At 55.8% G+C, this 57,671-nt stretch carries 51 protein-coding genes (1 of these 51 only partly in view); 32 read left to right on the top strand and 19 right to left on the bottom strand.

The genetic code is table 11. From position 1 onward, the window contains the following. Window positions 1-323, bottom strand: the 5' portion of a protein-coding gene (locus tag EDC30_RS04830) for a CYTH domain-containing protein (protein WP_132257655.1). 142 nt of this gene lie to the left of the window's left edge; only the first 323 of its 465 coding nucleotides appear in the window; the start codon lies at window positions 321-323; its stop codon lies off the left edge, out of view. A 215-nt stretch (window positions 324-538) separates the two neighbouring features. Here EDC30_RS04830 and EDC30_RS04825 point away from each other — a divergent pair, with 215 nt between their 5' ends. Genes EDC30_RS04825 through EDC30_RS04815 form a run of 3 tightly spaced genes read left to right on the top strand, consistent with a single transcriptional unit; the run spans window position 539 to window position 2,504 of the window. Then, window positions 539-790, top strand: coding sequence for an acyl carrier protein (locus EDC30_RS04825; RefSeq protein ID WP_132257654.1), 252 nt, complete (start codon window positions 539-541; stop codon window positions 788-790). Then, window positions 787-1,635: a hydrolase 2, exosortase A system-associated gene (locus EDC30_RS04820; RefSeq protein ID WP_132257653.1), complete on the top strand. Its 849-nt coding sequence runs from the start codon at window positions 787-789 to the stop codon at window positions 1,633-1,635. Before EDC30_RS04825 ends, EDC30_RS04820 begins: the two co-directional genes overlap by 4 nt. Continuing rightward, window positions 1,632-2,504, top strand: coding sequence for a hydrolase 1, exosortase A system-associated (locus tag EDC30_RS04815; protein WP_132257652.1), 873 nt, complete (start codon window positions 1,632-1,634; stop codon window positions 2,502-2,504). The genes EDC30_RS04820 and EDC30_RS04815 overlap by 4 nt, the downstream gene beginning before the upstream one ends. A gap of 37 nt (window positions 2,505-2,541) precedes the next feature. On the opposite strand, the gene EDC30_RS04810 is transcribed toward EDC30_RS04815, so the two are convergent. Then, complete coding sequence (locus tag EDC30_RS04810) at window positions 2,542-3,444, bottom strand: phytanoyl-CoA dioxygenase family protein (RefSeq protein WP_132257651.1); 903 nt, start codon at window positions 3,442-3,444, stop codon at window positions 2,542-2,544. A gap of 338 nt (window positions 3,445-3,782) precedes the next feature. Between EDC30_RS04810 and EDC30_RS04805 the strand changes: the two genes are divergently transcribed. From EDC30_RS04805 to EDC30_RS04760, 10 genes are all read left to right on the top strand, one after another. After that, a complete protein-coding gene (locus tag EDC30_RS04805; RefSeq protein WP_132257650.1) occupies window positions 3,783-4,373 on the top strand; it encodes a hypothetical protein in 591 nt (196 codons plus the stop codon). A 63-nt stretch (window positions 4,374-4,436) separates the two neighbouring features. Beyond that, window positions 4,437-4,715 (top strand): HPr-rel-A system PqqD family peptide chaperone, encoded by a 279-nt coding sequence (locus tag EDC30_RS04800; RefSeq protein ID WP_132257649.1) that lies wholly within the window; start codon window positions 4,437-4,439, stop codon window positions 4,713-4,715. Beyond that, window positions 4,712-5,632: an HprK-related kinase A gene (locus EDC30_RS04795; RefSeq protein ID WP_132257648.1), complete on the top strand. Its 921-nt coding sequence runs from the start codon at window positions 4,712-4,714 to the stop codon at window positions 5,630-5,632. The genes EDC30_RS04800 and EDC30_RS04795 overlap by 4 nt, the downstream gene beginning before the upstream one ends. Then, on the top strand, window positions 5,632-6,711 hold the full coding sequence (locus tag EDC30_RS04790) for a nucleotidyltransferase domain-containing protein (RefSeq protein WP_132257647.1): 1,080 nt from the start codon (window positions 5,632-5,634) through the stop codon (window positions 6,709-6,711). The genes EDC30_RS04795 and EDC30_RS04790 overlap by 1 nt, the downstream gene beginning before the upstream one ends. Window positions 6,712-6,896: 185 nt before the next feature. Next, the gene (locus tag EDC30_RS04785) at window positions 6,897-7,547 is read left to right on the top strand and encodes a PEP-CTERM sorting domain-containing protein (protein WP_132257646.1); all 651 of its coding nucleotides are present in this window, start codon (window positions 6,897-6,899) and stop codon (window positions 7,545-7,547) included. 310 nt (window positions 7,548-7,857) lie between these two features. After that, on the top strand, window positions 7,858-9,255 hold the full coding sequence (locus EDC30_RS04780; RefSeq protein WP_132257779.1) for a TIGR03013 family XrtA/PEP-CTERM system glycosyltransferase: 1,398 nt from the start codon (window positions 7,858-7,860) through the stop codon (window positions 9,253-9,255). Window positions 9,256-9,274: 19 nt separating this feature from the next. Further along, window positions 9,275-11,335, top strand: a complete 2,061-nt coding sequence (gene prsK, locus EDC30_RS04775) for an XrtA/PEP-CTERM system histidine kinase PrsK (RefSeq protein ID WP_132257645.1) — start codon at window positions 9,275-9,277, stop codon at window positions 11,333-11,335. A 64-nt stretch (window positions 11,336-11,399) separates the two neighbouring features. Next, window positions 11,400-12,758, top strand: a complete 1,359-nt coding sequence (prsR, locus tag EDC30_RS04770; protein ID WP_132257644.1) for a PEP-CTERM-box response regulator transcription factor — start codon at window positions 11,400-11,402, stop codon at window positions 12,756-12,758. Window positions 12,759-12,782: 24 nt separating this feature from the next. After that, window positions 12,783-14,381, top strand: a complete 1,599-nt coding sequence (locus EDC30_RS04765) for an acyl-CoA ligase (AMP-forming), exosortase A system-associated (protein WP_132257643.1) — start codon at window positions 12,783-12,785, stop codon at window positions 14,379-14,381. Beyond that, the gene (locus EDC30_RS04760) at window positions 14,378-15,613 is read left to right on the top strand and encodes a pyridoxal-dependent decarboxylase, exosortase A system-associated (protein ID WP_132257642.1); all 1,236 of its coding nucleotides are present in this window, start codon (window positions 14,378-14,380) and stop codon (window positions 15,611-15,613) included. The genes EDC30_RS04765 and EDC30_RS04760 overlap by 4 nt, the downstream gene beginning before the upstream one ends. A 26-nt stretch (window positions 15,614-15,639) precedes the next feature. On the opposite strand, the gene EDC30_RS04755 is transcribed toward EDC30_RS04760, so the two are convergent. Continuing rightward, window positions 15,640-16,275 (bottom strand): XrtA/PEP-CTERM system exopolysaccharide export protein, encoded by a 636-nt coding sequence (locus tag EDC30_RS04755; protein WP_207907207.1) that lies wholly within the window; start codon window positions 16,273-16,275, stop codon window positions 15,640-15,642. 413 nt (window positions 16,276-16,688) lie between these two features. Here EDC30_RS04755 and EDC30_RS04750 point away from each other — a divergent pair, with 413 nt between their 5' ends. From EDC30_RS04750 to EDC30_RS04705, 10 genes are read left to right on the top strand one after another with little or no spacing between them, the layout of a single operon-like run. Then, entirely contained in the window at window positions 16,689-18,212 is a 1,524-nt protein-coding gene (locus EDC30_RS04750; protein ID WP_132257641.1) for an XrtA system polysaccharide chain length determinant, read from the top strand. A 43-nt stretch (window positions 18,213-18,255) separates the two neighbouring features. Then, window positions 18,256-19,200: an XrtA-associated tyrosine autokinase gene (locus EDC30_RS04745; protein WP_243656649.1), complete on the top strand. Its 945-nt coding sequence runs from the start codon at window positions 18,256-18,258 to the stop codon at window positions 19,198-19,200. After that, window positions 19,181-20,752 (top strand): TIGR03016 family PEP-CTERM system-associated outer membrane protein, encoded by a 1,572-nt coding sequence (locus tag EDC30_RS04740; RefSeq protein ID WP_165973731.1) that lies wholly within the window; start codon window positions 19,181-19,183, stop codon window positions 20,750-20,752. The genes EDC30_RS04745 and EDC30_RS04740 overlap by 20 nt, the downstream gene beginning before the upstream one ends. Before the next feature lie 16 nt (window positions 20,753-20,768). After that, entirely contained in the window at window positions 20,769-21,812 is a 1,044-nt protein-coding gene (locus EDC30_RS04735) for an XrtA/PEP-CTERM system-associated ATPase (RefSeq protein ID WP_132257639.1), read from the top strand. Window positions 21,813-21,821: 9 nt separating this feature from the next. After that, the gene (locus tag EDC30_RS04730; protein WP_132257638.1) at window positions 21,822-22,667 is read left to right on the top strand and encodes an XrtA system polysaccharide deacetylase; all 846 of its coding nucleotides are present in this window, start codon (window positions 21,822-21,824) and stop codon (window positions 22,665-22,667) included. After that, window positions 22,664-23,761, top strand: coding sequence for a FemAB family XrtA/PEP-CTERM system-associated protein (locus EDC30_RS04725; RefSeq protein WP_132257637.1), 1,098 nt, complete (start codon window positions 22,664-22,666; stop codon window positions 23,759-23,761). The genes EDC30_RS04730 and EDC30_RS04725 overlap by 4 nt, the downstream gene beginning before the upstream one ends. 3 nt (window positions 23,762-23,764) lie before the next feature. Further along, a complete protein-coding gene (locus tag EDC30_RS04720) occupies window positions 23,765-25,054 on the top strand; it encodes a TIGR03087 family PEP-CTERM/XrtA system glycosyltransferase (RefSeq protein WP_132257636.1) in 1,290 nt (429 codons plus the stop codon). After that, a complete protein-coding gene (xrtA, locus tag EDC30_RS04715; RefSeq protein WP_132257635.1) occupies window positions 25,051-26,592 on the top strand; it encodes an exosortase A in 1,542 nt (513 codons plus the stop codon). The genes EDC30_RS04720 and xrtA overlap by 4 nt, the downstream gene beginning before the upstream one ends. Before the next feature lie 17 nt (window positions 26,593-26,609). Further along, on the top strand, window positions 26,610-27,791 hold the full coding sequence (locus EDC30_RS04710; protein WP_132257634.1) for a TIGR03088 family PEP-CTERM/XrtA system glycosyltransferase: 1,182 nt from the start codon (window positions 26,610-26,612) through the stop codon (window positions 27,789-27,791). Further along, a complete protein-coding gene (locus EDC30_RS04705; protein ID WP_132257633.1) occupies window positions 27,779-29,671 on the top strand; it encodes an XrtA/PEP-CTERM system amidotransferase in 1,893 nt (630 codons plus the stop codon). The genes EDC30_RS04710 and EDC30_RS04705 overlap by 13 nt, the downstream gene beginning before the upstream one ends. Window positions 29,672-29,714: 43 nt before the next feature. Here EDC30_RS04705 and EDC30_RS04700 read toward each other — a convergent pair whose 3' ends face one another. Together EDC30_RS04700 and EDC30_RS04695 are read right to left on the bottom strand one after the other, a co-directional pair. Beyond that, on the bottom strand, window positions 29,715-30,704 hold the full coding sequence (locus EDC30_RS04700; RefSeq protein WP_132257632.1) for an NAD-dependent epimerase/dehydratase family protein: 990 nt from the start codon (window positions 30,702-30,704) through the stop codon (window positions 29,715-29,717). Continuing rightward, window positions 30,701-32,068 (bottom strand): UDP-glucose dehydrogenase family protein, encoded by a 1,368-nt coding sequence (locus tag EDC30_RS04695; protein ID WP_132257631.1) that lies wholly within the window; start codon window positions 32,066-32,068, stop codon window positions 30,701-30,703. The genes EDC30_RS04700 and EDC30_RS04695 overlap by 4 nt, the downstream gene beginning before the upstream one ends. 303 nt (window positions 32,069-32,371) lie before the next feature. Between EDC30_RS04695 and EDC30_RS04690 the strand changes: the two genes are divergently transcribed. Genes EDC30_RS04690 through EDC30_RS04670 form a run of 5 tightly spaced genes read left to right on the top strand, consistent with a single transcriptional unit; the run spans window position 32,372 to window position 38,208 of the window. Further along, window positions 32,372-33,550, top strand: a complete 1,179-nt coding sequence (locus EDC30_RS04690; protein ID WP_132257630.1) for a glycosyltransferase family 4 protein — start codon at window positions 32,372-32,374, stop codon at window positions 33,548-33,550. Next, window positions 33,547-34,704 carry a glycosyltransferase family 4 protein gene (locus tag EDC30_RS04685; RefSeq protein ID WP_132257629.1) on the top strand — a complete coding sequence of 386 codons (1,158 nt, stop codon included), beginning with the start codon at window positions 33,547-33,549 and terminating at the stop codon, window positions 34,702-34,704. Before EDC30_RS04690 ends, EDC30_RS04685 begins: the two co-directional genes overlap by 4 nt. Then, entirely contained in the window at window positions 34,697-35,998 is a 1,302-nt protein-coding gene (locus tag EDC30_RS04680; protein WP_132257628.1) for a putative O-glycosylation ligase, exosortase A system-associated, read from the top strand. The genes EDC30_RS04685 and EDC30_RS04680 overlap by 8 nt, the downstream gene beginning before the upstream one ends. Then, window positions 35,995-36,993: a polysaccharide deacetylase family protein gene (locus EDC30_RS04675; RefSeq protein ID WP_132257627.1), complete on the top strand. Its 999-nt coding sequence runs from the start codon at window positions 35,995-35,997 to the stop codon at window positions 36,991-36,993. Before EDC30_RS04680 ends, EDC30_RS04675 begins: the two co-directional genes overlap by 4 nt. Window positions 36,994-37,044: 51 nt before the next feature. After that, entirely contained in the window at window positions 37,045-38,208 is a 1,164-nt protein-coding gene (locus EDC30_RS04670) for a glycosyltransferase family 4 protein (protein ID WP_132257626.1), read from the top strand. A 112-nt stretch (window positions 38,209-38,320) separates the two neighbouring features. Here EDC30_RS04670 and EDC30_RS04665 read toward each other — a convergent pair whose 3' ends face one another. From EDC30_RS04665 to EDC30_RS04650, 4 genes are all read right to left on the bottom strand, one after another. Then, a complete protein-coding gene (locus EDC30_RS04665; RefSeq protein WP_132257625.1) occupies window positions 38,321-39,451 on the bottom strand; it encodes an acyltransferase family protein in 1,131 nt (376 codons plus the stop codon). A 52-nt stretch (window positions 39,452-39,503) separates the two neighbouring features. Further along, window positions 39,504-40,955: an oligosaccharide flippase family protein gene (locus EDC30_RS04660; RefSeq protein ID WP_132257624.1), complete on the bottom strand. Its 1,452-nt coding sequence runs from the start codon at window positions 40,953-40,955 to the stop codon at window positions 39,504-39,506. A 35-nt stretch (window positions 40,956-40,990) separates the two neighbouring features. Then, window positions 40,991-41,914: a glycosyltransferase family A protein gene (locus tag EDC30_RS04655; RefSeq protein WP_132257623.1), complete on the bottom strand. Its 924-nt coding sequence runs from the start codon at window positions 41,912-41,914 to the stop codon at window positions 40,991-40,993. Window positions 41,915-42,195: 281 nt separating this feature from the next. Next, entirely contained in the window at window positions 42,196-44,421 is a 2,226-nt protein-coding gene (locus tag EDC30_RS04650) for a hypothetical protein (protein WP_243656648.1), read from the bottom strand. 320 nt (window positions 44,422-44,741) lie between these two features. On the opposite strand from EDC30_RS04650, the gene EDC30_RS04645 reads away from it, so the two are divergent. Next, window positions 44,742-45,233, top strand: coding sequence for a glycine zipper 2TM domain-containing protein (locus tag EDC30_RS04645; protein WP_132257622.1), 492 nt, complete (start codon window positions 44,742-44,744; stop codon window positions 45,231-45,233). A 94-nt stretch (window positions 45,234-45,327) separates the two neighbouring features. Here the strand turns inward: EDC30_RS04645 and EDC30_RS04640 are convergent, their stop codons facing one another. After that, a complete protein-coding gene (locus EDC30_RS04640) occupies window positions 45,328-45,666 on the bottom strand; it encodes a hypothetical protein (protein WP_132257621.1) in 339 nt (112 codons plus the stop codon). Window positions 45,667-45,969: 303 nt separating this feature from the next. Between EDC30_RS04640 and EDC30_RS04635 the strand changes: the two genes are divergently transcribed. Further along, the gene (locus EDC30_RS04635) at window positions 45,970-47,115 is read left to right on the top strand and encodes a PA0069 family radical SAM protein (protein ID WP_132257620.1); all 1,146 of its coding nucleotides are present in this window, start codon (window positions 45,970-45,972) and stop codon (window positions 47,113-47,115) included. Window positions 47,116-47,149: 34 nt separating this feature from the next. Here EDC30_RS04635 and EDC30_RS04630 read toward each other — a convergent pair whose 3' ends face one another. Beyond that, the gene (locus EDC30_RS04630; RefSeq protein WP_132257619.1) at window positions 47,150-47,410 is read right to left on the bottom strand and encodes a hypothetical protein; all 261 of its coding nucleotides are present in this window, start codon (window positions 47,408-47,410) and stop codon (window positions 47,150-47,152) included. 251 nt (window positions 47,411-47,661) lie between these two features. Between EDC30_RS04630 and EDC30_RS04625 the strand changes: the two genes are divergently transcribed. Beyond that, window positions 47,662-48,063 (top strand): hypothetical protein, encoded by a 402-nt coding sequence (locus tag EDC30_RS04625; protein ID WP_165973730.1) that lies wholly within the window; start codon window positions 47,662-47,664, stop codon window positions 48,061-48,063. Between the two features lie 66 nt (window positions 48,064-48,129). Here EDC30_RS04625 and EDC30_RS04620 read toward each other — a convergent pair whose 3' ends face one another. The 3 genes from EDC30_RS04620 to EDC30_RS04610 form a co-directional block, all read right to left on the bottom strand. Then, window positions 48,130-49,008, bottom strand: a complete 879-nt coding sequence (locus EDC30_RS04620) for a PEP-CTERM sorting domain-containing protein (protein ID WP_132257617.1) — start codon at window positions 49,006-49,008, stop codon at window positions 48,130-48,132. Window positions 49,009-49,304: 296 nt separating this feature from the next. Beyond that, on the bottom strand, window positions 49,305-50,138 hold the full coding sequence (locus tag EDC30_RS04615) for a GNAT family N-acetyltransferase (protein ID WP_132257616.1): 834 nt from the start codon (window positions 50,136-50,138) through the stop codon (window positions 49,305-49,307). 21 nt (window positions 50,139-50,159) lie between these two features. Further along, window positions 50,160-51,344, bottom strand: a complete 1,185-nt coding sequence (locus EDC30_RS04610) for an MFS transporter (RefSeq protein WP_132257615.1) — start codon at window positions 51,342-51,344, stop codon at window positions 50,160-50,162. An 87-nt stretch (window positions 51,345-51,431) separates the two neighbouring features. Here EDC30_RS04610 and EDC30_RS04605 point away from each other — a divergent pair, with 87 nt between their 5' ends. Beyond that, a complete protein-coding gene (locus tag EDC30_RS04605) occupies window positions 51,432-52,337 on the top strand; it encodes a LysR family transcriptional regulator (RefSeq protein WP_132257614.1) in 906 nt (301 codons plus the stop codon). Between the two features lie 12 nt (window positions 52,338-52,349). Here the strand turns inward: EDC30_RS04605 and EDC30_RS04600 are convergent, their stop codons facing one another. The 5 genes from EDC30_RS04600 to EDC30_RS04580 all read right to left on the bottom strand — a co-directional run bounded on the left by EDC30_RS04600 (window position 52,350) and on the right by EDC30_RS04580 (window position 57,560). Further along, window positions 52,350-53,474: an ABC transporter permease gene (locus EDC30_RS04600; RefSeq protein ID WP_132257613.1), complete on the bottom strand. Its 1,125-nt coding sequence runs from the start codon at window positions 53,472-53,474 to the stop codon at window positions 52,350-52,352. After that, window positions 53,471-54,415: an ABC transporter ATP-binding protein gene (locus EDC30_RS04595; RefSeq protein ID WP_132257612.1), complete on the bottom strand. Its 945-nt coding sequence runs from the start codon at window positions 54,413-54,415 to the stop codon at window positions 53,471-53,473. The genes EDC30_RS04600 and EDC30_RS04595 overlap by 4 nt, the downstream gene beginning before the upstream one ends. Further along, window positions 54,412-55,416, bottom strand: coding sequence for an HlyD family secretion protein (locus EDC30_RS04590; protein WP_132257611.1), 1,005 nt, complete (start codon window positions 55,414-55,416; stop codon window positions 54,412-54,414). Before EDC30_RS04590 ends, EDC30_RS04595 begins: the two co-directional genes overlap by 4 nt. A 126-nt stretch (window positions 55,417-55,542) precedes the next feature. Next, window positions 55,543-56,568: an extracellular catalytic domain type 1 short-chain-length polyhydroxyalkanoate depolymerase gene (locus EDC30_RS04585; RefSeq protein WP_243656647.1), complete on the bottom strand. Its 1,026-nt coding sequence runs from the start codon at window positions 56,566-56,568 to the stop codon at window positions 55,543-55,545. A gap of 320 nt (window positions 56,569-56,888) precedes the next feature. After that, on the bottom strand, window positions 56,889-57,560 hold the full coding sequence (locus tag EDC30_RS04580; RefSeq protein ID WP_341539860.1) for a dienelactone hydrolase family protein: 672 nt from the start codon (window positions 57,558-57,560) through the stop codon (window positions 56,889-56,891). Window positions 57,561-57,671: the final 111 nt, after the last annotated feature.

Genomic DNA, 57,671 nt, shown 5'->3' with positions numbered 1-57,671 from the left:
TTCTCGCCAAAGAACTCGTCGACTTCCCAGCGCAGGCCCTTGTATTCCACGATATAGCGATGCTTTTCGATGAGCGGCTTGAGGCACAGGTCATCCAGCATCGCCGCAGCGTCTTCCAGCGGAATTTCGTACTCGAATTCCGGGCGGGCGATGCCGCTCCCCATTCCCTTGATCGTCATGAATGCCCGATCGCCGGCGATACGCACGCGCACGGTACGCGCCTTGTCGGTGGAGAGATAGCCCTGGCGGTACAACACGCTATTTGCCGCGGCCTTCCACGCATTGCCATTAACAAGGAATTTACGCTCGATTTCGATGCCCATGACTCGCCCTTACTGAATGAAGCAAGAGGATAGCAAAGATTGGCAGCGGTGGCGTCGATGCGACGGACTTCCATGATCGCTAAGACTGTCGCCTGGAGCGGACATTCTTGCTCCAATATTATTATTGTTAAGGTATCATCGCGACATGAGGCTTCGAGCCATTTGCCATCTGTCGCCATGCAGTTTATAGCCGCTCCGAATTTAGCTTCCCGATCATGCAAACAATCGAAGAAACAATCGCCGTACTGACTGATACGCTGAACCTTGGCGAGCGTGGAAAGAGCCTCACGGCGCAATCCCCCTTGCTTGGCAGCGTGCCCGAACTGGATTCGATGGCCGTCATTCATCTCATCACCGCGCTGGAAGACCGCTTCGGCATTAGCGTAGAAGACGACGATATCAGCGCCGCCACATTCGAGACTGTCGGCAGCCTGGCTGCATTCGTGGATGACAAGCTGGCGCAATGAGTACGCCGTCGGGTCGCCCCGCTATTCCATTTTTTCTCGACGCCGCGCCCGGCAAGCGTTTTTGCCTCTATCACGCCCCTGATCCATCTGCCGCCTGCCGCGGCGCCCTCCTCTATGTTCATCCCTTCGCCGAGGAGATGAACAAATCCCGCCGGATGGCAGCCCTGCAATCCAGGGCCTTTGCCAGCGCCGGCTACGCCGTCCTGCAGATCGACCTGTTTGGCTGCGGCGACAGCAGCGGCGATTTCGCCGATGCGCGCTGGGAGATCTGGAGGCAGGACCTTGCAGCCGCACACGCGTGGCTGCAACGCGAAGCACGAATGCCTGTCAGCCTGTGGGGCTTGCGCCTCGGCGCCCTCCTGGCGCTCGACTTTGCCAATGAATTCCCTTCACTCGTGCATAGCCTGCTGCTATGGCAGCCAATACTGCGCGGTGAAGGATACCTGACGCAATTCCTTCGGCTGCAACTGGCTGCCGATATGCTCACCGGGCAGGCAAAGGGTGAAAACGGCACTCGCGCCCTGCGTGACAGATTGCAAGCCGGGAAGCCGGTTGAAATCGCCGGCTATTCGCTGCATCCCGAACTAGCCATAGCCATTGCCGCTGCCGATATTGCCGACATGGCTGTACCCCACTGCCCGGTATACTGGTACGAACTCGCGCAAGACACGAGCCGTTCGCTCGCGCCAGCCATAACCAGGATCGCGGAAAGCTGGCGGCAGCATGCTGGTGAACTGCATCTTCAACAAGTGCAATCTCCGGCATTCTGGCTTACTCAGGAAATCACCGAATCGCAGGATTTAATTGCCGCGACGTCCGCAGATTTTGGAGACGTGAAGCCATGACTTTCGACGAACGCGCGCTGGCGTTCCCCTGTCAGGGCGAACAGCTTTACGGCATCCTCAGCCTGCCAGAGCATGCCGCTACTCGCGGCGTGCTGATCATAGTCGGCGGTCCCCAATATCGGGCCGGCAGCCACCGGCAATTCGCATTGCTGGCCCGCCATCTCGCGGCACAAGGCATTCCCACCATGCGTTTCGATTATCGCGGCATGGGCGACAGCCAGGGTGATCAGCGCAATTTTGAAGAAGCCGAAGACGATATCCGCGCAGCCGTCGATCACTTCTTTGACAGCGTACCTGGACTGCAAGAAGTTGTGATCTGGGGATTGTGCGACGCCGCCTCTGCCGCAGCTTTCTATGGCCACCGTGATGCGCGCGTTCGCGGCCTCGTGCTGCTCAATCCATGGGTACGCACCGAACATGGCCTCGCACAAGCATTCTTGAAACGGTATTACTTCCAAAGAGTGCTTGAAGCCGGATTGTGGCGAAAGATCCTCAGGGGCGATTTCGATTTTGTGGCAGCATGCCGCTCTTTCACGAGCCTGTTGCGGACTGCGCGTCCACGTGCTACTGGCGACGCCTCAGTGGCGAATGCCAGCGAAGAAAGCCAATCGCCAGCGGCGTCATTGCCGGGTCGAATGTACGATGGCTTGCGCCGTTTTGAAGGTCAGGTCATGCTGATATTGAGTGGCGACGACATGACTGCGCAGGAATTTTCCGAGCTCGTATCATCGTCACGAAAATGGCGGCAACTGATCAAGAGCCGAAAAATTATTCGCCGAAAGCTCCCCGGCGCCAATCACACCTTCTCGCGGCAAGTTTGGCGTGACCAGGTAGCGACCTGGACGGTCGAATGGATTCGCGCCTGGTAAAGCTCTCGGCCAGTATCATGCCGACGCGAGCAACAGGCTACCGAAAAATCAGGCGGTTGATGTAGCCGTCGAATCGATGCGCCTCCTGGTAGGCGAGCGGACGATAGCGATACATATACACCGGCAGTATCGAATACTGGAATTGCAACAGCAAGCGTGGACGCTTTACCGGCACCGCTCCCTTGTGTATCCCATACGTATCTGCCGCAAAGGCAAAGCCCGCCGGGCCGGTCACTGCCACACAACGCTCCGTTCCGTAACCCTCCACGACTTCGGCATCCCCATAGGGACGCAAGCGCAAAGGCGCCCGCTCTCGATGCGTGCCCTTCACATAGACGTGCGGTCCGCAAGCTTCATCGACATCCGTGAGGTAGACAAACACTTTCAGAAACCGCCAGTCATCCGAATCACGGTGAAATGCCTGCAAACCCGCGCCTTCCGCTTCAAGCGGAAACGACCAGCGCAAGCCGATAGCCGACAACGTCGGCTTGCAGCCGATGTACTTTGTCGCCAACGCCAATAACTCCGGAGAATTTGCCAGCTGGACGATATGCGGGCAATCGAGGATATCGTGAAGCGCATAATCGCCCATCCGCGCGCCCTGCGGCACATCATCCAGCGTAAACGAGCGACCGCCGGAACCATTTTCCTTCAGGGTTTTCCCGTTCAGGTAGCGAAGGATGTCGGCAAGCTGATCGCTGGTGAAAACCATTCCCAGGCTGGTCAGGCCGGAAGCAGATAACGCATCGAAATAGTTCGACGTCTTCGCCGGGATATCCGAATCAGCCGACTCCGTTCCGGCACGCATGCGTATGCTCGAACATAGAGCGGATACGACGAGTCGGCGCAGCCGCCGTGCCGTTACCAGACGCTGCGAGTAATACAGCAGACTATGTACAGGAGAGAATGCGGGGCCGGGCTTAAGCTGGGCAAATTGCATCACACTTCCTTTTTATTGGTTTTGTAAGGCAAGGCAACAACTTGTTACTTTGAAATGTTACAACAAATGCATCAAAAATGTTTGCTTTTCTGCCAATAAATTTTATTAGCCTACAAATCTAGAGATCTGCAGGTCGGCTTTCTTTACAATTTGCCCGGCAGATTTCCCAACGTAAATTCATTTAAGAAAGACATTCCATTAAGCCATTGTTTTTATTGTACAATTGTCAAAATAGCTGTATTGGGAATATATATTGCTTTAAATAAAGCATTGGTTTGGAGACGCCGATCGATCGCGATACCATGCCGAAACAAGCAAAGTAAAAGACAATTCTTCCGATGGGGCGCAGCATGACGATAAAAGACGGCCAAAATAAAGCTAAAGACAATAGCGCCAGTCTTGCAAATTCCGGGCAACAATTGACTGATGCTGCCAGTTCACGCCGTCAATTCACCAAAGCCGGGCTTGGCCTGTCGGGCGTCGTGCTGAGCTTGGCCAGTCGCCCCGTATTGGGCGATGTCGTTTGCAAATCCCCATCGGGATTTTTATCCGGTAATGCCAGTACCCATGGCCCGCAGCCGGTCTGCAAGGGACGATCTCCCGGCTACTGGAAGAACCATAAGGAAAGCTGGCCAATCGCGACTGACACAGAATTCCGTCGAGTTTTTCCAGCCAGCCCGACTTCAGTCTATGCGAAATACACGCTTCTTCAGCTGCTAAGTCCGCAAAAGGATGATCGCCAAAATCTTGGCATGCATCTGGTCGCAGCTTACCTGAATGCCATCAGCGGCTGGACCCCGTTCCTGACAACCGAAACCATCATTGCCATGTTTTCCGAGTGGCAGTCGAAAGGCACATTTTCACCGACCGCCACGGTACACTGGACTTCCGCTGAGATCGTGACCTATCTAAAGGCCACCCAGGCCTGATAAACGTCGGCACGCGTCACAGTCTTACGATAATTTTTCCTTCGACAGCAACCGCACGATTTCATGAAGTGGCAAGTCAGCTTCCCGCAAACCCTCCATGTCAAGCGCTGGGACGATGAAGCAATAGTCTATGATGCACAATCAGGCAATACGCATCTGCTCGGCGCTGTCGCAACCGAAGTCCTTGCGGAACTGCTGGCGTCTCCTCAGGATGCCGATTCGCTGACTGCCATGCTGTTTCCGGAAGAGGCAAATCAGACAGGCGACAATGCCAAGGAAAGCCTGGAAGCCATATTGTCCCAGCTCGCCGGGATCTCGCTGATAAGTCCGGTAGCCCATTGAGAGTTTCCAGTCTATCGCCCCTTCAGCTACGACTGCGCCTGCAAGAAGCGGGACTATGCCTGCGTACCGGTCCGTTCGTCACGCGCGTGCGAACTTCGCTCGGCGCCGCGCAGGAAAATGTGGGCTTGATGTATGCGGATTACCCGCTGGCCGAAGACAACGATTTCGCGGATTTTCACATCGAGCTTACCTCGCCAGGCGGAATGCGGCGCTGGCTCAAGCCGCAAGTACTATTCCTGTACGACGGCACCCGCACGTTCAAGCCCCTTCCCGCCGACCAGGCCTATCCCATGCTCGAATGGGGCTTGAACTGGTGCGTATCGAGCCACGCGCACAGTTACCTCATCATCCACGCCGCCGTGCTGGAAAAGCATGGCCATGCCGTCATTCTGCCGGCGCCGCCCGGCTCAGGAAAAAGCACCCTGTGCGCCGCGCTGACATGTCATGGCTGGCGCCTGCTTTCGGACGAACTGGCGCTTATCAGCCTCAGCGAAGGCAATATCGCCCCCCTGCCTCGCCCGATCAGCCTGAAGAATGCATCCATCGACATCATGCAATCGTATGCCCCGGATGCCGTATTCAGCCGCAAGGTGAGCGACACCATGAAAGGCACGGTCGCGCACATGCGCGCCCCTGCCGATAGTGTGAATCGCGCAGGAGAACCGGCCCGTCCCGGCTGGGTGATTTTCCCGCGTTATGAAGCCGGCGCCGCCACCAGCCTTACCGATGAAAGCAAGGCACAGGCATTCATGAGTGTCGCCGACAATGCCTTCAATTACAGCCTGCTTGGCGAACGAGGTTTTGCCAGCCTCGCAGGGCTAATCGATGCGTCGGCATGCCATCGCTTTGTCTACAGCCAGCTCGATGAAGCAGTCGATGTATTCAACAACCTGCACCCGCCGGCCCAGATAGCGTGATGACGTCGCCATTGATACTGCAAGCATTCCGCCGACCGGATCAAGTCATCACACTGGATTTGCCGCAGTGGGATCTGCTCATTCGCCAGGCGCGCAAGGCCAATTTGCTTGCAAGTCTGCATGCCCGTCTCGACGGGCTCGGCCTGCTGGGACATATTCCGGTCCAGCCGCGACAACATCTCAGCTGGGCAAATACCGTGGCGAATCGGCATGGGCTGGCAGTTCGCCATGAAGTCGCGCTAATTCATGAAGCATTAGCCAACTGCGGCGCCCCCATCATTCTGTTGAAAGGCGCGGCTTATGTCATGGCGCAGTTGTCCTGCGCGCGCGGCAGGCTTTTTTCCGATATCGACATTCTCGTACCAAAAGATAAATTGGACGAAGTCGAAGCCGCGCTGATGCTGCATGGCTGGGCGACGACTCACCACGATGCCTATGATCAGCGCTATTACCGCACCTGGATGCACGAATTGCCGCCGATGCGGCATATCCGTCGCATGACGGTAATCGACGTGCATCATGCGATCGTGCCTGAAACTGCTTCCATACATCCGGACCCTGCACTATTGCGCGCAGCCGCGCTTCCGATCGAAGACGAGCCCGGCTTGTTGACGCTTGCTCCTGCCGACATGATCCTGCATAGCGCGGTACATCTCTTTCATGATGGAGAACTGGAAAACGGCTTGCGGGACCTCGTCGATCTGCAGGGATTGCTGCAGCAATTCAGCATGGCGCCGGAGTTTTGGCCGCGACTCATCGAAAGAGCAATTCAGCTCGAACTGGCCCGGCCCTTGTTCTATGCGCTGCGTTATTTAGACCACATGCTGCATGCTCCCATTCCGAATGATGCAATGGAATGCCTTGCAAAAGCAGCCGCGCCTAACAAGACTTTGCTGGCGATGATGGATTCTTTTTTCCTGCGTGCTCTCCTGCCCGCCCATGCAAGTTGCTCGGATGCGTTGAGTAATTTCGCTCGCGAGATGCTTTATATCCGTGCGAACTGGCTGCGCATGCCCCCGTTAATGCTGGCTCGTCATCTGTTTCACAAGGCTGTTATTTCCCCCAAAACGGAAAAGTGACGGCGCGCGTCGCCAGCCTGACTCCTGCTTTTCAGCGCTGTCGAAGAAATTTACACGACAACGATCACGAACAAAATTACCCTCCTAAGTACTTGATTTGATTAAAGATAAACAAGATGGCCCAAACATTGCTTTATCACCCAAGCAATATTTATTAGACAATTTTTTCACAACGGGACTTCATCATGAATATCTTTAAAAAAGCATTGTTGGGGCTGGCATTCATTTCGACTTTAGGTCTAGCCACATCCGCCAACGCTACCGTGTTTACCGTAACGGATGGCGGCTTCACATGGGGTAGCGGTTATGGCACCGGCAATGGCCAACTCGACGTTGTATTCACCAACCTCGTAACACCGCAAACCTTTAATCTCAATGTGGGCGAAACCGCATCCTTCCTGTTTGGCCGCGCACAATTGAACGAAACCTGCATTAACAGCGGCATTACCGTCCTGGATCTGCTCGCTGGTTGCGGCGTCGGCGCAAGCGAACTGGACAATCTGGGCGTAACGGCATGGCTGACCTTCACCAACCCGGTTGCCGATACGATTTATAACGTGGCTGTGACTGGCGCCATTGCCGGCCGCGTCAACTCGCCGGACCTGCTCGATTTCGTTCCTGATTTCTGGATCGATTTCAGCCCGGTCGTTGTCAACTTCGACGGCACCGGCAGCTTCGTAGTCGATATGGGCGACCTGTACTTCAATCGCACCGGCTCCATTACCAACGGCTATAACGTTACGCTGACCGCTGTCCCTGAACCAAGCTCGCTGGCTCTCCTGGGTCTGGGTCTCGTTGGCCTGGCTGGTATGGCACGCCGCAAAAAGCAAGCATAAAAACGTAATAAAAAGGAGGACACCCTCCTTAATCAAAAAAGCCCCGTCTTGATCAAGATGGGGCTTTTTGTTTGCGCAGGCTTACCGCAGTCATGCGCGCCAAATGATGCATGCGTCCTGCATCCATCCATACACCACAGTTTCGAGTTTTACTTCAACCATAGAATTTCCATGTGGAAATTTAAGTGCAGCGATATGTAAAACAACATTAAAGACTTCCTATGTTTATAGGAAACACAATGAAACTATAGTAACATTTCCATTAAAACAATCTTTTAAGTTTTCTTGTTGCACATCGTTTGAGGAACGAATGTTACGGATATCTAATCACCACGTTTCCAAGATCATTTCCGTATTGTTTCTCGTGGAAGTTCTTATCTTGCTGATGTCAGTTTACGTCGGCATGCACCTGCGCCTCCTTGGCGGCTTGAGCGGATCCGCCATCTCGCTTCAAAAGTTTGCCTTGCCGGCTGTGGCCTTTACGGTGACGATGCTCTTCAGCATGAGCGCATTGGGCATGTACCAGCTCAAATATCGCGAAGGATTCCGCAATACGCTGTTGCGCCTCATGCCCGCCTTTGCACTTGGCTTCGGCATTCTGACCCTTAGCTTTTACATCGTGCCGGAGTTGTATTTTGGACGCGGCATTCTCGGCCTGGTCATTCTGATTTCGGGCACCGGCATTCTCCTCGCGCGCGTGCTCATTTTTAAATCATCCGAATTTGGTTTGCTGGAATCGCGCATCCTGTTTTTGGGGACAGGCACCCTGGCCAAGGAATGCGGCGAACTGGCCATGCATAATATTGCGTACCACAATTATCATATCGTCGGCTACGTGCCGGTCGCCAAGGGAGACACCTGCGTCCCCTCCTCGGCCGTGATTGCCAACACCGAATCCCTTACCGCGCTGGCGCTTAAGCATAATGTCAGCGAAATCATCGTATCGGTGCAAAACCGCCGTGGCGGCAATTTGCCCATCAAGGAACTTCTCGATTGCAAACTCAACGGTATCAAGGTCACCGACGCCGCCACTTTTTTTGAACGGGAAGCCTGCCAGATCCGGGTCGATTCCCTGCAGCCGAGCTGGCTCGTATTTGGTACCGGATTTGATCAAAGCTTTCTGCGCGCTTTCTGCAAACGCACCTTCGATCTGATCATCAGTCTCCTGATCTTTACCATTTCCATTCCGGCGATGTTAATTACGGCCTTGTGTATTTTTCTGGAGGACAGAGGCCCGATCTTTTACAAGCAGGAACGTGTCGGCAAGGATGGCCACACCTATATGGTTTTGAAATTCCGCAGCATGCGCAACGATGCGGAAAAAGCCGGCAAGCCGCAATGGGCGAAATCGAATGACCCGCGCACCACTCGTATCGGCGGCATCATCCGCAAGCTGCGCATCGACGAACTGCCGCAAATTATCAATGTCCTCAAAGGCGAGATGAGCTTCGTCGGCCCGCGGCCGGAACGGCCATTCTTTGTCGAGCAACTCAACGATCAAATACCCTTCTATAACGTCCGGCACAGCATCAAGCCGGGGATCACCGGCATGGCGCAAGTACGCTATCCGTATGGCGCCTCGGTCGAAGATGCCGTGCAAAAGCTGCAATACGATCTTTACTATGTCAAGAACAATAGCCTGTTCCTCGACATCCTGATCCTGATCGACACCCTGCAAGTCGTATTGCTCGGCAAGGGGGCACGATGAGAGCGGTGGAGCCGTACCCATGCTAGCAAGCGTCGCAACGATCAGTCATGCCAGCGCCGCGCTGGCGTTTCTTTTTTTATGCGGTCTGCTGTTGACGAGCTGGCGTGGCCGCCTGCATGGCCTGGCCGTTCTCAGCGCGTGCCTGGCAAGTGCAGCATGGGCTGCCGCGCTAGCATGGCAAGCTTATGACCACAGCCCCTTTTCCTTGCTATCGCAATCGCTCGAACTATTGCGAGGCATATCCTGGTGCGTCTTTTTGCTGGTCTTGCTAAAGCCGGACACCGCCGCCAAGGCACGGTCCATTTCGCAAAACAAGTTCGTCTTGATCGGATTGTCGGCACTGGTCGTGCTGCTGGCGATGCAGCCAGTCTGGCTATATGGCCTGATCGCGTTGACAGCCAATCCCGTCGCTCGCATTGCCATGGCGATTGCCGGCATGCTCCTGGTAGAACAATTGTTTCGCAACACGCCTGCTCGGGAACGCTGGGCTATCAAATTTGCATGCCTTGGCCTCGGCGGCATGTTTGCATACGATTTTTATCTTTACAGCGATGCCCTGCTATTCAGGCAAATCAACCTGGAAATCTGGTCGGCTCGCGGCGCGGTGAATGCATTTGTCGTGCCGATGCTGGCGATTTCCGCGGCGCGCAATCCGAAGTGGTCGCCTGGCATCTCCGTCTCGCGCCAGGTTCTCTATCATTCCGTCGCGCTGCTTGGATCAGCCGTTTACCTGCTCGCCATGTCTGCCGCTGGTTATTACCTGCGCTTCTTCGGTGGCCATTGGGGCAATCTCATGCAGGTCGTGTTTCTTGCAGGCGCATTGCTCGTACTGGCTGCCGTGCTGTTTTCAGGCACTTGCCGCGCCTGGCTGCGGGTCTTCATCAGCAAGCATTTCTATAGCTATGGCTACGATTACCGGGAAGAATGGATTCGCTTCACCCGCACGCTGTCGAAACAAGGCCCGGAGCTCGGCGAGCGCACGATCCAGGCTGTAGCGGATTTGGTGGAAAGCCCTGGAGGCGCCGTGTACCTGGCTCGCGAATCCGGCCAATGCAAGTTGGCGGCACGATGGAACATGAATCCGCCGGATGTATCGGAACCGCTCGACGGAACATTTTGCCGATTCATGGAAAGCAAGGAATGGGTGGTCGACCTCAAGGAAGAGCGTGCCGTCATCGATAGCGCGCAGGGAGTCACGATTCCGCAATGGCTGCTGGAGTTTCCGCAAGCATGGCTGGTCGTACCAATGCTCTTGCAAGGGAAGCTCACCGGCTTCATGGTGCTAGCCCAGCCGCGCAGTAGTATCCGGCTTAACTGGGAAGTACTGGATTTGCTGAAAATCGCGGGCAGCCAGGCAGCAAGCTATCTGGCCCAGCAGGAAGCTTCCAACGCCTTGATGGTCGCCCGGCAGTTCGAGTCATTCAATCGCATGTCGACTTTCATGGTTCATGACTTGAAGAACCTGGTGTTCCAATTGTCGCTCCTGCTCGCCAATGCGGAAAAGCACAAGCACAATCCAGCTTTTCAGCAGGATATGCTGGAGACGATCGACTTCTCGGTACAAAAAATGAAATTGCTGCTGCAGAAGCTGGCCAGGGGCATCGCTGTTGAAACCTCGGAGTCGCTCCAGCTCGCGCCGCTGCTGAAGCAGGCAGTCGCATCGAAATCGACGATCGATCCAAAGCCGGTTCTCAAGCTCGCCGATGAAGGATTGACGGTCTTTGCCAACAGCTCGCGTCTGGAGCGCGTGATCGGCCATCTGATTCAGAATGCTATCGAAGCTACGCCCAGGGATGGTAAAGTCACAGTCAGCCTGGAACGCCAGGGCAATACCGCCATCGTCACGATTGGCGATAACGGCGCCGGCATGAGCGAGGAATTCATCCGCGACAAGCTGTTCAAGCCATTCGAATCCACCAAGGCAGGCGGCATGGGAATCGGTGTCTTCGAAAGCCGGGAATATATCAACGAACTGGGCGGCAAGATGGAAGTGGAGAGCAGGGTCTCTCAGGGAACGGTCTTTCGACTGACATTGCCACTGCTGCAGCAAGAAGAACGTCCTGTCGATCTCGCCGCATGAGCGCAGATGACCGCTGCTCTGGCAATCAAGGACGCACACGCTTAACCGCTCGAGAGGTAACACGGTGACTCAAACCAAGAAAAAACTCTTAGTCATAGAAGACGACCCGGGCTTGCAAAAACAACTGCGCTGGAGCTTCGACTCGTACGAAGTTCTCGTGGCCGGCGATCGGCAAAGCGCCCTTGCGGAAGTGCGCAGGCACGAGCCCGCCGTCATCACGATGGACCTGGGACTGCCTCCCGATCCGGATGGTGCCACGGAAGGTTTGGCGACGCTGCAGCAGATTCTGTCCATGACGCCGGATGCCAAGGTCATCGTATTGTCCGGCAATCAGGAACGCGCCAATGCCGTCAAGGCAATCGGCATGGGCGCCTACGATTTCCATCAGAAACCCTTCGATCCCGAAATGCTGGGCCTGGTCATCGAGCGGGCCTTTTTCCTGCACGCGCTGCAGCAGGAAAACCGCAAGCTGCTGCAGACGCAAGGCGATTCCCCGATGGGGGGCGTCATCAGCCGCGATCCGGGCATGCTGAAAGTCTGTCGCAGTATCGAGAAAGTCGCACCCTCCGCCGCCACCGTGATGCTGCTCGGTGAAAGCGGCACCGGCAAAGAGGTGCTGGCAAGGGCATTGCATCAACTCAGTCCGCGTCGCGACAAGCGCTTCATGGCGATCAATTGCGCTGCCATCCCCGAAAACCTGCTCGAAAGTGAATTGTTCGGCTATGAAAAAGGCGCCTTCACCGGCGCCGCCAAACAGACTCTCGGCAAGATCGAGCTGGCCAATGAGGGCACCTTCTTCCTGGATGAAGTCGGCGACTTGCCGATGGCGTTACAGGCCAAGCTGTTGCGCTTCCTGCAGGAGCGTGTGATCGAGCGAATCGGCGGCCACAAGGAAATTCCGGTGGATGTGCGCATCGTTTGCGCCACGCATCAAAAACTCAAGGAATTGACCGCCGCAGGGAAATTCCGTGAAGACTTGTATTATCGCCTGAGCGAGATTGTCGTAACGATTCCGCCTCTGCGCGAGCGCATCGGTGACGCCCCCCTGCTGGCGCATCATTTCAAGAACCGTTTCAGTGAAGCGGAAGGCCGGTCGCGCTTAAGCTTCAGCAGCGATGCCCTGGCGCTGATCGAGAGCCATACCTGGCCAGGCAATGTCCGCGAAATGGAAAACTGCATCAAGCGCGCGGTCATCATGGCAGATGGCCCGCAAATCGTCGCAGACGATCTCGGCCTGTCCGATACACCGGCGAACGAAGAACCGCTCAACCTGCGTCAGATCCGTGATGAAGCGGAATACAAGGCGCTGGTGAAAGCGCTTGCCAGATCCGACGGCAACATCGTCAAGGCCGCGGAAATGCTGGGCGTGAGCAGGCCGACGATCTACGACCTGATGACCCGCCACGGCGTCAAGCAGGCATAAGCCTGCGCCGCGCCCATCCCTGCCATGCAGACGCCCCTTCTCGCACACGAGTTGATTGTCCACCGGGCCATGCAGGCGCCGCAATCACTCGCGCTTATCTGTGGCAAGCAGAGCTGGGACTACGGCAGCTTGTGCACGGCGGTCGAATCATTTGCGCAAGGCTTGCTGGCCGATGGTCTGCTGCGTAGCGAGCGCGTTGCCATCTATCTGGAAAAACGGCCCGAAGCAGTGGCCGCCATGTTCGGTACCGCAGCTGCGGGCGGCGTATTTGTGCCCGTCAATCCTTTGCTCAAACCGCAGCAGGTGCAGCATATCCTGCGTGACTGTGACGTGCGCGTGTTGGTGACGTCCGTGGAACGCCTGGATGGCTTGCGCGCGATATTACCTGCATGCCCAGGACTGCGCCTGATTGTCGTTACTGGCGGTGTCACGCCAACGACTCCGGTCGAACAGGACATCGTCGCCTGGGACGAACTGCTGGCAGATGGCAGCAGCCATCGCCAACTGCCGCCACATCGCATGATCGATAGCGACATGGCGGCGATCCTTTACACCTCCGGCAGCATGGGCTTGCCCAAGGGCGTGGTGCTGTCACACCGTAACCTGGTCGCCGGCGCCGACAGCGTGGCAAGCTATCTGCAAAACACCAGTGATGACCGGATTCTTTCCGTTCTGCCGCTGAGCTTCGACTATGGCTTGAACCAGTTGACGACCGCCTTCAAGGTCGGCGCTTCCGTAGTATTAATGAATTACCTGCTGCCGCGCGATATACCCGTTGCTGTCGCCGAACATGGTATCACCGGACTGGCAGCGGTACCCGCCTTGTGGATACAGCTGGCACGGCAGCAATGGCCTCAATCTTCCACGCTGCGCTACATCACCAATTCCGGCGGCGCCATGCCACAGTCGACGCTGGCCGCGCTGCGTCAGGCTTTGCCATCCACCCAGATCTTCCTGATGTATGGCTTGACAGAGGCATTCCGTTCTACTTACCTGCCGCCGGAACAGCTGGACAAGCGGCCTGATTCGATCGGGCATGCCATTCCGAATGCGGAAATCCTGGTGCTGCGTCCGGACGGTTCGCCATGCGCTCCCAACGAACCGGGTGAGCTGGTGCACCGGGGCGTGCTGGTCTCCATGGGTTACTGGAATGATCCGGAGCGCACCGCACAGCGGTTTCGTGCTTTGCCACGGGCCGAATCCGGCCTGCCCCTGCCCGAAATGGCAGTATGGTCGGGCGACACGGTAAAGAGGGATGATGAAGGCTTTCTGTATTTTATCGGCCGCGATGACGAGATGATCAAGGTATCGGGCTACCGGGTCAGTCCGACTGAAATTGAAGAAGTCATTTACGCTTCCGGCATGGTGGAGGAAGCAGCCGCCTTCAGCGTGCCGCATGCCGCGCTTGGTCAAGCCATCGTGGTCGTCGCCAAAATCTTTGACGGCAGCACAAGCACAGCGCTTCTTCTGCGAGAGTGCCGACACAAACTGCCAGCCTACATGCTGCCCGCGCATATTGCGCTCAGCAGCGAGCCGCTGCCGCGCAATCCGAATGGCAAAATCGACCGCAAGGCATTGCAGCTGGCCCATGCAAGACTGTTCGAGAACGAGATTCCATCATGAGCACCAACAAACCGACGCATGCGCCGCTAATGCACTTCCCCGTACAGGACGGCTCCCTGCATATCGGTGGCATCGCCGTGACCCGCCTGGCGCAACGTGTCGGCCGCACGCCGTTTTACGCCTATGATCGCTCGGCCTTGACGAGTCGCGTGAAGGATTTGCGCTCAGCCCTTCCGAACGATATTCGCATTCATTATTCAGTCAAAGCCAATCCGATGCCTGCCCTCGTGCAGCATATGACAAGCCTGGTAGATGGACTCGATGTGGCTTCCGCCGGTGAACTCAAAACGGCGCTGGATACCGGCATCCCTGCCGGGCAAATCAGTTTCGCGGGACCCGGCAAAACCGATGCGGAGCTGACGCAGGCGATCGCTGCCGGCGCGGTAATCCACCTGGAGTCTGCGCGCGAAGTAGACGCCGTCAACCGAATCGGCCAGTCGCTGGGCTTGCGGCCGTCAGTCATGTTGCGTGTCAATCCAGATTTCGAGCTGAAGTCCTCGGGAATGAAAATGGGAGGCGGCCCGCGCCAGTTCGGCGTGGATGCGGAACTGGCGCCAGCGCTGCTCAGGCGCATTGAGCAACTGGATCTCGATTGGCATGGGCTGCATATCTTCAGCGGTTCGCAAAACCTCAATGCTCATGCGATTGCCGAAGCACAGGATAAAACTTTCGAACTGGCCTTGCGGCTGACGGAAGACGCATCGCGTGCGCCGCGCCTGCTCAATATCGGCGGCGGCTTTGGCATTCCTTACTTTGTCGGAGAGAAGTCGCTCGACCTGCATCCCATCGGTGACATGCTGTCACGCTGGCTGCCGCGCGTGCAGGCGCAACTGGACCAGGTCAAGGTGGCACTGGAACTTGGACGCTATCTGGTCGGTGAAGCCGGCGTTTATGTCACGCGCGTGGTGGACCGGAAAATCTCACGCGGTCAGGTCTTTCTGGTTACGGATGGCGGCATGCACCATCATCTGGCTGCATCCGGCAATCTCGGCCAGGTCATCCGCAAGAATTATCCGGTCGCAATCGCCAACCGGATGCAGAAAACGCAGCGGGAAGTATTATCAATCGTCGGGCCGCTATGCACGCCGCTCGACATGCTGGCCGATCGCCAGGAACTGCCGCCGGCGCAGATTGGTGACCTGGTTGTGGTATTCCAGTCCGGCGCCTATGGCTTAAGTGCAAGCCCTTCCGCTTTCCTCAGCCATCCGCCGGCAGTGGAAGTGCTGGTTTAGCCGGCAAAGATGCCGGCCCGCCTGCATTAGAAGTAGCTTTCCGGGATGACGAGGATATCGCCCGGCTGCATCGGTACATTTGCCGAGATGTCGCCGTCGCGGATCAAGTCGCTCAGGCGCACGGGCAGCTTTTGCTGCTTGCCATCCACGTCGCGAATGATGTTGGCGCGATTACCAGCCGCGAATTCGGTGACGCCTCCCACCGCGATCAGGACATCCATCAGCGACATGCCATGACGATAAGCCAGCGCCTGCGGCTTGGCGGCCTGGCCGATCACGCGAATCTGTTGGCTATACGGACCGCTGAAGCCGGTCACGATCACGGTCACGACAGGCTGCTGTATGTATTTCGACAGCGCCTTTTCGATATCGCGCGCCAGTTCGGTCGGGGTCTTGCCGCTGGCAGGCAGATCTTCCACCAGCGGTGTCGTGATCTTTCCATCGGGGCGCACTGCCACCGACATCGATACTTCAGGATTGCGCCAGACCGTGACATTGACCGTGTCGCCAGGGCCGATCCGGTAATCCGAAGCGACGGCCTGCGACGATGCCGAAGCGAGTGGCAATTGAGGACCGGATGCGCAAGCGCCAAGAAGGACTAGCGCCAGGCCGCCGGCAACCAGTCCGAATCGGGTAAGCAAATGATGGAAAAACGCTTTCACGAGGATTTCCTTATTAACAGATTTAGTTAGTCGATGCCGCGAGCCATGACCACGAATTGCAAGTTAGCATTTGCGCAGCATGTTACCATTACTGCAAGTAAATTATTTCTGTTTGACATTGATTTGCAAAGTTTTATGTTTCAAAACTGCATTTTTCTTGGCTTTATAGACGACCAAATTTCCGCTCGGAAATTTGTAACAATCAAAACCAAGAATTACCACGAAAAGTGATAAATATTGCAAATTTACATGATTGCTTAATCGCAAAAATGTTATATTTCTACAAGCTTTAAAATTTTCAATTTAGCAATATCGTTTCTTTCCGGCCCAGCCTACATTGGCGCCAATCAGCCGGTATGGATTATTCCGGCAGAAGCCGGCATCAACCTGTTCCACACGGAGATTCTGGCAAGATGGAGGAACTGCTATCCCAGCTGCAAACCCTCGTGAAAGGTGTTTCGAAATACCGCTGGTATGCGATGGCAATCGCCTGGATCGTGACACTAGTGGGCAGCATTGTCATTTTCACCCTGCCTGACACCTACCAGTCATCCGCTCGGGTTTTCGTCGACACGCAAAGCGTGCTCAAGCCGCTCCTGTCCGGCATGACCAGCGTGCCCAACGTCGAGCAGCAAGTCTCCATCATGAGCCGCACGCTGCTGAGCCGTCCCAATATCGAACGCGTCATTCGCATGGTCGATCTGGATATCAAGACCGGCACCGCAAAGGACAAGGAAAAGCTGATCGACGAGCTGATTTCCCGCATCAAGATCAATGGCACGATCCAGAACGATATCTATACCATTTCCTATACAGGCGACAGTCCGCGCCTGACCAAGGACGTGGTCCAGTCGCTGCTGACGATATTTGTCGAAGGCAGCTTTGGCGGCAAAAAAAATGACTCCGCCAAGGCGATCCAGTTCATCGATGACCAGATCAAAACGTATGAGGAAAAGCTGGCCAGCGCCGAGAATGCGCTGAAAGATTTCAAGCTCAAGCACATGGGCTTGCTGCCCCGCCAGGGCAGCGACTACGGCAGCAAGCTGCTGGAAATGTCGGACCAACTCAACCAGGCCAGGCTGGAACTGCGTGAAGCCGAGCAGGCCCGCGACGCCATCAAGCGGCAGATTTCGGGCGATGAGGCTGGAGCCGTGTCGGCAACTCCTATTGTGGTCAACCCTGAAATCGACGAGCGCATCCAGGCGCAATACAAGAACCTAGATACGCTGCGCATGCAATACACCGAGCAGCATCCCGATATCGTTTCCACCAAAAGGCTGATCGCCCAGCTCGAAGCACGCAAGGCCGAAGAAGCGAAGGTAAAAAAAACCGGCGGTGATCCCGGCGCGCATTACAGCCCCATGCTGCAGCAGCTGAAAGTCTCGCTCTCGTCTGCCGAAGCGCGCGTGGCGTCGATGCGCGCCCGCGTGGATGAGTTCTCCATGAGGGTTGCCCGTCTCAAGGAAATGAGCCTGGCGGCGCCGGAAGTCGAGACCCAGTTGGCGCAGCTGAATCGCGACTATCAGATCAACAAGGAAAACTATGAAAAGCTGGTGGCGAGCCGCGAAGCTGCCAAGCTGTCGGGCGAATTGAGCGCGACCACTGAAATGATGACATTCCGCGTGGTGGATCCGCCCACCATGCCGCTGCGTCCGACCGGTCCCAAGCGCGCGCTGCTGTTTGCCGGCTTGCTGGCGGGCGCCCTTGCCGCCGGTATTGCGGTCGCATTCTTGCTGAGCAAAGTCCGCCCAACCTTCCTGAGCCAGAACGAATTGCGCAATGAAACCGGCTTGCCGATTCTCGGCACGGTAACCATGATCTGGACTGACCAGGAAAAGCAGCGTCGCAAAAAACGGCTGTACGCTTTCGGCGCTTCGTTTGCCACTCTTGTCGTCCTGTACGGCGGCTTGATCGGCGCGATGCTGCTGAAGGCATAACAGGCGGCGATGAATAGAGTTACTGAAATGATGGGGATCTAGCGTGAGCATAATCGAAAAGGCGATTGGCAAGCTTGAGCGGGGCAGGAAGGAGACGCCCCAGGCGCCAGCCATGCCGCGTGCGCCGGAAGAAGTGCCTGCACCAGCGAGCGCATCGCCGATCGTCGAGCAAGCCATGGCCATTGCTGCGCCGGTGACAAAAGAAGCGTCGATTCCGCAGAGCGCGCCTCCCACGCAGGTATCCAGCGATAGCAGCCGCAGGTCTCGGCGCATTGACATCAACTTGACGCGTCTGCATGAACTCGGCATGGTGACGCCCGACGGCGGCCGCACTCCGATCGCTGAGGAATTCCGCCTGATCAAGCGCCCGCTGATCGACAAGGCATTCAATCAGGCTGCATCAGGAGCGAACAATCATGGGAACCTCGTGATGGTCACCAGCTCCCTGCCCGGCGAAGGAAAAACCTTTTGCGCAGTTAACCTGGCCATCAGCATTGCCATGGAAATGGATCACACCGTATTGCTGGTCGATGCCGACGTGGCAAGGCCGTCGGTGCCGCAATTCCTGGGCCTGAAGAATGAAGCGGGATTGATGGACATCCTGCTGGACGACAAACTCGACCTGGCCGATGTCATGCTCAAGACGAATATCGATTCGCTGAGCTTCCTCCCTGCCGGCAGAAGCCACCGTCATGCAACCGAGCTGCTGGCCAGCCAGAACATGAGCCGCCTGCTTGACGAAATCGCCAGGCGCTATCCGGACCGGATCGTGATCTTCGATTCGCCGCCCGTGCTGTTGACCACGGAATCTCGCGTCCTTGCCAGCCAGATGGGGCAAATCGTCGTGGTGGTGGAAGCGCAAAAGACCACGCAGCATGCAGTCAAGTCTGTGTTGCGGCAGCTGGGTTCGTCGGCCAATGTCAGTCTGCTGTACAACAAGTCCCGCGGCTTTACGGGCGAAGAATACTATGGACGCTACTACAACTAGGCTGCATCAGGCCAGGTGCGCCCCTCCCCTGCGCATGCTGCCGCTGGCATCGGCTATTGCAGCGATATCATTCCTGACCACGTCGCACGCCCATGCCGCGGAATGGAAATTCACACCCAGCGTCGGCCTTGCCGAGATTTACACGGACAACCTGCGTTTAAGCCCGGTGGGGACTGAAAGAAGCGAATTCATCACCCAGGTGACGCCCGGATTTTCCCTGGTTGGAAATGGCCCGCGCCTGAAGGCCAAGATCAATTACGAGATGCAGAATTTTGCCTATGCCAGGCAAGGAAGCTTCCACAACGATCACCAGTTTCTTGGCGCGGCGGACGCCGAACTGGTCGAAGGGCTTTTTTTTTTAAACGGCAGGGCATCGCTGACTCAGCAAACCATCTCGCCTTTCGACGCACAGGCTACCAGTAACGCCAACCTCACCGGCAACCGGACGGACGTCAGGACATACAGCGTCAGCCCATTCATGCGTCATCACTTCGGCAATGCCGCAGATGCCGAACTGCGCTATACGCATGACTCGGCATCGAGTACTGCCGGCGGACTGCTCGACAGCACCAGCAACAGCATACTCGTGAACGTCAACAGCGGCTCTGCCTTTCAGACCTTGGGATGGGGATGGCAATACAGCCGGCGCGACACCGACTATGACAATGCCAATACCCTGCGCATGGAGGAAACTTCGGCAAAATTGCGCTACCTGCTGACATCGAGGTTTGCCCTGACCGCGGCAACCGGCTACGAGCGCAGTAATTACGTGTCCATCGGCGACAAACCGCAAGGCGTATTCTGGCAAACCGGATTTGCCTGGGCGCCGAGCGCGCGAACCAATCTCGAAGCCAGCGCCGGCCACCGCTATTACGGCAAGTCCTTTTCCTTATTGGGCAAGCACCGTACCCGCAACACCACGTGGAGCATTGGCTATGACGAACAGGTGACGACTACCCAGTCGCAATTCCTGATACCCGTCACCACGGATACGTCCACTTATATCAATCAACTGCTACAGGCAAGCATTCCCGATGCCGCCATGCGGCAGCAAGCCGTGGATGCCTACATTCGTGGCCTGGGTTTGCCCGCCACGCTGAACACGGCGATGAATACCTTGACCAACCGCGTATTCCTGGAAAAACGCTGGCAAGCATCGGCGGCGGTCAATGGCGCAAAAAACACGCTGCTGCTGAGTCTGTTCGACATTAACCGGACCGCGCAAACTTCCGCCGCGAGCGATGCTTCGCTGCTGGCAGCTGGCAACCTGGCACAAGCAGACAACACGCACCAGATCGGCGTCAACGCGCTGTGGAACTGGCATCCCACATCCCGCACCAATGTCACCGCAAGCGCCGGCATCAGCCGTTCAAATGCGCTTGCCACGGGCGAGAAAACGATCACCCGCACCTACCAGCTGGCGCTGAACCGGCAGCTTCAGCCGAAGTTGAGGGGTACGCTGGAATACCGCCGTCTCCAGCAAGACTTTAACGAGCCCGGCAGGAATGTACGGGAAAACGCCGTGACGGCTTCTTTTCTCATGACTTTTTAAGGACACGAGGCGATTCATGTACGAGTCCTATTACGGCCTTAGCGCCAAACCTTTTCAGCTCAAACCGGATCCTCATTTCTTCTATGGCAGCAAGGGCCACAAGCGCGCCATGGCTTATCTGGATTACGGCTTGTCGCAAGGCGAAGGCTTCATCGTCATTACCGGTGAAATCGGCGCCGGCAAGACTACCCTCATGCGCAACCTCTTCGCCAGGCTGGAACCGAGCAAGATCCATGCTGCGCAGATCGTCACGACTCATGTGGATTCGGACGATATTCTGCGCATGGTGGCGGCGGCTTTCGGATTGGCTTTCGAGGATGCCAGCAAGTCGTCCTTGCTCATCCGGCTGGAACAGTTCTTCCGGCAGTGCCATGCCCAGAGCAAACGCGCGCTGCTGATGGTCGATGAAGCACAAAACCTGACGCCGCGCGCCATCGAGGAATTGCGCATGCTGTCGAATTTCCAGACCAACGATGCCTCGTTGCTGCAAACTTTCCTGCTTGGCCAGCCGGAATTCCGCAGGACGCTTCTGAGCGGAGACCTGCAGCAACTGGTGCAAAGGGTGATTGCAAGTTATCACCTCGGCCCGCTCGATGCCGAAGAAACCAGGGCGTATATCGACCACCGCCTGCATACCGTCGGCTGGCGCGGCGACCCGGCCATTACGGCCGATGCCTATGTCGCCATCCACGCATATAGCGAAGGCATCCCGCGCCGTATCAATACACTGTGCGACAGGCTCTTCCTGATGGGCTATCTGGAAGAACTGCACACTTTCGGCGGACAGGAAGTCGCGTCGGTCATTGCGGATATTCAGCAAGAATTCCACCCGCCGATGAGCGCCGAATATCCATCGGAGAACTTGGCGTCCAACTCCGAGAACGTGGAGGGAATCGCCCCGCCGGTGCCTGTGGCTCAGCAGACCGAAGCTTTGCCGGTGCTGGAAAACATGAACGAGCGGCTCTCGAAAATGGAGCGTTCCGTCGTATCGATCCTGGATGCGGTCAAGAAGATCATCTCGACGCCGCGCTCTCGTAAATCTTCTGAAGAGGAAGCTTGACCCGCTGCCATGGCCACACTGATACGCAACGCGATGACGGTCGACGTGGAGGATTATTTCCAGGTCTCGGCTTTTGCTCCGCACATTTCCCGGGATAGCTGGGAGAGCCTGCCCTGCCGCGTCGAGCGCAATATCGACCGCATCCTGGAACTTTTCGAACGACAGAACGTGAAAGCGACCTTCTTCACGTTGGGATGGATCGCCGAGCGTTATCCAGCCATGGTCCGGCGTATCGTCGCCGGCGGTCACGAACTGGCGAGCCATGGTTATGGGCACCTGCGCGCCTCCGATCAGACCGAGGTCGAATTCCGGCAGGATGTCAGCAGCAGCAAGGCGATACTCGAAGATATCGGCGGTCAGCAAGTACTGGGCTACCGGGCTCCGAGCTTCTCGATCGGACCGAAAAACCTGTGGGCGCTCGACACCCTGCTTGAAGCAGGTTACCGCTACAGCTCAAGCATTTACCCGATTCAGCACGATCATTACGGCATGCCCGATGCGCCGCGCTTCTCGTTCTACCCGAACGGAAATGACAAGCTGCTGGAAGTGCCGATCACCACGGTGCGCATGTTCGATCGCAATTTCCCTGCCGGCGGCGGCGGTTATTTCCGCTTCTTTCCCTATGCCTTGTCGCGCTGGTTCCTGCAAAAGGTGAACCGCGACGATAGCAGTCCGGGCATTTTCTACTTCCATCCATGGGAACTGGATCCGGATCAGCCACGGCAAGCTGGCGTCGGCCTGAAAACCCGTTTTCGGCACTACATCAATCTGCATCGCATGGAACATCGCCTGCAGGCACTGACCCGTGACTTCCGATGGGACCGCATGGACAACATTTTTCTCGGCCAAAAATGACGACTGCCCAAACCGCGCTTGCCACCGACCCAGGCCATGACAACACTTTGGAGGCTCAACTGCAATCCGAGGTGAAGATCCGCCGACTCGACAAACATGACACGGCTCGCTGGGATGCCTTCGTAAATGAATGTTCCGAAGCGACCTTCTTTCATCGCGCCGGTTGGAAGGAAGTGATCGAACGTGCCTTCGGCCATCGCACGCACTTCATGTACGCCGAGTCCGATGGTGAAATCCAGGCGGTATTGCCGCTTGCCGAAATCAAGAGCCGGCTGTTCGGCCATTCGCTGAGTTCGCTGCCATTTTGCGTCTACGGCGGCATCGCCGCGAAAAACGAAATGGCGCGGCGCTCACTGGATGAAGCCGCCCAGCAGCTTGCGGCACAACTTCAGGTCGGACATCTCGAATATCGCAACCTGCAGCCGCAACATGCGGACTGGGCTTCCAAGCCGCTGTATGTCACTTTCCGCAAGGAGATCGATCCGGACGAAGAAAAGAACATGCTGGCGATCCCGCGCAAGCAGCGCGCGATGGTACGCAAGGGAATCAAGGCTGGCCTGCAAAGCGAAATCGACAAGGATATCGACCGCTTTTTCCATGCCTATTCGACCAGTGTGCATCGTCTCGGCACGCCGGTATTTTCAAACAAATACTTTGCCATCCTTAAGGAAGTTTTCGCCGACGATTGCGAGCTGCTGATCATCACGAATGAAGGCCGCACTGTTTGCGGCGTCATGAGCTTTTACTTCCGTGACGAAGTCTTGCCCTATTACGGCGGCGGCACGGAAGAAGCGCGCGCCGTTGCCGGCAACGATTTCATGTACTGGGAATTGATGCGGCGCGCTTGTGCTCGTGGCTATCGCATTTTCGATTACGGCCGCAGCAAGCTCGGCACGGGATCTTACGATTTCAAGAAGAACTGGGGATTCGAACCCACGCCGCTGCATTACGAATACCAGCTGCACAAATCCAAGGCGGTGCCGGACACCAATCCGCTCAACCCCAAGTATCAGCTCTTCATCAAGATGTGGCAGCGCATGCCGCTCGCACTGGCCAATCGCCTCGGGCCTCACATCGTCAAGAATCTGGGATAGGCCGTGGAGCATCTTCTCTTCCTTGCACATCGCATTCCTTATCCTCCCAACAAGGGGGACAAGATCCGCTCGTGGCATTTGCTGCGCCACCTGGCCCGGCGCTATCGCATCCATCTCGGCGCCTTCATCGATGATCCGGACGACTGGCAATATGTCGACACGCTCAGGCAAGTCTGTGCGGACGTTCATTTCGTGAATCTGTCGCCCCGTGCTGCTCGCGTAAAAAGTCTGAGCGGATTGTTTGCCGGACGCCCGCTGACACTGGATTATTACCGCAGCAAGGAGCTGCAATCCTGGGTAGCGCAAACCATGCATGCCTGGAATATCAGCAAGGTGATGGCATTTTCTTCGGCAGTGGCACAGTTCATCACCCCTTTCGACTCTGCGCCGTCTGCGCCAAACTTGCAGGTTCGTCGTGTCATCGATTTTGTCGATGTCGATTCCGACAAATGGACACAGTACGCCGCCAGCAAGAAATGGCCGATGAAATGGGTTTATCAGAGAGAGGCTGAAAAACTTCTGGAATACGAACGCAGCGTCGCAGCCGGGTTCGATGCATCCTTGTTCGTATCGCCCGAAGAAGCTACCCTGTTCCGCTCGCTGGCGCCGGAAAGTGCCGACAAGATCGGTCATTTCAGCAATGGCGTGGATGCCGAATATTTTTCGCCGGCACACAGTTTTAACAGTCCCTTCGCCGCCGACGAAGAAGCTTTGGTGTTTACCGGGGCAATGGATTACTGGCCAAACATCGATGCCGTGCAATGGTTCGCTGATGAAGTGTTGCCCAAAGTGCGGCAGCTGCGCCCCAATGCGGTTTTTTATATCGTCGGCAGCCGCCCGGCGCCGCAGGTTGAAGCGCTCGCTGCACGGCCCGGCATCCGCGTGACCGGCACGGTGCCGGATGTACGCCCCTATCTGGCACATGCGCGCATTGCCGTCGCGCCGCTGCGCATTGCCCGCGGCATCCAGAACAAAGTGCTGGAAGCGATGGCGATGGCAAAACCTGTCGCGGTTTCTCCGCAGGCGCTGGAAGGCATCGCGGCGCAACCGGGCAAGGAAGTCCTGCTGGCCAACGATGCACTGGAATTTTCCGGCGCGCTGATCCGTCAACTGGAAAGCCCGGATATCAACCTGGGTTCGCATGCCCGCGAAAAGGTGCTCGATCAATACTCCTGGCCTGCGCACCTGGCCGCTGTCGATGCCTTGCTTGATGCTGCCTCCGGTCCGGCCATGACGGCATCCGTGCAATCAAGCCACGTTTCCCCCATACAGTCGCGTGAGGCTAGCCGATGAACGCACAAGGTTTGGCAGCAGGCCGTCTCTGGACCATGCTGGTCTTCGGGGCCACGCTGCTTGCCCCCTTCGTCATTTACTTTGGCACGGCGCGCTCGATCGTCTCGATATGGAATAGCTCTGAAACCTTCGCGCATGGCTACATTATTTTGCCGATCAGCTTGTATCTGGTCTGGCGTGAACGCCACAGGATTGCGCAAATGTCGCCTTACCCCTGGTGGCCGGCATTGCTGGCGCTTGCGGCATGCGGCTTTGGCTGGCTGCTCGCTTACCTCGGCGATGTGCAGGTGGTCCGGCAATATGCTTTCGTTGCCATGATTCCGGTTGCCGCGGTCGCGGTCCTGGGATGGCGCATCTCCTGGCAATTGGCCTTTCCCCTGCTCTTTCTATTGTTTGCCGTTCCTTTCGGCGATATCTTCATTGATCCGCTAATCAATCTGACAGCGGATTTCACCGTGGCGGCGGTTGAAGCTACCGGCATACCGATTCTCCGCCAGGGCAACAGCTTTTCGCTGCCCTCCGGCGACTGGTCTGTCGTCGAAGCGTGCAGCGGCGTCCGCTACCTGATTTCATCCGTTACGCTCGGTTGCCTGTACGCCTATCTCACCTACCGCTCCTGGAAACGGCGCCTGTTATTCGTGCTGTTTTCCATCGCCGTGCCGATTGTCGCCAATGGCGCGCGTGCATTCATGATCGTGATGATCGGTCATTTCAGCGGCATGCAGCTGGCAGTCGGGGTGGATCACCTGATCTATGGCTGGCTGTTCTTTGGCATCGTGATGTTCCTGATGTTCTGGATCGGCAGCTTCTGGCGTGAGGATAATAAGATTTTCACTGGCTCCGATAAATTGTCGATGAATAGCTCAAGCGCTGCGCAGACGGCGCCGCGCTGGCAACTCCCTGCGGCTGCAGTAGCAACCATTATCTGCATGATGATCTGGCCTGCCTATGCCTACTATCTGGAGAACTCGCAACCTGCAGAGGTAGCACAGGCAAACCTGTCGAGTCTCCATGTGCAATGGCGCGAAGACAAGCCCTTTACTACGTGGAAGCCGAATTTTCTGGCGCCCAATGCCGAACTCACGCGCTTTTACCGCAAAGGCGAACAACAGGCGGGCATGACGCTGCTTTATTACCGCAATCAGCATGATGAGTCCGAACTCATTAACACGCAAAACCGGTTGGTTCGCGATGAAGACCCCAGCTGGCGCCGGCTTTCGAGCAGTGGCCGCAGCGAACCGCTGGGCGGACGCCAACTCGCCCTGCGCGAATCCCAGCTGCAGGGACCATCCGGCAAACTGCTGGTGTGGCAATGGTACTGGGTCGATGGCGGTTTCATCGTCAGCGACTACCAGGGCAAGCTGTTGCAGGCCAAGGTCAAGCTGATGCGCCAGAACGATGACAGCGCCTCGGTCATGGTGTATGCCCCCGTGACCGAAGACGTCGAAAAGGCTCGAAGCAGCTTGAGGGAATTCCTCGCCGAGCACTTGGCCGCCGTGGAAAGCGCGCTCAGCTTAAACCGACGCAATCAACCTTAACATGGCGGCAATACGCAATGGATAAACGCCCGCTCATCGTTCACCTGGTTTACCGCCTCGATTTCGGCGGGCTCGAGACTCTGCTGGTTGAATGCGTCAACAACCTGCCTGCCGACCGCTACCGGCATGCCGTGGTCTGCCTGACGGACTACACGACTTTTGCCAAAAAGATCCGGGACCGTAATGTCGCGCTGTATTCCCTGCACAAACCGCCGGGGCTGGGGCTAAAAACGCACTTCAAGCTCTGGCGGCTGCTTCGCAAGCTGAAGCCGGCCATTCTGCATACCTACAACCTGGCGGCAATTGAATATGCTTTCACTGCCACGCTCGCTGGCGTGCCGGTGCGTATCCATGCCGAGCACGGCCGCGATGCATCTGACCCCGAAGGCAAAAACCCGCGTCATAACTTGCTGCGCCGGCTGCTTGTGCCCTTCATTGACCGCTACATTCCCGTTTCGGCCGATCTGGGGCACTGGTTGCACTTCACGGTCGGCATACCGGCGGCGAAAATCCAGCTGATCCACAATGGCGTCAATACCGATAAATTTTATCCAGGCGCGAAACGCGAAGAACGAGATCAGCGGCCGCATCCTGTGCCTTTCGGTGATGATTGCTTCGTCATTGGCACGGTAGGACGCATTCAGGACGTCAAGGATCACATCGGCCTGGTCGATGCCTTCATCGTGATGCGGCAACTGTCGCCGGAATCTTCCAGTCTGCGCCTGGCGATCATTGGCGATGGGCCGCTCATGCCTGCACTACGCAAAAAGCTTGCCGATGCAGGACTGGAAGATGCAGTTTGGCTTCCCGGCGCGCGCACCGATATCGCCGACATCATGCGCGGTTTCGACTTGTTCGTTCTGCCCTCTCTCGCCGAAGGCACGCCTGTTACGGTGCTCGAAGCCATGGCTTGCGGCTTGCCGGTCGTCGCTTCCCGCGTGGGCGGCTTGCCTGAAGTCGTGGAAGACAACGTCAACGGAATGCTGGTGCCGCCGGCGGACCCCGCTGCGCTTGCAGCGGCAATGCTCGCCTATCAAGGCAATGCCGAGCAGGCCAGTGCCGCCGGCATCGCCGCGCGGCAGCGCATCGAACGTCAATACAGTGTGCAAGCCATGCTCGGCGCCTATTCCGGGCTCTACGATGCATTGCTGGCCGATAAAACAACTATCAGGGAACCCTTCGAATCATGTGCGGAATAGTCGGCATCTTCGACCCTCGCGGCGAGCGGCAAATCGAGCGGCAAACACTCCATGCCATGAACGAGCGCCAGCATCATCGCGGCCCCGATGAAGGCGACCTGTACCTTGAAACCGGCGTTGGACTGGGGCATCGGCGTCTTTCGGTCATCGATCTGTCGTCCGGCCAGCAACCGCTGTTCAACGAAGACGGCAGCGTTGTTATCGTGTTCAACGGTGAAATCTACAATTTCCGCGAGTTGATGGCCGAACTGTCGGGGCGCGGCCACGTGTTCCGTACCCATAGCGACACGGAAGCCATCGTGCATGCCTGGGAAGAATGGGGCGAGGCTTGCGTCAGCCGCCTGCGCGGCATGTTTGCCTTTGCCATCTGGGGCCGCAATACCAAAACATTTTTCGTCGCCCGTGACCGGCTCGGCATCAAGCCGCTTTACTATGCCCTGGCTGACGACGGCTGTTTCATCTTCGGCTCGGAGTTGAAGGCCTTGCTGACACATCCGGAACTCAAGCGCGCGATCGATCCATTCGCGGTGGAAGAATATTTCGCCTATGGCTACGTGCCGGAGCCGAGAACCATCTACCAGGGTGTGCACAAGCTGGAGCCTGGCCATACGCTGACCATACGCGTAGGCCAGCCGATGCCGAAGCCGCAACGATACTGGGACGTGCCGTTCCAGCCTCACGCACCGCTCAGCATCGATGACGCAACCAGGGAATTGCATGAGCGCTTGCGCGACGCCGTGCAATCTCACATGGTGGCGGATGTGCCGCTGGGTGCATTCCTCTCCGGCGGCGTGGATTCCAGCGCAGTCGTCGCCACCATGGCGGGCTTGACGAAAGAACCCGTCAATACCTGCTCGATTGCCTTCAATGATCCTGCCTACGACGAGTCCGTCTATGCGACACAGGTGGCGGAACAATATAAAACCCGTCACCATTGCGAAACCGTCGACAAGGATGACTACGCCCTGCTCGACACGCTGGCAGACCTTTATGACGAACCGTTTGCCGATAGCTCCGCGATTCCGACTTATCGCGTCTGTGAACTGGCGCGCAAGCGCGTGACAGTGGCGCTGTCAGGTGACGGCGGCGATGAAAACTTCGCCGGCTACCGGCGCCACCGCCTCGCGATGGCGGAACAGCGTGTTCGCTCCACGATGCCGCTGGCCGTCCGCAAGCCGCTATTCGGCTTGCTCGGCACCGTGTATCCCAAAGCCGACTGGGCGCCGCGTTTTTTGCGCGCCAAGACCACTTTCGAAGCGCTCAGCCGCGATCTCGCCGAAGGCTACTTCCACGGCGTTTCCGTGATGCCCGATAGGGTGCGCGCCCGCCTGTTCAGCCCGGCATTCCGCACAAAACTGCAAGGATATGGCGCATTTGAAGTCATGGGTGCGCATGCCGCCAACTCGCCCACTGACGATCCGCTATCGACCATCCAGTACCTGGACATGAAAACCTGGCTGCCAGGCGATATCCTGACGAAGGTGGACCGCGCCAGCATGGCGCATGCCCTGGAAGTGCGTGTGCCGCTGCTGGACCATGAGTTCGTCGAATGGGTTTCCGGTCTGCCCTCGTCTCTGAAGCTGCGCGGCCAGGAAGGCAAGTATATTTTCAAGAAGACGCTGGAATCGCAGCTTTCCAACGATATCCTCTACCGCGACAAGATGGGATTCTCGATTCCATTGGCCAGCTGGTTCCGCGGTCCGCTGCGTCAGCGCGTACGTGAAGCGCTGTTGGGCCCGGTGCTGGCCGACAGCGGGATTTTCAACATGGAGTTTGTCAGCGAGATGGTCGAGCAGCACCAGTCGGGCCGGCGCGATTACAGCGCGCCGATCTGGATGCTCTTGATGTTTGAAGCCTTCCTGCGCAAGGACGCGGCTTAGGACAATGCTATTTGCCGGCGCCATTGCAACCGGCACAGCCACGTCAGACTTTCGCCCAGGCGCGGTACCATTCGCCGAATCGCGTCAGTCCCTGCTCCAGCGGAGTGGCCGGAGCAAAGCCGACATGCTTGCGCAGAGCATCGGTATCCGCATAAGTTGCCGGCACGTCGCCCGGCTGCATCGGCTGAAAATCGATTTTCGCCTTCACATCCAGCACCTTTTCCAGGGTCTGGATAAAGTCGAGCACGCGAACCGGCTGGTGATTGCCGATATTGAAGACTGCATGCGGAGGCGCGCCGTCCTGAGCGACTGCCGGCTTGAACAGCAAGCGCACCACACCTTCGACAATATCATCCACATAAGTGAAATCGCGCCGCAGCTCGCCGCCGGCAAACACGGGGATGGCCTCGCCCTTGAGTATTTTTTGCGTAAAACTGAAATACGCCATGTCCGGCCTGCCCCACGGGCCATACACCGTAAAGAAGCGCAAGCCGGTGGCCGGAAAGCCGTAAAGATGACTGTACGAATACGCCATCAGCTCGTTGGATTTTTTGGTAGCCGCATACAATGACACCGGCTCGTCCGTACGATCGGTTTCGCTGAACGGCACCTTGGCATTGGCGCCGTACACGCTGCTGCTGCTGGCGTATAACAAGTGTTCAATCTGATGGCGGCGGCAAGCTTCCAGAATATTGCCGAACCCGACCAGGTTCGACTGGATATAGGCTGCGGGATTTTGCAGCGAATAGCGCACGCCTGCCTGAGCTGCGAGATGCACCACCAGCGTTGGCTGATATTCGGAAAACAGCGACTCCAGTTGCAGGGAATCGGCAAGCTCAAGCCGCAAGCAAGGAATGCCGCGCGGCGCCAGCAGCGCAGCCACGCGATCATGCTTCAGCTGCGGCGTGTAGTAATCGTTGAAGTTGTCGCAGCCAACTACGCGATGCCCCATGTCGGCCAGGCGCGCAGCGACGAAAGCGCCGATAAAGCCCGCGGCGCCGGTGACCAGGATCCTCTTGCCTCCCTCGGTCACTGGTCTCTCCAGGGATTGCGGCGACCGATGCCGTAATAACGCAACCCTGCCTCCCGCACGATCGCCGGATCGTACTGATTACGGCCGTCGAAAATCGCCTTGCTGCGCAAGGTCTTGGCTAACAGGCCGAAGTCCGGCGCACGGAACTCTTTCCATTCCGTGACCAGCACCAGCGCGTCAGCATTATCGATGGCTTCGGTCGAGGAAGCGACGATAGCCAACTGCCCCGAGCTCAGACTTTCCGGCGACGAGGATTCGAGAATGCGGCGCGCTTCCGCATGCGCCACGGGATCGTAAGCCTGCACCCGGCAACCCGCCTGCAGCAACTGGCGAATCAGCACCAGGCTGGGCGCCTCGCGCATGTCATCGGTATTCGGCTTGAACGACAGCCCCCACAAGGCTATGGTCTTGCCGGCGAGCTCGTCGCGGCCGCCGAAGTGACGCACGATCTTTTCGAACAGCACGCCTTTCTGCGTCTCGTTGACGGTTTCGATCGCGCTCAGAAGATGCAGTGTGCAGCCATGATCCTTCGAGGTCTTCAGCAGCGCCTTGACATCCTTGGGGAAGCAGGAGCCGCCGTACCCCATCCCGGAATACAGGAAGTGCGGTCCGATGCGCGGGTCCGAGCCGATACCGAGACGGACTGCTTCGATATCGGCATCGAGCACTTCAGCGAGATTCGCCAGTTCATTCATGAAGCTGATCCGAGTGGCCAGCATGGCGTTGGCGGCGTACTTGGTCAGCTCCGCGCTACGCACGTCCATTTCAATCATCTTGTCGTGGTTGCGGCTGAATGGCGCATACAGTTGGCGCATCAACTTGGTCGCCTGTTCATCGTCGCTGCCAACCACGATGCGGTCTGGCCGCATGAAGTCTTCGATGGCGGCGCCCTCTTTGAGGAATTCCGGATTGCTGACCACGGCAAAACTGATATCGGCGCCACGGCGATCCAACTCATCACTGATGGCCTTGCGTACTGAATCCGCAGTCCCGACGGGAACCGTCGATTTATCCACCACCACGACTGGACGCGTCAGGCGCTCGCCGATGCTGCGTGCCGCCGCCAGGATATGCGTCAGGTCGGCGCTGCCATCTTCGTCGGGCGGCGTGCCCACCGCCAGGAAAATCACTTCGGCATGCTCCACCGCGTCGTCATAGCTGGTAGTGAAGGAAAGGCGGCCAGCCGCGGCGTTGCGCCTGACCAGCTCATCCAGGCCAGGCTCATGAATCGGAATGCGGCCATCCTTGAGCATTTCCACTTTGCGGGCATTCACGTCCAGACACAGGACATTGTTACCAAAGTCTGCAAAACAGGCGCCCGATACCAAGCCGACGTAGCCTGTTCCGATAATAGTGATTTTCATGAATTCGACTAGCCTTCAATGAGAAGCCGCGTTAAACAACACACATGAATAGAAACAGGTATCCACACGGCAATACCTTCGTGATACTGAAACATTCAAGTTGCGCGGATTGTAATACAGCCTTATTTCATTAAATAAACGTTAACAATATTTAACTCGTGGTCTAGCTGCCCAAACTAACTTGCCAGCAATTTGTTGAAAAGAATATACTTAATAAATTGATAGCAGTAAATATTTAACAATATAAATATTTACCTATGTTATTGCCTACAGGCATATAAGATTGGCCGCATCCACGCTCGAATGAAACTGCTCACCTTCAGCACCTTGTTTCCCAACGCGGAAAAGCCCAACCACGGGATATTTGTGGAAACCCGCCTGCGCTATCTATTGGCAAGCGGCCGCGCTGAATCCCGGGTGGTAGCGCCGGTCCCCTGGTTTCCATCCAAACACCCGCGATTCGGACGCTATGCGGGCTACGCCAAAGTGCCTAAGAGCGAAACGCGCTCCGGCATGATGGTCGACCATCCGCGTTACGTTCTGCCGCCCAAGGTAGGCATGACGCTTGCGCCCTTCCTGCTGGCCCAGTCGGTCAAGTCAACGATACGCCGCATCATCGATTCCGGTTACGACTTCGACCTGATCGATGCGCATTATTTCTATCCTGATGGCGTTGCCGCCATCATGCTCGGCCGTCATTTCAACAAGCCGGTCGCCATTACCGCACGCGGTACCGATATCAATCTGATTCCCCGCTTCGCTTTACCGCGCAAGCAAATCCTGTGGGCAGCACAGCATGCGCAAGGCATGATTACCGTCTGTAACGCGCTCAAAGAGGAAATGGTTGGACTGGGCATCGATGGCGCACGCATCACACCGCTGCGCAACGGTGTCGATCTCGAACGCTTTCAGCCGGTAGATAGGGCCGTAGTGCGCGCGTCTCTTGGAATGCATTCCTTCACGCTGCTGTCTGTCGGCCTGCTGGAACCGCGCAAGGCGCATGACCTAATCATTTCCGCCCTGCCGTCTCTGCCCGATGTGCAATTGATGATCGCCGGCAGCGGACCGGAACGCAGCAAGCTCGAAGCGCTCACGCGCCGCCTGAATGTCGAACACCGGGTCAAATTTCTCGGCGCATTGCCGCAGACAGAATTGCGCAATTATTACGGCGCCGCCGATGCCATGGTGCTCGCTTCCAGCCGCGAAGGCTGGGCCAACGTGCTGCTGGAATCGATGGCATGCGGTACGCCGGTAGTCGCCAGCAATGTGTGGGGTACGCCGGAAGTGGTTGCTGCGCCGGAAGCCGGCGTCTTGATGGCCGAGCGGACCGCACAGGGCGTGGCGGACGCCGTCAAGCAGCTTCGCGCCAATTATCCGTCGCATGAAGCCACAAGACGCTACGCGGAAAAATTCAGCTGGGACGACACGACTCAGGGCCAGCTTCACCTGTTCGACCGCATACTGATGGAGCATCGCTCGTGAAGATTCTTTATCATCACCGCACTCGCTCGAAAGACGGCCAGTATGTGCACATCGAAGAGATGATCGAAGCGTTGCGCGAGCAGGGACATGAAGTCATCATCGTCGCGCCCCCAAGCGCCGAAAAGGAAGCGTTCGGTTCCGACGCCGGCCTGGTCGCCTGGCTCAAGCGCCATTTGCCGCAATGGTTTTACGAGTTGATGGAACTTGCTTATTCATTGGTGGCTTATCGACGCCTGGACAAGGCAGTCAAACAGCATCGTCCCGACTGTCTGTACGAACGCTACAACCTGTTTCTACCCGCCGGCATCTGGATTAAGCGCAAATACAAGCTTCCCATGCTGCTGGAAATAAATGCGCCGATATTTGAAGAACGGGCCAAGTATGACGGCCTTTCGCTCAAGCGCCTGGCGCGCTGGTCGCAAGGCTATGCGTGGCGCAATGCCGACTATGTATTACCTGTCACTCAGGTTTTGGCCGACATCGTCGCCTCCTACGGGGTCCAACGTGAACGCATCGTCGTCATCCCGAACGGCATCAATGAAAAGCGCTTTGCGCAAGCGCCCGATACGGAAGCCGCCAAGGCAACGCTAGGTTTGCAGGGCAAGCTGGTATTGGGCTTTACCGGCTTTGTGAGGGAGTGGCACGGCCTCGACAAGGTGATCGACCTGATTGCGAACGATCCGCCGGAATCGAGCAGGCATCTGCTGGTGGTGGGCGATGGGCCGGCACGGTCGGCTCTTGAACAGCAGGCAAAAGAATTGGACATCAGCCATCGCGTTACTTTTACCGGTATTGTAGGGCGCGATGAGGTGGCACGATACGTGGCGGCATTTGATATTGCCCTGCAGCCGGCTGTGGTGGCTTATGCGTCGCCGTTGAAGTTGTTTGAATACCTGGCGTTGGGTAAGGCGATTGTGGGGCCGGCCCAGCCGAATTTGATGGAAGTGCTGACTGATGGGCACAATGCGGTGTTGTTCAATCCTGATCAAGCTGGTGATTTGCCTCGCGCAATCAGCCATCTCTGCGCCGATGCTGATATGCGGCGAGTGGTTGGAGATAATGCCCGTTTAACCATCTCGACAAAGAAGCTGACCTGGCAAGCAAATGCACAATATGCCGCCAGATTATTTGACAGCTTGATCTCGCGTGCGTGACATACTGATTTTCGCGATCGTATTTGGATCGCTGCCATTCATCGTCAAGCGTCCTGTAGTAGGCGTATTGATGTACACATGGCTTAGTCTTATGAATCCGCATCGACTGACGTATGGCGCCGCGTATGATTTTCCGTTTGCCGCCATCATTGCCGCGGTTACGCTTTGTAGCCTGCTGTTTTCTGTCCAGCCCAAACGCATTCCGCTTACTTCAGTAACAGCGATGCTTTTGACTTTTGTCGTCTGGATGAACCTGACCACGCTTGTCGCGCTCGAACCCGAACTAGCCTGGAAAGAGTGGGATCGTGTGATGAAAACTTTTTTCATGACAGCGATTGCCATACTCGCCCTGCATACTGAAAAAGATATCAAGCAATATGTCCTGGTGCTTGCTGTATCGCTTGGATTTTATGGCTTCAAAGGTGGCATTTTCACGTTGGCCAGCGGTGGCACCAGCCACGTCGTCGGACCGCCGTTTACCTACATCGGCGACAACAACGCTCTTGCATTGGCAATGGTGACTGCTCTTCCTCTCGTCTGGTATCTCCGCCTCCAAGCACAAAAGAAATGGCTACGCTTTGGAATTACTGGTGTTGCGGTTTTGACCGTAATGGCAATCGTAGGCTCATATTCTCGAGGAGCACTGGTCGCCACTGTTGCAATGATGGTTTTTCTTTGGCTGAAAAGCCGAAACAAGCTGCGCATTTTCCTCGCCGTTTTACTTATCGTCCCGGTTATATATGCAGTCATGCCGGATAAATGGTTCGGCCGCATGGAAACCATTGACAACTACAAGGAAGATGCATCAGCGATGGGGCGCATCAATTCCTGGGAATTTGCCACCAATGTCGCAAAAAACAATTTCATGGGTGGAGGCTACCGTGTATTCACACCGAAGATGTTTCTGGTATACGCTCCGAACCCTTTGATTTTTTTTGACGCTCACAGTATCTATTTCCAGGTTCTGGGCGAGCATGGCTTTATCGGTCTATGCCTGTTCCTCAGCCTAATGTTTTACGCCTGGAGAACTGGAACGCGGATTATAAAATTCTGCAGAAATCGGACTGATCTCAAATGGGCTGAAGACTTAGCGTCAATGTGCCAAGTTAGCATAATCGGCTTTGCCGTTGGCGGCGCTTTTCTCACCTTAGCCTATTACGACTTGTATTACTTCATTATTGTTGCGCTAGTGACTTTAGATAAGCTCTTGCTACCCAAATTCGCAGAACGGGAAAATACCTCTGCATCTATCGCAATGCCGCCAGGACCAACGAAGCCGGGAAATCCAGCATGAGCGCTCGTAATTATTCGAAGCCTGCTTTTACCGCGCTGATGAAGGCTGCAGGAAACTGGATTGCGCCTCAGGCTCCCGGCGAGGGACGCATCTGCATCCTCAATTACCATCGAGTACTCGAATCCAGAGATCCATTACTCGATGAAGATCCTGACGTGGCAAGCTTTCGCTGGCAGATGGAGCTGTTGGCTGAATGTTTTAATGTCCTGCCGTTGAAAGACGCTATTGGCGCGCTCGAAACGCAACGCCTTCCTGCCAGAGCGGTCTGCATTACTTTCGATGACGGCTATCGCTCGGTTCATGATCTGGCAGCGCCAATACTTAAAGAATTTAACTTCCCTGCAACCGTATTTGTAACTAGCGGATATGTAGGAGAACGTAATATGTGGAACGACAGGATCGTCGAAGCGATCCGGCGCCTGCATGACCAGGAAATCGATTTGAGGGCACTGGGTCTGGGGGTCTATCCCTTGCGTACTCCCATGGAAAAGAAAATCGCGGCACAGGACCTGACGAAAATTGCCAAGTACCTTCCTGCCCAGGCTCGCCTAAGCTTGATTTCCCGTTTAGAGGAGCTGGCGGGAGGAAGCGAATCAACAGGATTGATGCTGACCAGGGAAATGATCATGTCGCTGGCACGACAAGGCATAGAAATAGGTGCCCATACGGTCACGCATCCCATCCTTGCCAATCTTGATGACCAATCCGCCCGCAACGAAATTTTCGAAAGTAAGAAGCAACTTGAAGCAGTTACAGGAGGACCTGTGACTCTGTTTGCTTACCCTAACGGTAAGCCTGAAGTCGATTTTGATGAACGACACGTACGCATGGTAGAAGAGGCAGGCTATGTCGCAGCTTTCACCTCGTCCGCCGGCGCCGCCACTCGAAAAAATGACCGTTATCGCATTCCGCGCAGCCTTCCTTGGGATACGGGTTCGTTGATGTTTGGTGTGCGAATGCTTTATTGGCTGGCAGGCCGAGGTGCCCAAACATAGCTAAATACAGTTATTGGCAGATCCAATTTAATTCGATGAATATTAATTAGCATGGGCAAGCATCTCATCACCGCAAAGCCTGGCGTATTGTTCGCCATGCGTTATCCGAATGACATTGGCTATGTTTGGAACACGATCGCGCTATCAAGAGATTTTGCTGCTTCCCATCTCATTGCGGAAGCTCGATGTTTCATCGCCCACCCCGAACTAACACCCAATCCGGCATATTCTCCCCAAAATTTGCAACCCGTTGCCCTTGATTGCTACAGCAAGAAAGCGGTTGATTTGGAATCGCTTGAAAGGTTTATTCAAGTTCACAACATTCGCGTCATCGTATTCATGAGCGCGCTTCCTTCAACGCTCGATATGGGGCTATTCCGCCGTCTCGGCGTTCGCACGATCAATACGGAAAACGACAGTTTCGATCCTGCAAAGCGTGACTCACTGTTACTTCACGCTTTGAAATTCTGCATGCGACGTGTGCTTAAACGGCAGATTCATGCTTATCACCTGGCCAATGCCGAATCCCAAAAAGATTTTCTGCTGCGTTATGCCCTAATCCCCCCCAACCGCGTCCGTGTCATCTACGACGGCATAAATTGCGAACGGTACAGCCCCGGAGGCCGGCAGGTGGCATGCGCTCAAACAGGACTTGATCCGGAAAGATGTTGGGTAATTAGTGTCAGCCAGGCTCGTCCTGAAAAACGCATCGATCGCATGATTCGCATCGCGCGCCGCGTCATTGATGCGCGGCCAAAAGCTAACATAGGCTTTGTCTATGTTGGCGCCAGCAACAGTCCGATTTTTTCGGAATGGCAGGCGCTTGCCGCCGAACTAAAGTTGGGTGATCGTTTTTTATTCGCTGGCGCCCAAAATGATCTGGTTCCTTTTTACCGTGCAGCGAACTTAATGGCACATACTTCGGAACTTGAAAGCTTTGGGTTATCCATTGTGGAAGCGATGGCTTGCGGATTGCCCGTGGTGGCATCAGCTGCAGCCGGCCCACAAGAGACAATAAGCCATGGGCAGACAGGGATACTGGTCGATCTTCAGGATGATGACGCTTTCGCGAATGCAATTCTCCACTACCTGGATAATGAAGCGCTGAGAGAGCGACACGGCATCATGGCTCGCGAACGTGCTTTGGCATTGTTTAATATTGAGCGTCAGGCTGTAGAAATGGCTGAACTAATATCAGGCTTGTTACACCCCTAGCGCAGCAGCGGCACGAATTAGCAACGATGCTCAAGCCAAAGGCGTTCTCAAGACAATGCTTGCATATAGCAAGCGGAGCAACGTTTATCACACGTCCCGCTTGACCGTATTGTTAGTAGAAATTTCTAACCGCAGCGGGGACATTGGGGTCCCTACGTTTTTCAGGAAAAATTGATAGCGGTCTTTCCACCAATAGAAATAGGGCCGAGGCAGGCACCAGCGTCAGAACAAACATCGGTGGCAGCAAAGCCCAGAATAACCAAGAATCGAAGCCTGCATCGGGCAAAACTTTTGGAAGAACAAGGAAACCAGCCTTCAGGGCCAAGCCGTGAATCAAATAATACGAGTAGCTCATGTTTCCCAGCCAGCGTAATGGCGCCCATGAAAAAACACGGGAAAGCCAGATCAGGTGATTTCGAAAGCACGTGAGGCAAAGAAAGAAAAATGCCACGAAAAGAATCAAGGTCTTGAGCACCGCTCCCATCGTGCCAGACACAGGGACCAACGTGCCAAGAATGCCGACGCAAAACGCCCCAAAGCCTAAAAGGCTTGGCGGCGAGAGGAACCACGAACTCTCCATCACCTCGTAAAGCAGAATTCCAGCAATAAACATGATCAGTCTGACATGTCCGCCATAGGCAAAGCAATACGCCGCAAGGAGGCTCGCAACAATCATAAAAAAGGAGACTCGCCATGCTGCGCTCCGATCTCGCAGTCTGAAAACAGCAATAACTAGGGGAATAACTAGGTAATAGAATAATTCATAGCTCAGTGACCAAGCTACGGTAATCAGTGGCTCGATTGGAAGGATTCCAGGTAACAACAGAAAATTCTGCGCTAGATATACGAAGCCTTCTGTTGCGTCTGACGGAATTTTGCTTTCAGACGGAAAGGCGAATGACAATAAGACATAAATGACAAACACGACAATAAACGCTGGGTAAATTCGCTGGATACGTCTATGTATAAATCGCCCAAATTGCTGGTTCCTTGTAATTAAAGATCCATAGATTAAATAGCCACTCAATACAAAGAACAGATCAACTCCAGTGTTGCCGATTGCATGAAGTGATCCAGCAAACGCACGTATGCTTGCCTGTTCGGGTAGCCATGGTTCGATAAGGGTCACGTAATGCACCAGAAAGACGAGAAAGACTGCAAAACCTCTCAATCCTTCCATTGGCCTAACATTGTGATCACTTCCACCACGCGACAATTCGAACTGTTCTCTTAACCAGCGCATAGAAAGACCCTACATAGCGTTGAACGCCATTTACAATTTTCTTGAAATGCACTCAGCATTGACGCATTAACCGCATCTTCAGGCCTGTAGTTAAATGATGCACTTCAGGAAGCAACTCATGCCGTGTCATGCGCAAAGTCAGATACCAAACCACAATCAGTGGAAGCGACATGGAAAACAAGCGCACGATTGCCGGTATTGAAGCAGGCAATAGCATCATTAAAAATTCAGCAGCCAATGCCACCGCCGTGCTTACGAGTGCGCTCGGCAATTGCGCTCGCAGCATTTGTCTCATTGGTACGCCCAGATATTTTTTTTGCTGCACCACCATGACCGGCATGGTCGCTAAAGTAGCCAGAAAAACAGTCCAGGCAAAACTATGCAAAGTACCGTCAAACAGCCAGACACCAAATGCAATCCGAGTCAGGACACTCAGCGTCAAAGGAAACGCTGCCAAATATGGGCGGCCCAGTGCAGTCAATGCAGTAGGCACGTAATGAAACGCCATCATGAATGCCGCTGCTGCCGCAAGCGGGAAGATCGCTGGCACACATTCCAGCCAGTTCGGCCCGTACAGCACAAGTACGATGTCCTTACCCAATAATGCAGTCAACGTGAGCACCGGCCAGCCCACGCCGGTCAGCAATGCAGTTGCCCTGCTTAGCAGTGGCGCCAATGACTCGCCTCGATGATGGGCCTGAGAGATATAAGACAGGGCACCGTAATTAACAGTGGAACCTGCTACATAAGTGAAAATTGTCACTGTCGAGTTTGCTCTGCTAAACAAGCCAACATGCTTGGCGCTACCCAGTTTACCGAGCAAGACATCGGGGATGGCATTGTTCACCGCTTGAGCGCAATTCGTCAGCAAGGTACCTATGCCGAAATTCACTACGCTGCCCCAATTACGGAAGGATGGCAGCCATGGAGTGCCTTTGGGTCTTAAGGGAATGTAGGCAAGCCCGCAAACGATGATATTGACAAGATTGGCCCAAGCCAAACTCATGGTTCCGAAACCGAGCGCCGCCAAACCCAAGCAGGTTGCTGAATAACTCAAGGTGCCAGCGACAGTGACAATCGCCTGTTTTTCCGCTGCAAACTGGCGAGTCAACAGGGCATGGGTAACAGCCCCAAAAGGAATAAACAAGAACCCTAGCGCAAGAACCTCCATTGTCGGAACGATCGCCGGCTCCTTGAACCAGGCTGCAATCCAGCCGCTGGACAGATAGAGAAGGATTGCAATCAGCCAGGAAGAAGTGAATAACACGCCGATTGCTGCGCGGGTCTTTTCCGGAGTCAGCTCAGGTTCTCGCTGCAAGTACGTTGCGACACCGAAATCGCGAAATATATGCGCGATATTGACGAATACAATGGTGATCGAAAATATACCGATCTCACTAGGGCTCAATATGCGCGCAAGGAGGACGCTTACAAGAAATTGCACAAGCGTCGCACCGGACGATGCCATGAAATTGATTACCAGTGAGCGCCGCAAATTAACCATGTATCTTCACGCCCGGAAATCTGAATATGGCATATTTATTGAACAGCGGTGCCTATTAGATGCAAAACTTTCTGCGATGCTTTCTCATACTTGTTGTTTACGAATCTCATCGAGCCAATGAAGTGGAAAAACGCCGTTTCGCCAGTTGCGTGATCCGGCGTCCCATACTTGGGAAATGGCAGAACCGATGTGCCATTCGCATTTGCGACCAGATAGTTGGAGGTCACCTGTTCTGTCCCCCAGCGTTCCCACCCAGTGCCCAACCTTTCCATCATACGCAGCGAGAAATCCAGCAGGTCCTCCTGCATACGAGACGTACAAGGGAAGCCGGTAAAGCCGGAACAACCTCTTACATACAATGCATTTTCAGGCAGCCCTACTGACGACATAGCAGCCTCAGACAAAGTCTGGATATGCGAGCCCGGCACAACTTTAGGCAAGGCATTGGCACTTGTTTCGGCCAGCGTTAGCAAGCGCTGATTCGGCGTTTCTCCCAGTACAAATCCCTTGCAGTTCGAAATTGCTTCCAGAACTTCTGGAATGGCGTGCATGGTTACCGTGTCAGCATCGAGCTGAATGACATATTCGTCTCGCACGTATTGGGAAATTGCCTGCAAACGCTCCCACGTTCCGCCGACCGGCACTTGAGCATGAGCAAACTCAGCGGCCGCCCGCAACTCTAGATGTGGCACATGCTTTTTGAGAATGGCACGATCCGCATCTGTAATAGACGGATCGCAGACAACAACAATTCGGGAAGGATTGGCAAACCGTACAAAGGATTTAACTGCAACCAGATAAGATTGGATATCTCGCTGATGCACCATTGATAGAAGCAGAAACGGCAATTTCCCTTGCGGTACCGAACGGGTTGCTAAGATTTGACTTGCGACTTGGTTGTATCGCCATCGGAAATAATCACGTTGAATGCGTCGAACGACTGATGATATCAGTTGCATTACAGCTCCAATACATTTCCGAATATTAAACGTTTGCTTTCAAAACTACTGTAAGTCAATGTGCACAAAGGCTTTTACAAAACTGACGATATATCTGCATTAGCAAGATGAATTTCTTGCAATAAATTATAACATGAACAACCATTGAGCTTATCTGCTTTGCGGGTCGAAGATAGTTTTAAGCGCCCACAAAATGCATGTGGCTATGCACCAAGACCTGTCAGGTACTTAGCGCATAGCCACGCGGTTATTTTGTTAAATCGTGTCGATGAATTGTCTATCTAACGCGGGATAATTGCCCACTGCGGCTGAGCGCGATAGTCAGGCTTGACCGAACGATTGATGAAAATATTCCAGGCTTGCGACGCATTAGGTATGCCCGAGTTTACAGCGACAGCCAGTGCCGGTTGCATATTGGAAGGATAACCAATAGGCGAGAATGAATAGCCAGTCATTTGCCCAGCCAACCATGTATCACCTGTCGCCGCCGTACGCCAATCCGCTTGAGCTTGACTTCCGCAAGGCTGATCAAGATAAAGTAGTCCTAATGGATGTGTAATAGGATTGCCGTCATCATCAATCATGGCGTTATTCTTGATCGTAGCGGCATAGGCCTGTGCAAAAGTAGGATACACAGGCATACCAGCAGCAGGTCGAATATTGAGAAAATAAGCAGCGCCTTCAATCCAGCAATAGCCTGGAGCAGTCATGCGTCCGACTGGGAATTTTGCCTTCCACGCCAGCAGAGGCTGTGCATCTGTGAATCCCAGTTCAGTAAGATAGCCGACGCTCCATGTGAAAAAATCGTCCTGCCATGGCGCGGATTGGCCGCTATCCGACACAAATGATTCTTCACCAGATCCATCATATGCCCCCAGTTGATTCGGGTTGGCGACAGTGTAGGTCGCATTATAGAAACCCAAGTTATAACCTACCTGCGCAGCGAAATAGTTCTTCAGGTAATGAGAGTCCGGGGTGATGTACGCTGCCTGCCCTAGCGTACGGAGCGACCATGCTTGCCCACGAACCTGTGCCCAGCGCAGCAGCCCCTTTTCAAACCCATGTGCACCGGGGGCGGTTTCCAATGGATTCCAAGCCGCCCAGAACTGCAATTCTTCAAGATAGAAATGGTCTCCTGTGATCAGGTAAGGAAGATAGACCATCGAAGGCTGATGCGCAGTATCCGGTGTATACGGCGTATTGCACAACGCCGAAACATTGCCGGCACAGCGTGGAACAGGTAGGGGGCCAAGATGTGCAAGGTTGCCATGGACACTTATGTTTTTATTAATCTCGTTATCCAGCCGAACTGGATAACCAGTCGCCTCATCGCGATAGTGAATCGACCAGCTTGCAGCACCGTCCGCGGAAGCCAGCATGGCATCCTTGGCACGCTTATCCATGGACAAAAGATAGAGTACTGACCAGCTTGGCAATGGGCCGATATCGGCCCTTCCGCCAGATGTAGGCATGTATGGCAGAACCAGCCCTACTTTCATAGGCCCGACTTTATCTGCAGTCAGCTGCGTAGCCAAATCGGCTAATGCGCTTTCAGCAGGAATTACAGATTGGTCATAGTTTGATACTGATTTTGATGCAATCAGATAGGCCGTATCGTGCTTTACATGTATCTCCGGCTCTCGTGAAACCCAGAAGGTTTTGCGCCAGCGGGCATGGTGATAATGAGTCAGGCCAGCCATTGAATAGGCGGATTGACCATTAATCAGAATATTGACGTCGTATGTAAAGTTTTGTGGGCCGGTGGCAAATGTTTTGTTATTCTCGACAATGACATCTACGCGTGGATTGTTCAACCCCACATAAGAACGCACAGCAAAACGAGCGGTTAGATGCGGGTGCTCGATACCACCTACTGTTTTCAAGGGACTGCTTACGAACCATTCGTTAACATGAGGCCCGGTCAGCCAACGCTGCACCGATCCGCTATTGAGAGCTGTAGCAGCAGACGCGGTATAGAGTGTTCCACCAAGATTGACATTGACAACAGCGTTAAATCCATCATTGAGCAAATCACCCAATGCCGTAGCAGGCGCCGCAGCCGTGTACGCCCCCGTCTTAACCAGATTAATCGTTCGCGTCTGCCCAGCATTCAATTGCGGCAGCACAGCTGAAATGACCGCATGCCGCAACGAGCCATCGGCATGGCGTGCTTTGGCATCAACTTGTAAACCGATGGGCGTCCCATCATCCAGTGTTCCCGTAATGGACTCGTTTGCACCAACCTCGCCTGGAACGAAGACTTGGCCAAAAGTCAGAGGAACTGAGGTTTGATTCCCTGCTCCAGTGCTTTCCACCTTCAACGTCGTGACAGTGGCGCCAATCGGTAACCTCGTGGTAGTGGTTGTAGTGGTGACTGTAGTCGATGCCCTGTCATTACCAAACGCGTTACCTGCAATTGTAGAAGCCCCGCCTCCCCCACAAGCAGCCAAGATTACGGCAGCGAATGAAATCGCACTTGCCAATACTGCCTTGGATGTTTTTGCCATTTTTATTTTTTCCTTGGCTTCAATTATTTTAAGACACAATTTTTTACATTTTTTGTTTCAGCAATATAGCATGGGGTAATTTGGGCCCCAAAAAATGTTTCTTTAACGGATCGTTTTCATTTCCTTAGATTAATAATTGTTGCAAACAAGATACTATTAAGACACTCTTTATATGCCTGCTAAGACTCGGCGTTTCATCCGTTATTTCACAACCAGCCGATACATTTGGTTGCAACCCTTACCGCTCATTGCTGTTTTCATTTCAGCTGCAGGTGTTTAATGAAGACGTCTTAACCAGTCTTCGCTTAGTGAGCGCCATTATGAAAACCAGCTTTACGCCAGTCGTTGCAGCCATCATCGCCAGCCTCTTTTTGAGTGCATGCGCCAGCACTTCTTATCCGGCCCCATATGGCGCACAGCCTTATCCGGCGACGACGGCTTATCCCTATCCATCGTCGAACACTTATCCTTATCGAGCTTCCTACGGGGTCGTGGAATCCATACAGTTGGGACAGCCTGCTGCGACACAGGGCAGTGGCGCCGGTGTCATTCTTGGTGGCGTGGTAGGCGGCTTATTGGGTCATCAGGTCGGCAAGGGTTCAGGCAGAACCGCTGCAACCGTTGCCGGCGCAGTAGGCGGTGCCATCGCGGGTAATGAAATCGAAAAGCGCAATGGTGCGCAACGCAATCAGTATCTGATCAGCGTGCGCATGGATAACGGCGGATATCAAACTTTGGCGCAAGACTATCTTGGCGACCTACAGGTAGGCAGCCGCGTGCGCATCGATAACAACACTGTCTATCGTTATTGAGGAAGCCTGTGCAGGCCAACGCGCAGTTAACTTCACGCTGCAAAAACACAGGCCGGGCAACACACCCGGCCCAAGCATACTGCGCGCCTCTTATTTATGCAGACATACCGGTGTCGGAGGAGCGGGACTCGCCGGCTTGCTCAACCTTCGGGGTCTTGGGCTTGCCCATGATGTCGCCGAAACGATATTTGGCACGGCGGTCACCCAGTACCTGACGCAATTCGCGAATGCTTCGTCCCGTGGTCTCATGCATGCGGATCAGGATGGAAGCACTGACCGGCAACCTGCCATGCCGGATCTTGCTGATGAGAGGTGGGCCAATCTGCAGAGTACGGCAAAGTGCCGCATCATTCTTCAGATGCAAATCTTTAATCAATGTGTCTAGCAGGCGGTTGGGCTGGTAACCACCTTGTGCTTCCTGCTGTTCGCTCATATCACCTCCCGTCAGGTTGTCGAAAAAATGCATACGCAAAAAGATGACCGACGTGGCCCCTTAGAAATTCCCGTCAGAGGCTATGGCTTTTTGCGCCGTCACAAAAAAGCCTACAGAAGCGTGCACCAAGCTGAAACACGCAGGAGTAAAACAGCCTCACCCTTCTCATTCATCCCCGCGGCGTTTCATTGCCTGCAGAAGCTTGTTGATTCGACTGAGGCCAGTTAAACCGGCTTGAACTTGATTGGCAAGCCAAGCTGCACTACCATTATTGCTGTATATATTTACAGTATTAAATTTCACATGCCGGACGATGACATCGCCAATTCCAAGGAAAAGCTGCCATATCGGAAAGCATCTGCGCCAACGCAAAAAGGGCGCGGCGCCGTCAGCAATCTGCAAGGCCGGTATGAACTGCAATTGCGGGAGACATTTGACGACGGCTGGCAAAGCGAAGATTGCTCCACCGAGCTGACATCATTGCGGCGGCAGACCGAGGTCATCGGCGAGCAGGCGAAATCGATCCTCACCCGAAACCAGTCACCAGACTTGCCATTCGGTGTTTCGCTCAATCCCTATCGCGGTTGCGAGCATGGCTGTATTTATTGCTTCGCCCGCCCTACTCACAGCTATCTTGGCCTGTCGCCCGGGCTGGATTTCGAAAGCCGTATTTTTGCCAAACTCAATGCGCCGGAATTACTGCTGCAGGAACTGAGCAAGAAATCCTACGTGCCCGAGACGATTGCATTGGGCGTCAATACTGATGCCTATCAACCGTGCGAGCGCAAACTCGGTCTGACAAGGCGAGTTTTGCAAATCCTGCATGAGCACGACCATCCGGTTGCCCTGATCACCAAGTCGTCGCTCATCGAGCGCGATATCGATCTGCTTGCGCCGATGGCGGAAAAGCGGCAGGCGATGGCAGCGGTGACGCTGACGACGCTGGATGCACAGATTGCTCGCACGCTGGAGCCACGCGCAGCCGCCCCTTCCCGGCGATTGCGCGCGATTCGTACGCTGGCCGACGCAGGCATTCCTGTAGCGGTCAGCATTGCTCCGGTTATCCCCTTCATCACCGAGCAGGATCTGGAAAAGGTGATGGAGGCGGTAAAGGAAGCGGGTGCAAGCCATGCCAGCTACGTCGTGCTGCGTCTTCCGTGGGAAGTCAATCCTTTGTTTCAGCAATGGCTGGAAGCGCACTTTCCCGAGCGGGCGCAACGCGTCATGAACCGGGTGCGCGAATTACACGGCGGGCAGGATTATGATGCGGATTTCGCGACGCGCATGCGCGGCACGGGGGTATGGAGTGAACTGATTCGCCAACGGTTTATACAATCGGCGCGCAGGCTGGGCCTGATTCGCCATGTGCATGGCGCCGGCTTGCTTGATGCGTCACGATTCAAGAAGCCAGCACTCCAGGCCGACAAAAGGCAGCTGGATTTGTTTTAGCGGAGGCAGCGCCTTGGCACAGCCCCGGCCACACTCATGACAGATTTTGTTTGCCGGGCGCGACCTGGCGCGATCGCAAGCGCCGCGAAAACGCCGTGATGAATGCCGCATACTCATTCGAGCCGGGCCGAATGCCGGCTTTGGCAGCCTTGGCCACGCCGCTTTCGAATGTATCGCCAAGCTCGTAAGCCTGATCGCCCATCGACCACGCGCTGTTCTCAACAGCGATGACGGGCTTTGACAGTATGAATTTACTCAAGCTGCTGCTGGACAGCATCGACTGTGTATGATCCATCGCTATGACTCCAGTTGGCATTAAACGCTCTGGGGAACATTCTCTTCTGCACAGGCCCGGACAATTTGAATTTGGTCAAAATTTGGCACAAATTGCCGGGCAACTTATCAGCCCAGTTTTTTGGCCATACCAAGGGAATTAGAAAACCGCGCGGGGAACCGAAGAACTGTCAGGACGTGCTTGCCTGGCAATTACTGCGGTTTGCAGATACCATAGCTTCGTCCATATATCAGTAGAACCCAGGGGACTCGATGCGATTATCTTCGCCAATCCAATGCTTGATAGCTGCGCTTGTTCTGGGCGTCGCTTCATCACCCGCCAAAGCCGCCAGCGAAGACGACGCCCAGTTGGCGCGCCGTTACCTTCGCTGTGCAGCCTTTTATGTATCCGGTTCGAATGAGGTCACCAAACCCGAGTTGAAACAGCAGCTGCAGCATTTAGCCAACATCAGCTTGTACAGCGCCGAAGTGCTGTTGGATAAGGACCGTCCCAGAGTGAAGAATGAATTCGCTGCCGCGCGTGAGAAATTGCTCGCCGAATCCCGCAGCGACGAGGTGAAGGCCGATCCGCGCGGCTTCATGCGATATATGGGCGACCATTGCGCCGAACTACGAAAGAACCATCCCGTGCCGTTGCCCGGCAAAGGTTCCTGAGCAAGCGGCAGATAGGTAACATCCTATACTGCCGCACGCGCAATGCCTCTTCAGAGGGTATTTCGTTTACTTTGCTGCGCGGCGACGGCGCGCCAGTCCGAGCATGCCCAGACCGAACAGTGCCAGGGTCGCAGGCTCCGGCACCTGGGACAGATCGGCATGCACGCTCAACAAATCGTTATTGCATGACGGCGCCCAGAAAAAATCCAGCGACGTGGCGTCGTTGAACATGCTTAAGTCAAACGATAATTCAATCACTGCATGCTGGTTGGTGAGCGAATCACGGGTATAGATGTAATCGGCGGTGCCAAGATTGACGGAGTTAACGCCTGTGGTGAACTGTACGCTATCTGTTTCGCCCGCGATGGGGCTGGCGATCCAGTTCACGTTCGACCAGATGCTGCCTGCCGTTTGAGCCGGAGCGGCATTGGCGACCGATACGGTAAAACCGTTGGAATTCAGGGTATAAGTCGTCCCGGTTGCGCCTTCCGTGATGGCGCCTTGCTTGATGCTGGCGTTGCCGCTGCCGCCACCGACTTCGATGCCATATACCTTGTTATTGTTATCGACGATCCGGATATCGCCCGGGCTGTAATACTGCAAGCCATTATCCGGACGCTGGCCCGTCGCGATAGTCAGGAACACCTTCCCGGCTTGATAAGCAACGGCCATGAATTCGACGTCATAATTTTGGCCGCCATAATGCGGGCCCAGGAAGATATCGTTGTTGATGTCGTTCTGGTCTTCGATGGCATATCCCAGCAGCTTGGCGCCGGCTGGTGCCGTCACCGTCGCGAACTGGCTCGCGGGAGTCGACGATGCCGAATCTTTCAGCACGACATTCCAGTCCGCTAGCGAACCATCGACAGCCAGAGGGGCGGCTTGGGCACTGGACGCCATTGCAAGGGCGGCTAAGGCAGAGATCAAAAGCAATTTGTTGAACATGTTATTTCCTCGGAGATATTAGTTGCGCTTTGTTAAGCACAAACCAGGCCAGGAAAATAGCAGTTCACAATTGCAGACATTAACAAAAACGCTCGTGAAAGTTGTCTCTATAAGCGTTTGAATTTAAATAAAAATTTATGTAGAAATCTTCGGAAAAACAAGACCGGAAGAATTGCGAGAGGCAATAGTTAAATAGTTCACACTTATTAACTATTGCCGCCAAGAATTAATTCGACACTGTAAAAATTATCGACATACAATTTCTTTAATCAGCCTAGTCCGATGATGCTGCCAACTCAAGTTTGAGTAGCGCCAGGCAACCCGAAATGAGGCCGTTCGTAAGCGCAGGCAAATCCCGCACGCATGAGATTCTCACATGAGGCATTGAAGCTGGCTGTCTCGGCAACAAAGTAGCGAACTCCGAGTTCCAGCCCGTCCGCAATGCGTCGTGCGATGAGAGACTGTTGCACGCCACGCCGGCGATATTCAGGCAAGGTCGAGCCGATACCAAGCCATGCCACATCGCCATCGATATACATGGCGGCTGCTCCTGCTGCCTGTCCATCGCTATATGCCAGATAATGGCGCCAGCGCGGAAATCCGACTGTCGCTGCCATCCAGTGCGCGATGATGGGTGGCCGCTCGAAACCGCGTGCGGATACCTCGCCGAACAGCGTCTTGTCTTCCATTGTGACCAGCCGCGTTTCGCCTGGATTGTCCGGCGGCGGTGTATTGCCGCGCACGAGCTTGACCGAATATCCACGCAAAGCCAGGCTCGCTTCTGCCAGCCACCGCTCTAGCTCTACCGGCTTGGCATACGGGCTGATCTGCAAGGCGAAATTGCGCATGCCGGTTTTCTTGAAGCGGGCAGCCAGCATCTGAATCTGTTCCCGGGTACAAGGCGCAGCCAGGCCGAGGGCGACGGCGCGGTTGCCCAGGGGAGCATCGGCCGCCAGGCAATGCGAAACGACGACATCGCCCAGGCGCTCGACCGAGAGCTGCACGACTTTCGCCGCGTCTTGCGGCACTGCGCGGCACAATTCTTCCCATGAGTCAGCATCGACCTGTTCCAATGCCACGCGCAGCTTCACATCCTGCAGCATCGCGTCCAATCCTTTTTCGTCGGTCATATCCTCGCCACTCCAGTCAATTTACAGTGCCGCGGGTACCGGCACCAATTTCGTTCTTGCGACCAGTCTTGCGACAAGCAGCATGCCCGCATAAGCCAGCACCAGGCTGACAAACATGGTGGTGTAGCCAAAGCGGGAAATGAGCGCACCCAAGGCGATCGGACTGAGGCGGAATCCCACCTCGAACGCCGCCACCAGCCAGCCTGCCACCCTGCCCCGCGCTTCCGCCGGCACATGGTCGAATGCCATCGCACTCAGCGCCGGATACAGCCAGCCATAACTCAGACCGAATATCATTCCCAGGAACATGGCATGCTGCTGGGTGTGCATCCATGGCACCAGCAGCATGGTCAACATCAGCAGCAAGTGGCAAACGCCCAGCACCCATGGCCGCAGCAGCACGGCGGCAAAATGCCCGCCCGCCAGACGGACCAGCGCAACCAGCAGCAATGCCGGAGTGAGAAACCAGGCAGCGGCAAACGGCTGCGTGACCGCGCCACTCTGGTTCAGATGGTCAATGAATGCAGGCAGAAATTGCGAGAGCCCCGCGAACGCCATGCCGACTGCCGCGATCGTCCACACCTCTGCCGGCCATTGCGCTGACTTGCTGCCGGCTTGGGTTTGTGTGCTGTGTTCGTTTGCAGGCTTGGTGGACCAACAGGCGCCAAGCACGACCACGATGAGTCCGATCCCCGCGCTCCCCAGCCAGAATGCGTTATTCCCCTTCAGGTAGGCATATTCACCGATGACGCTGCCAATCGCATTTCCGATCTGGATGACGACTGCCATCCAGCCAATCACTTTGGCACGCTGCAGCGGATGATCGGCCACGAATGCCGCCTGGGCGAACAAGGTTCCGAATATCATCGCGTGGCCGACCGCAAAGAGCATGCGCAATGCCAGCATGCCTGCGCCGACATGCTCGACCCAGATCATCATCGCGTTACTTAGCGCCGCCAGCAAGGCGCCCACCACCAATGGCCAGCGACCGCCACGCTGGCGGTTCCAGTTGCCGACCACGCCGGCCAGGCACAGCACCGGGATCAGGCCCAGCGCCAATATCCAGCCGATTTCCTGCGCGCTGCCGCCAAGCCGCAGAATAATGCGCGGGAATTGCATCAGAAAAGCGCCTGAACAAAAGTAGAAACCAGCTATCGCTAACAGATGCACTACCCGCAAACGCGGCAAAGGAGGAAGTTCAGACATTCATGCACTCCGGATTTTTGATGTCAAAAGCATAATCCGCGTTATGATATTTGGCGATAAACAAAAACCATTAACTGATATAAGAAAATGGATATCGACAAGCTGGATTTGAACCTGCTGCGGGTATTCGATGCGGTGTATCGCGAACGTAGCCTGTCGCGCGCGGCGCGCCGCCTTGGCTTGAGCCAGCCGGGCATCAGTCAGGCGCTGAACCGGCTGCGGCAGAATACCGGCGACCCGCTGTTCGTGCGCCAGACCCACGGCGTGACTGCGACCGCTTACAGCGATGCCATTGCCCAGCCTATCCAGCGCGCCCTGGAAGGGTTGCAGACCGCACTGCAGGTACAAACAGCCCAGGATATCCGGCATACCGATCGCCGCTTGCGCATCGCGATGAGCGATTACAGCGAGAGCCTGATCCTGGCGCCCCTGATCCGCGTTGTCGATGAACAGGCACCCAGGCTACGGATACGCGTGGTGCCGGATGACCGCCTCAACCTGCACACAGCGCTCAATGACGGCGAATTGGACTTGGTGATCGGCGCGATTCCGCCATTGAACGAACAATTCCGGCATCAGGATTTGTGTACCGAAGAATTCGTCTGTATCGCACGCCGAGGCCACCCGACGATCCAGGGGCAATTAAGCCTGCAGCAGTACAAGGAGGCGCGCCACGTTGGCCTGGCCGTGCGTGCGGCACACGCCTCCTGGATCGACCAGGCATGCCAGCCGCATGGATTCCGGCGGCAGATCCATGTCGTCGTGCCCAGCTTCCTGGCGCTGCCTTTCATCATCGATGCGACGGATTGCATCGCCACGATGCCACGCCGCCTGCTCAGATTGATTCCGCCTCATCTGGGATTGCAGGTGCTTGCTTCGCCCATCGCCTTGCCGACACCGACCATTCGCCAATATTGGCCGGAACGTAATCATCAGGATACGGTTTGCCGTTGGGTCCGCGAACAGGTCCACAAGATTTGCCAGACGATGTAATTGCCGGGCCAGTCAATCGAGCGTCTGCCGGTAGCGCGCCAGCGCCACCCCGCCTGCTGTCAGCATGAACAAGGCAATCGGCCACAGCTCCGGCAGGATGTCTGCCAGCTCGTTCCCCTTCAGTAGAATGCCGCGCACGATGCGCAGGAAGTGCGTGAGCGGCAGGATTTCACCGATGATCTGCGCCCACTCTGGCATGCCGCGGAATGGAAACATGAAGCCGGATAGCAGCATCGATGGCAAAAAGAAGAAGAACGTGAGCTGCATCGCCTGCAACTGGCTGGCGGCGATCGTGGAAAAAGTGAAGCCCACCGCCAGGTTGGCCGCCATGAAGAGTACCAGCGCCACCGATAGCAACGCCAGGCTGCCGAGCATGGGCACGTCGAACAACAGGCGCGCTGCAATGAGTACCACGCCGACCTGCACATAACCGATCAGGATATAAGGCGCGATCTTGCCGATCATGACTTCGAGCGGCCGCACCGGCGTAGCCAGAAGATTTTCCATGGTACCGCGCTCGCGCTCGCGTGTCATCGCCAACCCGGTCATCATCACCATGGTCATGGTCAGGATCACGCCGATCAAGCCTGGCACGATGTTGTAGCGTGACAGGCCTTCAGGGTTGTATCGCCGCTGCACGCGGATCTCGTAAGGCAGCTCGCCCGGGCGCAAGTAGGCCAGCGCCCCGCCCAGGTCTAGCGCTAGCGCCTGCCGGGATATGGCATTGAGTGCGGCGAGCGCATTGCCGCCGGCGGCGGGATCAGTCGCATCGGCTGCCAGCAAAATCTGCGGCCGTTCGCCACGCAACAGACGCCTTGAAAAATCCGGAGGAATCACCAGCACAAATTGCACTTCGCCGCGCTCCAGCAATCGATTCGCTTCGCTTTCACTCGCCGCATGACGGGTAAGGCGAAAGTAGCCGGAAGTCTCAAGACCGGCCATCAGGCTGCGGCTGAACTCGCTATGGTCCGCTGCCACCACCGCCATTGGCAGATGTTTGGGATCGGTATTGATGGCATAGCCAAACAGCACCAGCTGGATGATCGGCACGCCGACCATCATGGCGAATGTCAGATGATCGCGCCGGATCTGGCGAAACTCCTTGACCAGAACAGCAAGCAGGCGTGCCCAGCTCATGGCGATGCTCCGGTGCGCTGGCCGCCGTCGTTGCGCATCAAGGCGATGAACACATCTTCCAGGCTGGCATTCACGCGATGCACGGCAATGTCGTGGCCACGAAAAGTCGCCAGCGCCTCATCCAGCTGTGCAGCCGATGCCGCGCTCACGTGCAGCACATTGCCGAAAAATGCCACGCTGCGCACGGCAGGATGGCTGCGCAGCAGGCGTGCCAGCGGCGCGAGGCCGGCGCCGCTGATTTCACAGGTCGCCAGATGGGCGTCATCGATCAATTGCTGCGGCGTGCCCTGCGCCAGCAAACGTCCGCTGGATATATAAGCCAGCTCGTTGCAGCGCTCGGCTTCATCCATGTAATGCGTGGATACCAGCACGGTCAAGCCTTCAGCTGCCAAATCATGCAACTGGTCCCAGAATTCGCGCCGTGCCTGCGGGTCGACGCCGGCGGTCGGCTCATCCAGCAAGAGCAGCTTCGGTTCATGCAATAGGCAGGCCGCCAGCGCAAGACGTTGTTTCCAGCCGCCCGACAAGGCGCCCGCCAATTGCGTGCGCCGCTGCGCGAGCCCCATCTTTTCCAGCAACTCGGCGATCCGACGCGTCCGCTCTGGAACCTCGTACACGCGGGCGATGAAATCCAGGTTTTCCTCGATGCTCAGATCAAGATACAGGCCAAAGCTTTGCGTCATATAGCCGACTGCGCGCTTGATCAGGCGGGATTGCCTGCGGATGTCGTAGCCGAGGCATTGCCCCTCTCCCTCATCCGGTGTCAGCAAGCCGCACAGCATGCGGATCGTCGTGGTCTTGCCGCTGCCATTTGGCCCAAGGAACCCAAAGATGCGCCCCCTGGCGACGCGCATATCGATGCGGTCGACTACGATGCGGCTGCCATAGCGCTTGGTCAGGCCGCACACTTCGATCACTGTCTCACTGGTTGCCGCAGTCATGGCCCAAATCTTTCTACAGTTCCAAGTCGCACTTCCAGCGGTTGTCCAGGATGCAGGCGCGCCGCATCCTTTGATGCTGGCCGGGCCTCGATCAGGAATACCAGCGTGGCGCGATTTTCCTTGCTGTAAATAAGCGGAGAAGTGTATTGCGCCTCGCGAGCGATGAAGCTCAACTTTGCCGCAATCGGCGCACCGCAACCATCGCAGCGCAGATTGACTTCCTGCCCCAAAAACAGCTTGCCCACCATAGTTTCCGGCACAAAGAAGCGCGCCTTGAGATATTGCGGCGCCAGCAGGCTGACGACCGGGCTTCCAACCGGCACCAGTTCGCCTTCCCGGTAAAGCACATCGGCGACTTCGGCATCGACCGGGATACGCTGCGTCTTTTGTTCCAGTCGCCAGTTGACCTGGGCCAGTTGCGCTTGCGCCGCCTGCAACTCTTGCTGGGCTGCCGCAATCTCATCGCTGCGCGCCCCCAGTTTGGCGACGCGCAACTGTGCCTGTAACTCGCGCACCCGTGCCGCATCGCGATCGAGCGCGGCTTGCGCTTCATCGATGCGCGAGGGAGAGACGAACCGGGCCGATGCCAACTGTTTTTCTCTCGCCAGGCTGGCTGCCGACAAGGCTTGCGCTGCCCGTGCCTGCTCGAGCTGCGCTGCGACTGCGGCGACTTCATCCGGACGCTTGCCTTTGCGGAGGTCATTCAATTGTGCTTCGGCACGCGCGACACGTGACGACGCTTCCCAGACAGCGGCGCGCTCCTCATCCGACTCCAGCATAAAAGCGGGATCGTTACGCGATACCTGCGCGCCACGTTCGACATGCAGCTTGACCAAGGCGCCTCCCACCGGCGCGGCAAGCCTCACATAATCTGCTTCTATATAACCGGGAAAGAAATTGTCGGGCTTGCCGCTGCAGGCAGACAGCAGCAATACCGGCGACAGCGCATGAAAAATTGCGCGCGATAGCCGGGCATTGCTAGACGAGTGGCGAGGCTTCATCTCAGGATGGCATATCAGGCAGAGAGCGTTGCCATTATATGCATTGCCAGGCGAAGCGCCTTGATCAGCCAGCGATGCGAGCTGGCTTTATTAAATTGAATGCGTCAGGAAGGAATAACTGCGTACTTATACAAGTCCAGCTTGTATACGCTCAACTTCAGATACGTCAGGAGCCGGATGGCTCGTGAGCGCTTCTGCCGCGCGATGATGCCTGCGAAAGAATTCCCACATCATCCGGCTGGCGTTCGGGCCACAGCCATCGCTGAAATTAACCGAGGCATCACCGCCACTCCAGGCATGTCCCAACTCGCTGATTTCGCAAACCTGCAAGAGACGTTTTCTACCGAAGTAATACTCGCAATTCTTGTAAGACCGGCCGCTGCGTCGAGTAGCCTGCTTCTCGGTAATCTTGAGTGTCATGTTTTCACGGGCATAGCCCGCCAGATGATGAAGCTCGCGAAATTGCTCAGCCAGATGCGCAAGATTAACCGGATGCACAATACTGTCTTCCCGCCCATGAATCAGGACGGCGGGCATCAGCGGCAACTGCCCCATCTTGCTGGCGGCAGCGCGTACGGCTTGATGCATATCCTGTTCCGCCCCCTGCTGCATCAAGGCATACCCTTCCATAGGCGTTTGCGCAGCGCCGAAAGCCACACCGGAATGCATGCCGACTGCCGCTATCAGTTGTGGATGAGTGAGCGCGACGATATTGGCCATGGCAGCGCCGGCTGAAATACCGGCGATGTAAATCCGGCTGCGATCCAGCGCGTATCGCTCCGCGACTTGATTAATGATCGAGGCGATCGCGGCAGTCTCTGCTTCACCTTCACGCACTTCCGGGTTGTACCAGCGCCAGCAGCGGCCCGCATGGTTTCGCGCAATCTGTTGAGGATAGAGCACGGCGAAGCCTTCCTTGTCGGCTAACCGGTTCATGCCGGTGCTTTGCGCAAATTGCGGCGCCGTCTGTGCGCAACCATGCAGCATGACCACCAGAGGCAAACGCGCCATATCGGCGCGCTGAGGCAGATAAAGCCAATAGTCCATGCCGCCGCCCGAGCGGCCGCTTTCCAGTACCGTGAGCGGATGGTTGAACTTTAACCACTGACCTGCCGGTTGCGAGGCTGTGGCTGACTGCCGGCCTGTCAGCATGGATGTCGCCAGCAGTGGAAGCACCTTACGACGCGTCGAAACGCCTGGAACTGCGGAAGGAAGGGTTGTTGAATTCTTCAGAAGAAGTTTGACAAGTTTTTTATTGTGTTTCTGCTGCGTCTTCATCCAACGCTGCAAGCTCATCCCCCACAGACCCGACAAATTCGTTATCAACATGCACATCCACCTCAGACAAGTCCAAATCATACCGCATGGAAATTGCCTGCAACAGGAAATGCAGAAGTTTCGTGATTACGAGGTTTGGGTTCGTGAAGATTCGGGCAATAAATGCATGATTCTCACAACAGATCGAGCGAAAATTAAGATTTTTTAGCCGGCGCAAGATGCTTTAAAAACCATTCGGTAGCCAGTTGCGCAACATTTTCCAGAGCACCTGCCTCTTCAAACAAATGCGTGGCATCCGGGACAATATGTAATTGGCGTTCGCATTGCATTTGCTCATAGGCCGCCTTGTTAAGTTCAATGACGACATCGTCAAGCCCGCCCACCAGAAGCAGCGTCGGCGCACGAACCTGCCGTAGGATATCGGCCCCTGCCATATCGGCACGTCCACCGCGGCTGACGACAGCGCCCACGATGCCCGGCATGAGCGCAGCAAGGCGCAATGCAGAGGCAGCCCCGGTACTCGCGCCAAACAGGCCGACCGGCAGCGTCGCCAGCGGTGACGGCAACTGCCGTATCCAGGTCAGTGCCAATTCCAGGCGTCTGGTTAATAGGGAGATATCGAAGCGGGTTTCATAATGCCGATCTTCGCCCGGAGTGAGCAAATCCAGCAGTAATGTGCCGAGACCCGCATCGCGCAACACGCTCGCGACATAATTGTTGCGCGGACTTAATCGACTGCTGCCACTACCGTGCGCAAACAGAATCAATCCAGTGACATGAGACGGCAACTCAAGCATGCCTTCGAGGTAAGCCTCATCGGCGGCAATTTTCACCAGTGTTTTTTGCTCTGGCAGCCCCATCGCCATATCCGTCCGCAAGTGGAATATCTATTCGACGGAAATGGACAAAGGATGGTTTCACTTACTTACATAACTTCATCGGCGTTTATTCCGTGTTAAGGAAACGTGACTGTGAAG

This window comes from Paucimonas lemoignei (assembly GCF_004342585.1).
In the GTDB taxonomy this organism is placed as follows: Bacteria; Pseudomonadota; Gammaproteobacteria; order Burkholderiales; family Burkholderiaceae_D; genus Paucimonas; species Paucimonas lemoignei.
Note: the sequence above shows the minus strand (reverse complement) of the source record. Positions and strands in the feature narration are given on the sequence as shown.

What these genes read in the sequence shown, in the direction of transcription:
- EDC30_RS04605 (WP_132257614.1), top strand. Translation starts at nt 51,432, where the DNA reads ATGGATATCGACAAGCTGGATTTGAACCTGCTGCGGGTATTCGATGCG.
- EDC30_RS04810 (WP_132257651.1), bottom strand. Translation starts at nt 3,444, where the DNA reads ATGCAATTTGCCCAGCTTAAGCCCGGCCCCGCATTCTCTCCTGTACAT.
- EDC30_RS04760 (WP_132257642.1), top strand. Translation starts at nt 14,378, where the DNA reads ATGAGCACCAACAAACCGACGCATGCGCCGCTAATGCACTTCCCCGTA.
- EDC30_RS04765 (WP_132257643.1), top strand. Translation starts at nt 12,783, where the DNA reads ATGCAGACGCCCCTTCTCGCACACGAGTTGATTGTCCACCGGGCCATG.
- EDC30_RS04625 (WP_165973730.1), top strand. Translation starts at nt 47,662, where the DNA reads ATGCGATTATCTTCGCCAATCCAATGCTTGATAGCTGCGCTTGTTCTG.
- EDC30_RS04630 (WP_132257619.1), bottom strand. Translation starts at nt 47,410, where the DNA reads ATGGATCATACACAGTCGATGCTGTCCAGCAGCAGCTTGAGTAAATTC.
- EDC30_RS04670 (WP_132257626.1), top strand. Translation starts at nt 37,045, where the DNA reads ATGGGCAAGCATCTCATCACCGCAAAGCCTGGCGTATTGTTCGCCATG.
- EDC30_RS04785 (WP_132257646.1), top strand. Translation starts at nt 6,897, where the DNA reads ATGAATATCTTTAAAAAAGCATTGTTGGGGCTGGCATTCATTTCGACT.
- EDC30_RS04620 (WP_132257617.1), bottom strand. Translation starts at nt 49,008, where the DNA reads ATGTTCAACAAATTGCTTTTGATCTCTGCCTTAGCCGCCCTTGCAATG.
- EDC30_RS04730 (WP_132257638.1), top strand. Translation starts at nt 21,822, where the DNA reads ATGGCCACACTGATACGCAACGCGATGACGGTCGACGTGGAGGATTAT.
- EDC30_RS04580 (WP_341539860.1), bottom strand. Translation starts at nt 57,560, where the DNA reads ATGGCGATGGGGCTGCCAGAGCAAAAAACACTGGTGAAAATTGCCGCC.
- EDC30_RS04690 (WP_132257630.1), top strand. Translation starts at nt 32,372, where the DNA reads ATGAAACTGCTCACCTTCAGCACCTTGTTTCCCAACGCGGAAAAGCCC.
- EDC30_RS04665 (WP_132257625.1), bottom strand. Translation starts at nt 39,451, where the DNA reads ATGCGCTGGTTAAGAGAACAGTTCGAATTGTCGCGTGGTGGAAGTGAT.
- EDC30_RS04820 (WP_132257653.1), top strand. Translation starts at nt 787, where the DNA reads ATGAGTACGCCGTCGGGTCGCCCCGCTATTCCATTTTTTCTCGACGCC.
- EDC30_RS04595 (WP_132257612.1), bottom strand. Translation starts at nt 54,415, where the DNA reads ATGACTGCGGCAACCAGTGAGACAGTGATCGAAGTGTGCGGCCTGACC.
- EDC30_RS04705 (WP_132257633.1), top strand. Translation starts at nt 27,779, where the DNA reads ATGTGCGGAATAGTCGGCATCTTCGACCCTCGCGGCGAGCGGCAAATC.
- EDC30_RS04710 (WP_132257634.1), top strand. Translation starts at nt 26,610, where the DNA reads ATGGATAAACGCCCGCTCATCGTTCACCTGGTTTACCGCCTCGATTTC.
- EDC30_RS04610 (WP_132257615.1), bottom strand. Translation starts at nt 51,344, where the DNA reads ATGTCTGAACTTCCTCCTTTGCCGCGTTTGCGGGTAGTGCATCTGTTA.
- EDC30_RS04735 (WP_132257639.1), top strand. Translation starts at nt 20,769, where the DNA reads ATGTACGAGTCCTATTACGGCCTTAGCGCCAAACCTTTTCAGCTCAAA.
- EDC30_RS04750 (WP_132257641.1), top strand. Translation starts at nt 16,689, where the DNA reads ATGGAGGAACTGCTATCCCAGCTGCAAACCCTCGTGAAAGGTGTTTCG.
- EDC30_RS04660 (WP_132257624.1), bottom strand. Translation starts at nt 40,955, where the DNA reads ATGGTTAATTTGCGGCGCTCACTGGTAATCAATTTCATGGCATCGTCC.
- EDC30_RS04800 (WP_132257649.1), top strand. Translation starts at nt 4,437, where the DNA reads ATGAAGTGGCAAGTCAGCTTCCCGCAAACCCTCCATGTCAAGCGCTGG.
- EDC30_RS04590 (WP_132257611.1), bottom strand. Translation starts at nt 55,416, where the DNA reads ATGAAGCCTCGCCACTCGTCTAGCAATGCCCGGCTATCGCGCGCAATT.
- EDC30_RS04655 (WP_132257623.1), bottom strand. Translation starts at nt 41,914, where the DNA reads ATGCAACTGATATCATCAGTCGTTCGACGCATTCAACGTGATTATTTC.
- EDC30_RS04790 (WP_132257647.1), top strand. Translation starts at nt 5,632, where the DNA reads ATGACGTCGCCATTGATACTGCAAGCATTCCGCCGACCGGATCAAGTC.
- EDC30_RS04600 (WP_132257613.1), bottom strand. Translation starts at nt 53,474, where the DNA reads ATGAGCTGGGCACGCCTGCTTGCTGTTCTGGTCAAGGAGTTTCGCCAG.
- EDC30_RS04635 (WP_132257620.1), top strand. Translation starts at nt 45,970, where the DNA reads ATGCCGGACGATGACATCGCCAATTCCAAGGAAAAGCTGCCATATCGG.
- EDC30_RS04585 (WP_243656647.1), bottom strand. Translation starts at nt 56,568, where the DNA reads ATGCTGACAGGCCGGCAGTCAGCCACAGCCTCGCAACCGGCAGGTCAG.
- EDC30_RS04650 (WP_243656648.1), bottom strand. Translation starts at nt 44,421, where the DNA reads ATGGCAAAAACATCCAAGGCAGTATTGGCAAGTGCGATTTCATTCGCT.
- EDC30_RS04675 (WP_132257627.1), top strand. Translation starts at nt 35,995, where the DNA reads ATGAGCGCTCGTAATTATTCGAAGCCTGCTTTTACCGCGCTGATGAAG.
- EDC30_RS04825 (WP_132257654.1), top strand. Translation starts at nt 539, where the DNA reads ATGCAAACAATCGAAGAAACAATCGCCGTACTGACTGATACGCTGAAC.
- EDC30_RS04615 (WP_132257616.1), bottom strand. Translation starts at nt 50,138, where the DNA reads ATGACCGACGAAAAAGGATTGGACGCGATGCTGCAGGATGTGAAGCTG.
- EDC30_RS04805 (WP_132257650.1), top strand. Translation starts at nt 3,783, where the DNA reads ATGGGGCGCAGCATGACGATAAAAGACGGCCAAAATAAAGCTAAAGAC.
- xrtA (WP_132257635.1), top strand. Translation starts at nt 25,051, where the DNA reads ATGAACGCACAAGGTTTGGCAGCAGGCCGTCTCTGGACCATGCTGGTC.
- EDC30_RS04740 (WP_165973731.1), top strand. Translation starts at nt 19,181, where the DNA reads ATGGACGCTACTACAACTAGGCTGCATCAGGCCAGGTGCGCCCCTCCC.
- EDC30_RS04645 (WP_132257622.1), top strand. Translation starts at nt 44,742, where the DNA reads ATGAAAACCAGCTTTACGCCAGTCGTTGCAGCCATCATCGCCAGCCTC.
- EDC30_RS04725 (WP_132257637.1), top strand. Translation starts at nt 22,664, where the DNA reads ATGACGACTGCCCAAACCGCGCTTGCCACCGACCCAGGCCATGACAAC.
- EDC30_RS04695 (WP_132257631.1), bottom strand. Translation starts at nt 32,068, where the DNA reads ATGAAAATCACTATTATCGGAACAGGCTACGTCGGCTTGGTATCGGGC.
- prsK (WP_132257645.1), top strand. Translation starts at nt 9,275, where the DNA reads ATGCTAGCAAGCGTCGCAACGATCAGTCATGCCAGCGCCGCGCTGGCG.
- EDC30_RS04780 (WP_132257779.1), top strand. Translation starts at nt 7,858, where the DNA reads ATGTTACGGATATCTAATCACCACGTTTCCAAGATCATTTCCGTATTG.
- EDC30_RS04815 (WP_132257652.1), top strand. Translation starts at nt 1,632, where the DNA reads ATGACTTTCGACGAACGCGCGCTGGCGTTCCCCTGTCAGGGCGAACAG.
- EDC30_RS04640 (WP_132257621.1), bottom strand. Translation starts at nt 45,666, where the DNA reads ATGAGCGAACAGCAGGAAGCACAAGGTGGTTACCAGCCCAACCGCCTG.